45 protein-coding genes (2 of these 45 only partly in view) are annotated in these 57,671 nt (G+C 58.7%); 22 read left to right on the top strand and 23 right to left on the bottom strand.

From position 1 onward, the window contains the following. The 3 genes from ACI2I1_RS03025 to ACI2I1_RS03015 form a co-directional block, all read right to left on the bottom strand. On the bottom strand, positions 1-136 hold the 5' end (the start) of the coding sequence (locus ACI2I1_RS03025; RefSeq protein ID WP_404677852.1) for a hypothetical protein. Its footprint begins 170 nt before the window's first position; the window shows 136 of its 306 coding nt (coding positions 1-136); its start codon is at positions 134-136; the stop codon falls past the left edge of the window. A 57-nt stretch (positions 137-193) separates the two neighbouring features. Further along, a complete protein-coding gene (locus ACI2I1_RS03020) occupies positions 194-3,094 on the bottom strand; it encodes a M16 family metallopeptidase (protein WP_404677851.1) in 2,901 nt (966 codons plus the stop codon). Between the two features lie 99 nt (positions 3,095-3,193). Next, complete coding sequence (locus tag ACI2I1_RS03015) at positions 3,194-5,401, bottom strand: penicillin acylase family protein (protein ID WP_404677850.1); 2,208 nt, start codon at positions 5,399-5,401, stop codon at positions 3,194-3,196. 117 nt (positions 5,402-5,518) lie between these two features. Here ACI2I1_RS03015 and ACI2I1_RS03010 point away from each other — a divergent pair, with 117 nt between their 5' ends. Both ACI2I1_RS03010 and clpB read left to right on the top strand, forming a co-directional pair. Beyond that, positions 5,519-6,967 carry an ATP-binding protein gene (locus tag ACI2I1_RS03010; RefSeq protein ID WP_404677849.1) on the top strand — a complete coding sequence of 483 codons (1,449 nt, stop codon included), beginning with the start codon at positions 5,519-5,521 and terminating at the stop codon, positions 6,965-6,967. 137 nt (positions 6,968-7,104) lie between these two features. Then, on the top strand, positions 7,105-9,681 hold the full coding sequence (gene clpB / locus ACI2I1_RS03005) for an ATP-dependent chaperone ClpB (RefSeq protein ID WP_404677848.1): 2,577 nt from the start codon (positions 7,105-7,107) through the stop codon (positions 9,679-9,681). A gap of 73 nt (positions 9,682-9,754) precedes the next feature. Here the strand turns inward: clpB and ACI2I1_RS03000 are convergent, their stop codons facing one another. The 4 genes from ACI2I1_RS03000 to ACI2I1_RS02985 form a co-directional block, all read right to left on the bottom strand. Further along, a complete protein-coding gene (locus ACI2I1_RS03000) occupies positions 9,755-12,841 on the bottom strand; it encodes a TonB-dependent receptor domain-containing protein (protein ID WP_404677847.1) in 3,087 nt (1,028 codons plus the stop codon). Positions 12,842-13,235: 394 nt separating this feature from the next. Next, positions 13,236-16,346 carry a TonB-dependent receptor domain-containing protein gene (locus ACI2I1_RS02995; protein ID WP_404677846.1) on the bottom strand — a complete coding sequence of 1,037 codons (3,111 nt, stop codon included), beginning with the start codon at positions 16,344-16,346 and terminating at the stop codon, positions 13,236-13,238. A 339-nt stretch (positions 16,347-16,685) separates the two neighbouring features. After that, complete coding sequence (locus ACI2I1_RS02990) at positions 16,686-17,672, bottom strand: hypothetical protein (protein WP_404677845.1); 987 nt, start codon at positions 17,670-17,672, stop codon at positions 16,686-16,688. 64 nt (positions 17,673-17,736) lie between these two features. Next, entirely contained in the window at positions 17,737-18,270 is a 534-nt protein-coding gene (locus ACI2I1_RS02985) for a hypothetical protein (protein ID WP_404677844.1), read from the bottom strand. Between the two features lie 220 nt (positions 18,271-18,490). Here ACI2I1_RS02985 and ACI2I1_RS02980 point away from each other — a divergent pair, with 220 nt between their 5' ends. Continuing rightward, a complete protein-coding gene (locus tag ACI2I1_RS02980; protein ID WP_404677843.1) occupies positions 18,491-21,472 on the top strand; it encodes a TonB-dependent receptor domain-containing protein in 2,982 nt (993 codons plus the stop codon). 115 nt (positions 21,473-21,587) lie between these two features. On the opposite strand, the gene ACI2I1_RS02975 is transcribed toward ACI2I1_RS02980, so the two are convergent. The 3 genes from ACI2I1_RS02975 to ACI2I1_RS02965 are packed head-to-tail and all read right to left on the bottom strand — an operon-like array spanning position 21,588 to position 24,905. Next, positions 21,588-22,487, bottom strand: coding sequence for a methyltransferase domain-containing protein (locus tag ACI2I1_RS02975; protein WP_404677842.1), 900 nt, complete (start codon positions 22,485-22,487; stop codon positions 21,588-21,590). Next, entirely contained in the window at positions 22,480-24,183 is a 1,704-nt protein-coding gene (locus ACI2I1_RS02970) for a tetratricopeptide repeat protein (protein WP_404677841.1), read from the bottom strand. The genes ACI2I1_RS02975 and ACI2I1_RS02970 overlap by 8 nt, the downstream gene beginning before the upstream one ends. After that, the gene (locus ACI2I1_RS02965) at positions 24,165-24,905 is read right to left on the bottom strand and encodes a 2OG-Fe(II) oxygenase (RefSeq protein ID WP_404677840.1); all 741 of its coding nucleotides are present in this window, start codon (positions 24,903-24,905) and stop codon (positions 24,165-24,167) included. The genes ACI2I1_RS02970 and ACI2I1_RS02965 overlap by 19 nt, the downstream gene beginning before the upstream one ends. A gap of 133 nt (positions 24,906-25,038) precedes the next feature. On the opposite strand from ACI2I1_RS02965, the gene ACI2I1_RS02960 reads away from it, so the two are divergent. Together ACI2I1_RS02960 and ACI2I1_RS02955 are read left to right on the top strand one after the other, a co-directional pair. Then, the gene (locus ACI2I1_RS02960) at positions 25,039-26,211 is read left to right on the top strand and encodes an acetyl-CoA C-acetyltransferase (protein WP_404677839.1); all 1,173 of its coding nucleotides are present in this window, start codon (positions 25,039-25,041) and stop codon (positions 26,209-26,211) included. A gap of 155 nt (positions 26,212-26,366) precedes the next feature. Beyond that, positions 26,367-27,152: an SDR family NAD(P)-dependent oxidoreductase gene (locus ACI2I1_RS02955; protein WP_404677838.1), complete on the top strand. Its 786-nt coding sequence runs from the start codon at positions 26,367-26,369 to the stop codon at positions 27,150-27,152. 76 nt (positions 27,153-27,228) lie between these two features. Here ACI2I1_RS02955 and ACI2I1_RS02950 read toward each other — a convergent pair whose 3' ends face one another. Then, positions 27,229-27,828 (bottom strand): SDR family oxidoreductase, encoded by a 600-nt coding sequence (locus ACI2I1_RS02950; protein ID WP_404677837.1) that lies wholly within the window; start codon positions 27,826-27,828, stop codon positions 27,229-27,231. Positions 27,829-27,856: 28 nt separating this feature from the next. After that, on the bottom strand, positions 27,857-29,236 hold the full coding sequence (locus tag ACI2I1_RS02945) for an NAD-dependent succinate-semialdehyde dehydrogenase (protein ID WP_404677836.1): 1,380 nt from the start codon (positions 29,234-29,236) through the stop codon (positions 27,857-27,859). A 269-nt stretch (positions 29,237-29,505) separates the two neighbouring features. On the opposite strand from ACI2I1_RS02945, the gene ACI2I1_RS02940 reads away from it, so the two are divergent. Together ACI2I1_RS02940 and ACI2I1_RS02935 are read left to right on the top strand one after the other, a co-directional pair. Then, positions 29,506-30,381 carry a crotonase/enoyl-CoA hydratase family protein gene (locus ACI2I1_RS02940; RefSeq protein WP_404677835.1) on the top strand — a complete coding sequence of 292 codons (876 nt, stop codon included), beginning with the start codon at positions 29,506-29,508 and terminating at the stop codon, positions 30,379-30,381. A gap of 61 nt (positions 30,382-30,442) precedes the next feature. Next, positions 30,443-30,913, top strand: coding sequence for a MarR family winged helix-turn-helix transcriptional regulator (locus tag ACI2I1_RS02935; protein WP_404677834.1), 471 nt, complete (start codon positions 30,443-30,445; stop codon positions 30,911-30,913). Between the two features lie 48 nt (positions 30,914-30,961). On the opposite strand, the gene ACI2I1_RS02930 is transcribed toward ACI2I1_RS02935, so the two are convergent. The 7 genes from ACI2I1_RS02930 to ACI2I1_RS02900 all read right to left on the bottom strand — a co-directional run bounded on the left by ACI2I1_RS02930 (position 30,962) and on the right by ACI2I1_RS02900 (position 38,393). After that, on the bottom strand, positions 30,962-31,951 hold the full coding sequence (locus tag ACI2I1_RS02930; RefSeq protein ID WP_404677833.1) for a type II secretion system F family protein: 990 nt from the start codon (positions 31,949-31,951) through the stop codon (positions 30,962-30,964). Between the two features lie 19 nt (positions 31,952-31,970). After that, entirely contained in the window at positions 31,971-32,942 is a 972-nt protein-coding gene (locus ACI2I1_RS02925; protein ID WP_404677832.1) for a type II secretion system F family protein, read from the bottom strand. A gap of 73 nt (positions 32,943-33,015) precedes the next feature. Beyond that, on the bottom strand, positions 33,016-34,263 hold the full coding sequence (locus tag ACI2I1_RS02920) for a pilus assembly protein CpaE (RefSeq protein WP_404678325.1): 1,248 nt from the start codon (positions 34,261-34,263) through the stop codon (positions 33,016-33,018). Positions 34,264-34,272: 9 nt separating this feature from the next. Further along, on the bottom strand, positions 34,273-34,941 hold the full coding sequence (locus ACI2I1_RS02915) for a CpaD family pilus assembly protein (protein ID WP_404677831.1): 669 nt from the start codon (positions 34,939-34,941) through the stop codon (positions 34,273-34,275). Continuing rightward, positions 34,938-36,506 carry a type II and III secretion system protein family protein gene (locus ACI2I1_RS02910; RefSeq protein WP_404677830.1) on the bottom strand — a complete coding sequence of 523 codons (1,569 nt, stop codon included), beginning with the start codon at positions 36,504-36,506 and terminating at the stop codon, positions 34,938-34,940. The genes ACI2I1_RS02915 and ACI2I1_RS02910 overlap by 4 nt, the downstream gene beginning before the upstream one ends. A 38-nt stretch (positions 36,507-36,544) precedes the next feature. Further along, positions 36,545-37,615 (bottom strand): Flp pilus assembly protein CpaB, encoded by a 1,071-nt coding sequence (gene cpaB, locus ACI2I1_RS02905; protein WP_404677829.1) that lies wholly within the window; start codon positions 37,613-37,615, stop codon positions 36,545-36,547. 88 nt (positions 37,616-37,703) lie between these two features. Next, a complete protein-coding gene (locus tag ACI2I1_RS02900; protein ID WP_404677828.1) occupies positions 37,704-38,393 on the bottom strand; it encodes a prepilin peptidase in 690 nt (229 codons plus the stop codon). A 218-nt stretch (positions 38,394-38,611) separates the two neighbouring features. On the opposite strand from ACI2I1_RS02900, the gene ACI2I1_RS02895 reads away from it, so the two are divergent. Beyond that, on the top strand, positions 38,612-39,487 hold the full coding sequence (locus tag ACI2I1_RS02895) for an alpha/beta fold hydrolase (RefSeq protein WP_404677827.1): 876 nt from the start codon (positions 38,612-38,614) through the stop codon (positions 39,485-39,487). Then, the gene (locus ACI2I1_RS02890; RefSeq protein WP_404677826.1) at positions 39,484-40,581 is read left to right on the top strand and encodes an NAD(P)/FAD-dependent oxidoreductase; all 1,098 of its coding nucleotides are present in this window, start codon (positions 39,484-39,486) and stop codon (positions 40,579-40,581) included. The genes ACI2I1_RS02895 and ACI2I1_RS02890 overlap by 4 nt, the downstream gene beginning before the upstream one ends. Here ACI2I1_RS02890 and rnhA read toward each other — a convergent pair. From rnhA to ispH, 3 genes are read right to left on the bottom strand one after another with little or no spacing between them, the layout of a single operon-like run. Continuing rightward, positions 40,578-41,027: a ribonuclease HI gene (rnhA, locus tag ACI2I1_RS02885; protein WP_404677825.1), complete on the bottom strand. Its 450-nt coding sequence runs from the start codon at positions 41,025-41,027 to the stop codon at positions 40,578-40,580. The genes ACI2I1_RS02890 and rnhA overlap by 4 nt on opposite strands. Positions 41,028-41,055: 28 nt before the next feature. Next, a complete protein-coding gene (locus ACI2I1_RS02880; RefSeq protein ID WP_404677824.1) occupies positions 41,056-42,012 on the bottom strand; it encodes a homoserine kinase in 957 nt (318 codons plus the stop codon). Then, positions 42,013-42,999, bottom strand: a complete 987-nt coding sequence (ispH, locus tag ACI2I1_RS02875; protein ID WP_404677823.1) for a 4-hydroxy-3-methylbut-2-enyl diphosphate reductase — start codon at positions 42,997-42,999, stop codon at positions 42,013-42,015. It lies immediately after the preceding gene. A gap of 93 nt (positions 43,000-43,092) precedes the next feature. Between ispH and ACI2I1_RS02870 the strand changes: the two genes are divergently transcribed. The 9 genes from ACI2I1_RS02870 (at position 43,093) to tatC (ending at position 50,356) form a co-directional block, all read left to right on the top strand. Further along, on the top strand, positions 43,093-43,746 hold the full coding sequence (locus tag ACI2I1_RS02870; RefSeq protein ID WP_404677822.1) for a hypothetical protein: 654 nt from the start codon (positions 43,093-43,095) through the stop codon (positions 43,744-43,746). Positions 43,747-43,814: 68 nt separating this feature from the next. Continuing rightward, positions 43,815-45,554 carry an arginine--tRNA ligase gene (gene argS / locus ACI2I1_RS02865; RefSeq protein ID WP_404677821.1) on the top strand — a complete coding sequence of 580 codons (1,740 nt, stop codon included), beginning with the start codon at positions 43,815-43,817 and terminating at the stop codon, positions 45,552-45,554. Between the two features lie 4 nt (positions 45,555-45,558). Then, positions 45,559-46,263 (top strand): SPOR domain-containing protein, encoded by a 705-nt coding sequence (locus ACI2I1_RS02860; protein ID WP_221542821.1) that lies wholly within the window; start codon positions 45,559-45,561, stop codon positions 46,261-46,263. A 90-nt stretch (positions 46,264-46,353) separates the two neighbouring features. Next, a complete protein-coding gene (gene nagZ, locus ACI2I1_RS02855) occupies positions 46,354-47,373 on the top strand; it encodes a beta-N-acetylhexosaminidase (RefSeq protein ID WP_404677820.1) in 1,020 nt (339 codons plus the stop codon). A 56-nt stretch (positions 47,374-47,429) separates the two neighbouring features. Then, a complete protein-coding gene (locus ACI2I1_RS02850; protein ID WP_404678324.1) occupies positions 47,430-48,173 on the top strand; it encodes a segregation and condensation protein A in 744 nt (247 codons plus the stop codon). Beyond that, complete coding sequence (gene scpB, locus ACI2I1_RS02845) at positions 48,170-48,772, top strand: SMC-Scp complex subunit ScpB (protein WP_404677819.1); 603 nt, start codon at positions 48,170-48,172, stop codon at positions 48,770-48,772. Before ACI2I1_RS02850 ends, scpB begins: the two co-directional genes overlap by 4 nt. A gap of 65 nt (positions 48,773-48,837) precedes the next feature. Then, positions 48,838-49,068, top strand: coding sequence for a twin-arginine translocase TatA/TatE family subunit (tatA, locus tag ACI2I1_RS02840; protein WP_221542824.1), 231 nt, complete (start codon positions 48,838-48,840; stop codon positions 49,066-49,068). A gap of 23 nt (positions 49,069-49,091) precedes the next feature. Beyond that, positions 49,092-49,541 carry a Sec-independent protein translocase protein TatB gene (gene tatB / locus ACI2I1_RS02835; RefSeq protein WP_404677818.1) on the top strand — a complete coding sequence of 150 codons (450 nt, stop codon included), beginning with the start codon at positions 49,092-49,094 and terminating at the stop codon, positions 49,539-49,541. Beyond that, positions 49,541-50,356 carry a twin-arginine translocase subunit TatC gene (gene tatC, locus ACI2I1_RS02830; protein WP_221542826.1) on the top strand — a complete coding sequence of 272 codons (816 nt, stop codon included), beginning with the start codon at positions 49,541-49,543 and terminating at the stop codon, positions 50,354-50,356. Before tatB ends, tatC begins: the two co-directional genes overlap by 1 nt. Here tatC and ACI2I1_RS02825 read toward each other — a convergent pair. Beyond that, entirely contained in the window at positions 50,341-51,990 is a 1,650-nt protein-coding gene (locus ACI2I1_RS02825) for an amidohydrolase (RefSeq protein WP_404678323.1), read from the bottom strand. The genes tatC and ACI2I1_RS02825 overlap by 16 nt on opposite strands. A gap of 109 nt (positions 51,991-52,099) precedes the next feature. Between ACI2I1_RS02825 and ACI2I1_RS02820 the strand changes: the two genes are divergently transcribed. From ACI2I1_RS02820 to ACI2I1_RS02805, 4 genes are all read left to right on the top strand, one after another. Then, on the top strand, positions 52,100-53,353 hold the full coding sequence (locus ACI2I1_RS02820) for a threonine ammonia-lyase (protein ID WP_404677817.1): 1,254 nt from the start codon (positions 52,100-52,102) through the stop codon (positions 53,351-53,353). A 153-nt stretch (positions 53,354-53,506) separates the two neighbouring features. Continuing rightward, on the top strand, positions 53,507-54,349 hold the full coding sequence (locus ACI2I1_RS02815) for an arginyltransferase (protein WP_224812068.1): 843 nt from the start codon (positions 53,507-53,509) through the stop codon (positions 54,347-54,349). 28 nt (positions 54,350-54,377) lie between these two features. Beyond that, the gene (locus ACI2I1_RS02810) at positions 54,378-56,468 is read left to right on the top strand and encodes an autotransporter assembly complex family protein (protein ID WP_404677816.1); all 2,091 of its coding nucleotides are present in this window, start codon (positions 54,378-54,380) and stop codon (positions 56,466-56,468) included. Continuing rightward, positions 56,468-57,671, top strand: the beginning of a protein-coding gene (locus ACI2I1_RS02805) for a translocation/assembly module TamB domain-containing protein (protein ID WP_404677815.1). 2,999 nt of this gene lie beyond the right edge of the window; the window shows 1,204 of its 4,203 coding nt (coding positions 1-1,204); the start codon lies at positions 56,468-56,470; its stop codon lies off the right edge, out of view. Before ACI2I1_RS02810 ends, ACI2I1_RS02805 begins: the two co-directional genes overlap by 1 nt.

The following is a 57,671-nucleotide window of genomic DNA, read 5'->3' as shown; positions in this document are numbered from 1 at the left end:
CGTCCATCGAACCCATTCCGCCGGCCATCGAACCGGTGAAGGTGTTGCCATCGTCACCAGGGACCACAGTGAAGGTGCCCTTCTGGTCGCCCATCGGGCTTTTGACGACGGTGTCATAAGTTCCGGCTACGGACATGCATATTCTCCTTGATTAACAGTGCGGCTTAATCGCCGTAACTTACACTAGTGTCAATTAATGGTCCAGTTCCTGGACGGTGTAGGGCAGGCCCGTGCGTTCGAGCTGCGGCTCGACCACCTCGGCATCACCCACAACCACATAGACAATGTCTCCGTAGACGAAATTTTCCCGCGCAGCCTTTGCAAGCTCTTCTGCAGTCAGCGCACGATATTTGTCGGCAATGGTTTCGTAGTAATCGTCGGGACGATCGTATTTCACGATGTTGACCATGCCCGCGAGGACCGAGTTCGAGGTTTCGAACTGACCCGGAAGTTCGCGCACATTGCCGTTGATCGTCCGTTCGAGTTCGGCCGGTGTTACGCCATTGTCGCCCACGAAGCCGGTAATTTCCTTTTCGAGTTCAACGATGGAATCGCCCGTCCGGTCGGCCTGAACTTCGGCCTGAACGGCGTAAACCAACCGGTCGCGGTTGTACGTAACGCCGGAACGCGAGCCGTAGGACCAGCCTTTTGTCTCGCGAAGGTTCATGTTGATGCGCGACAGGAAGCTGCCACCCAAGACCTCGTTCGCGGCAATGAGCACGGTGTTGTCGTCGGTGCCACGCGTATCGAGAACGCGCGCTCCGAGGATCACGGATTGCGGCGAGTTCGGCCGGTTGAGGAGGACGATCCGCGCTTCGGGCGCAGGCACATCCACATCGTAGGTTTTTGCCGGAAGCGCTGTAGCTGGTGCCTTCCAGTCACCGAACGATGCCTCGAGCAGGCTCACGGTTTCCGCGAGGGTGGTATCACCCACCACGAAGACCTGAGCATTGTCGGGGCGGATCCAGCGCTGGTGCGCCGCATCGAGCTCAGCCGGTGTAAGACCTTCGACCACGGCAGCATCACCGAGCCCCGAACCTGGGATCCCGTAGGGGTGGGGACCGAAGACAAGCGGGGTCAATACCCGCTGGCCCGCGCTGCTGGGGTTCTTCATTTCGGCGCTGATCCGGTTGAGCTGCTGCGAGCGCACGCGCTCCAGATCATCCGCGCGGAAACCCGGATTGCGCACGAAATCCGCAAACAGGTCCAGCGAGGGGGCGAGGCGGGTGGAGAGCGAGGAGAGCTGGAAGCTCGTCTCGTCGAGATTGGCAAAGCCGTTGATGCTTGCGCCCAATCTTTCCTGCGCGATCGCAAGCTGCGTCGCATCGAGATCGTCCGTGCCTTCGTCCATTGCCGCGAGCATCAGCGACTGGGTACCCAGTTCATCGCGATCGTCAGCCGTGTAGCCGGCATCGAACACCATGCGGACGGTCACTTTCGGCACCGCATCCCGGCGTGCGAAATAGACTTCCATCCCGTTCGACAGCGTTGCGCGCTCGATATCGGGAAAATCCAAATCGGTCAGCTGGCCGACGGGTGGAAGCTGCGAACGGTCCTGCGCCTTGGTCATCCGCATGGCATCCGGATCGCAGAAGTCCGGGTTGCAGTAAAACTCGACCGGCGCGGCATTCAGCCCTTCGCCCGTCGTGTCGGCCACCACGGCTCCGCCGCGGTTTTCACCGCCCTCGGTACGCTCGCCCGGCTCCACAATCAGCGAGAAGCGGGGCTTGGTAAGCCACTTCTGGGTAACGGCACGCACTGACGCCGGTGTGGCATCGACCATGCTTTCAAGCTGGGTGCGATAGTGACCGGGATTGTCGTGATAAAGCTCGCCCTCGGCCAAGGTTACGGCTTTGCCGCCGAAGCCGCCGACCGATTCAAGTCCGCCGATCAGGCCGGAGACGATCGAGGTTTTCGACCGATCCAATTCGTCGGTCGTTGGCCCTTCGGTGATGAATTGCGCGATCTGCTGGTCGAGCGCAGCCTCGAGTGCGGCGCGTTCTACACCGGGCTTGAGGTCGGCCTGCACGATGAAGACGCCGGCGTCCTCGTTCGTCCATGCCCAGCTGGATACGGACACGGCGAGGCCCTGACCGCGGACCAGCGCGTTATCGAGCCGAGAACTGGCAAGGCCGCCGAGCGTGGTCTGTGCCAGCGCCAGCGGCACGGTGTCGGCAGAAGTCTCGCCGGGGATGGGCCACATGCGATAGATGCGGGTGGTGGAAACCTGATCCTTGATGATCTTCTGCTTGTCTGCGGCAAGTTGCGGCACCGTGATCGCCGGATCGACGACTTCATCGCCTCTGGGAATGGCGCCGAACCACTCGGTCACCTTTTCCTTGGCTGTGGCGAGATCGATATCCCCTGCCAGCACGAGGACGGCATTGTTCGGACCATAATGATCCTTGAACCAATCCTTCACATCGTCGAGCGATGCGTTGGTCAGGTCATCCATCGAACCGATGGTGGAGTGATAATAGGGATGGCCGCGCGGGAAGATGTTCTCGACCACTTCATAGCGCAGGAGGCCGAAGGGCTGGTTGTCGCCTCGGCGCTTTTCGTTCTGGACAACCCCGATCTGGTTATCGAGCTTTTCCTGCGTCACCGCGCCAAGAAGATAGCCCATGCGATCGCTTTCGAGCATGAGCACGCGGTCGAGTGCGGCCGTAGGGACGGTTTCGAAGTAGTTGGTACGGTCCGCATTAGTGGTGCCGTTGAAGCCGGTCGCACCGACCTGCTGGAGCGGCTCGAAGAAATCTCCATCCGCGTTTTCGGAACCGTTGAACATGAGATGTTCGAAGAGGTGGGCAAAGCCGGTCTTGCCAGCAGGCTCGTGCTTGGAGCCGACATCGTACCACACGGATACTGCCACCAGCGGGGCCTTGCGGTCGGTATGCACGACGGTGGTCAGTCCGTTGGGCAGCGTGAAGGTCTCGTAAGGGATTTGGACCTGGTCGACCAGCTGAGCCAGATCGTCGCCCTCCGCATCTGGTGCTGCCGCAACGGGGGCTGCTGCCATGTCTGTGTCCGCCACTGTCGCGCAGCCGCCGAGCGCCAGCGCGAGGACGCTCGTCATCATACTCAATCGTTTCATCTTGTTCTCCCTGTCGAGCCCGCGGCTACCGCCGCATATTTCCTGCTTAGTTCTGCCTGCAGATTTTCGAACGACTCAATGCCGCGCGACCCTAGGCAGCTAACGGCGGTGCGTCACTGTCTTTCGGGTAGCGGCATTGGCGATCACATCCTCGCGCCAGAAATGCACCGGCTTCAAGCGATGCTGGACGAACAGCGTAGCCTGATCGGCGTAATGCGGGGATTGAGGGCGTGTGGTCGCCGCGCCGTAGGGTTGGATCGAGCGAGATGTCACGCGTTCGCCCGGCATCCATTCAACCCATTGAATAAAGCTGTCTCCGTGACGAACGGCGAGTCGCCCGTCCTCTTCGACATCCCAGAGCGTGGATGCGCGCAGCGTGTCCGAGCCGCCGTCCAGCGGAAGATCGACATCCCCCTGGCGCAGCCGCAAAAGATCTCCCATCGGCGGGTCGATGCGGCCGAAGTGGGTTTGCAAATGGCCTACCGCCTTTGCCAGTTCGTCGCGCACTTCCGGACAATCGGTGTTCTGATAGCGGCACGACATGAACTCGCGGATCATGAGGAGGGCGAGGCTGTCAGCCCTGCCTATGTTATCCGCGGTAAAGTCCCAGTCGAGCAGCAGCCTGCGTGCAGCGTCGAGCTCGGGCTCGTCGGCCACGTCGAGACGCTCGAGAGCTGACCACAATTCGGCAATATATCCTTTGCGGGCATAGCCCGTGTCATACTTGATTTCTTCCAGCGTCTTGCGATCAAGTTGGTCTGCATCACTCATCAGCTGCCACGCCCTGCGCGAGCGATTGGTCTGCTTCAGTTCGACCCCCATTTCCGGTTCATAGGCATCAGCCGGCAGATCGCTGCCTGCGCCTGCGGCGGTGAAAGGCGTGTTGTTCGCATTGTAAAGCCAGCCCGAGGCCGGATTCACGTAACGCGGCAGGGCCGAATAATCGACGGGTCCCTTCCAAACGAGCGATGGGTCCGTTCCGTCGAGAATACCGCGCCAGTTGGGGCCTTTGGGGCGATCGGGAATAGCTGCGTTATAAACATATGCGATATTGCCTGCAGCGTCTCCGTAGATGAAATTGGTCGATGGGATGTCCATTCGCGCGAGGATTTCTTCCCATTCTGCCAGGCTTTTCGCCTTGTTGAGCCGGTAATACGCGTCAAGCTGTCCAAGGTTGTCCATGCCGCCATACCGGAATGCGAACGCGCCCTTCTCATTGATGATGACCGGACCATGGACGCTGCGATGTACCTCGCGGCTGATCGGCAGAACTATTGGTCCGAACCGGACAGGTAACGTAACGTCGCTTGTCTGCAGATCTCGCCACTCCTTTCCGAAGCGATAGCGTTCGCCCGTGTCGTCCAACTCGAGTTGATAAACGTCGACCATGTCGGGCGTGTTCACTGTATTGGTCCAGCCCAGAACCTCGTTATGGCCGAGAAAGGGGAAGGGCGATCCGGGGAAATTGGCTCCGGCATAGTGCCAGCCCTCCTCGCTCTCGACGACGAGCTCGTACCACGCCACGCCGCCGCGCCACGGCTGATGGCTATTGGAGACCAGGATCGTCGGACCGCCGGATTTTTCGGGAGCCACGGCGAAGGCGTTTGAGCCGTTATGTGCGCCTTCAGAGCCGAATGGAGAATAAGCGGTTTTCTGCGAACCGGGGAGCGTATCACCCGAGAGGCCATCGGAAATGGCATCGCGCGGAAAGCCGGGAATATCCGGACCGTATTCGCGGCGCAGATCATCGCCCGCGACGAGGGGTTCGATCACATTGTTGAGACCGAAGAAGAACGGCTGGCGAAGAGCGAAACCGGCAGCGACATCGAGACCGTTGACCGGAAAGAGATTGCTCAGCTTGATTTCGTCAGGATTTTGCTCGGCGTAATCGTTGAGGCCAGTGGCGTAGGCTTCGAAAAGGGCGCGCGTATCGGCGGGCATTTGCGGGTAATGCCGCTCCGCCGTGCCGCGGGCATCGAGGAGATGATAGACATAATCGACTGCGGCGCCATCCTGCCCGGCGATCGCTCCGTAGCGGCCACGAGCCATGGCGATGACATCCTGAAGCGTAGAAAAATCGTCTTCCGAATGCGCGATGGCCACGCCGTAAGCCACGTCGCGATCGCGCTTGCCATAAATGTGAGGCACGCCGAATTCGTCGCGAATGATCTCGGCGGAATAATCGGCTTCAGGAGGAGGCGCTTCGCCGCGTCCCGCCCAGAGCGGCTCCCAGGTTGCCAAGGCAATGAACGCCATTAGCAGCACCAGCGACAGCAAGGCACTGCCGCGCCAAAACCATTTTGCCATGAATTCGATCCTCTCCAGACGCAATGCCTAGCGAGCAGTGCAGGGTGAAGCAATGCTCTGGGCAAAACCCGGTGCGGGGCCTTCCGCGATCCGGATTCGGACCGCTAGCCGGGGGGCGTGACAACCCAGATCACCATTGGCCATGATTCTTCCGGCAAGCCGGTTGAGTTCGATGTCGAGGAACTTCTCGCCACCCGTCTGCTCGTCCAGGGCAATTCGGGCAGCGGGAAATCGCACCTTTTGCGGCGCCTGCTTGAAGAAAGCGCGGGGCTTGTTCAGCAGGTGGTGATCGATCCGGAGGGTGACTTTCCTTCGCTTGCCGAAGAGTTCGGCCATGTCGTGATCGATGGTTCGGCCTATTCGCCGGGTGAAATCGAGGCCTTGGCGCGCCGCATCCGCGAACACCGTGCAAGCGTGGTGCTCGATCTCGATCGCTTGGAAGTGGAACAGCAGATCCGCTGTTCGGCGCAGTTTCTGACTGCCCTGTTCGATGCGCCGCGAGAGCATTGGTATCCGGCGCTGGTCGTGGTCGATGAAGCGCAGATGTTCGCACCGGCGGTGGCTGGCGAGATCGCGGAGGATACGCGGCGCATGACGCTCTCGGCCATGACCAACCTCATGTGCCGGGGTCGCAAGCGCGGCTTGGCCGGTATCGTTGCGACCCAGCGTCTCGCAAAGCTGGCCAAGAACGTTGCCGCCGAGGCGTCGAACTTCCTCATGGGCCGGACTTTTCTCGACATCGATATGGTGCGCGCCGCCGATCTGCTTGGCATGGATCGCAGGCAGGCCGAACGGATACGCGAACTGGAACGTGGGCATTTCCTGGCTCTCGGCCCGGCAATAACGCGGCTGCCCTTGTCGGTGAAGATCGGTCCGGTGAAGACCGGCAACATGGCGCGCAGCGAAGGTCTGATGGCTCTGCCCGACACCGCTCCCGAAGACATGGCGGATCTGCTCACGCGTGATCTTGCGGCAGATGTTGCCAAGGCACCGCCGCCGCCCGCGCCGCCACCTGCCCCGCGGATGGACGAGATAGAAACAACCATTGCCCATGCCGAGGAACGGCAGATTGACGCGCCGGCGCAGCCTGCCGATACTTCTGCCGTTGCCCAGCGGATCGATGAAATCATTCATGAGTTGGCGGGCGAGGAAGGAATTGCGTTCCAGTCCGCGAGTGCACAATTCCAGACGTTCCTTACCCGATGCCGCCGTGAACGGCTGATCGGTCCCATGCCCGATATGTACGGCTTCCGCCGCAGGTTTGCAGTTGCGGGAGCCGGACTGACAGATCTCGGTGACGCCATGCAGTCGCGGATCATGGACCTCGCCCGTTCGGTGGACGACGATTTGCTCGGTCCTTTTCTGGTCATCGCCAAGGCGGCCCATGCCGGGGAAACGCAGGTAGACGAAGCCGAGCTGGCACGGGCCTATGGCACCAGTTCACCGGGGCGCATCAGGCGGCTGCTCGAACATCTCGAACGGCAAGGTCTCATCGTCGTGCGTGAGGATTTCGGCGGGGGGCGAACCGTGATGGTGCCCGGTCTCAAAGGCATTTCGGCCGAATAAATTTCTCCTTGCCTCTCGCGCTGAGCGGGCACACCCCTATATCCGAATAACACACCTCGCAAAATTCTTCGCGGGGTCTTGTGTTGCATATCCGCAACACCATATTCGAGCGGCAATTCTCGCAAGAGGAGTTTTACATGAATCTCGAAAAGTTCACCGATCGCGCCAAAGGCTTTCTTCAGGCGGCGCAGACCGTGGCCATCCGCAATAGCCATCAGCGCATTTCGCCTTCGCATCTGCTCAAAGCGCTGCTCGATGACGATCAGGGCATGGCGGCTCAGCTGATCCAGCGTGCGGGCGGTAATCCCGGCGTGGCGATCACCGAAATCGACAATGCGCTGGCCAAGGTGCCTGCGGTATCGGGTGGCGGCGCGCAGCAGACGCCGGGCTTAGACAATGACGCCGTGCGGGTTCTCGATCTATCGGAACAGCTGGCTGAAAAGGCTGGCGACAGTTTCGTGCCGGTTCAACGCATACTGCAGGCCCTGTCGGTTAGCGCCACGGATGCCGGCAAGGCGCTGACTGCCGCGGGCATCGACGCAAAGGCGCTCGAAGAGGCAATCCAGGAAGTGACCAAAGGGCGAGCCGCGCACAGTGCCGGAGCCGAGGAAGCCTATGACGCGATGAAGAAATATGCCCGCGATCTGACGCAGGCGGCGCGCGACGGCAAGCTCGACCCCGTTATCGGGCGTGACGAGGAAATCCGCCGTACTGTGCAGATCCTCGCTCGCCGGACCAAGAACAACCCCGCGCTTATCGGCGAACCAGGAACCGGCAAGACCGCTATCGCCGAAGGCTTGGCGCTGCGCATCGCTAACGGCGACGTGCCCGACAGCCTAAAGGGCCGCACGCTCATGGCGCTCGACATGGGCGCCCTGATCGCGGGCGCGAAATATCGTGGAGAGTTCGAGGAACGGCTCAAATCCGTGCTCGACGAGGTGAAGGGCGCCGAGGGCCAGATCATCCTGTTCATCGACGAGATGCACACGCTGATTGGTGCAGGGGCTTCCGAGGGCAGCATGGATGCGGGCAATTTGCTCAAACCTGCGCTCAGCCGGGGCGAGCTGCATTGCATCGGCGCGACGACTCTCGATGAATACCAGAAATATGTCGAGAAGGACCCGGCGCTGCAGCGGCGCTTCCAGCCCGTCTATATCGCCGAGCCGAGTGTAGAGGACACGATCAGCATCCTGCGCGGCATCAAGGACAAATATGAGCTGCATCACGGCGTGCGCATTACCGATGGCGCGATCGTTGCCTCCGCGCAGCTATCAAACCGTTACATCCAGAATCGCTTCCTGCCAGACAAAGCGATCGACCTGATGGACGAAGCGGCTTCGCGCATCCGTATGGAGGTGGAGTCTAAGCCCGAGGAGATCGAGGGTCTCGACCGCCGCATCATCCAGCTGCGGATCGAGGAACAGGCGCTGCAGAAGGAAACCGACGAGGCATCGAAGGATCGTCTCGCTACCCTGCGCAAGGAACTGTCCGAGCTCGAACAGCAGAGTTCCGAGTTGACCACCCGCTGGCAGAACGAACGCGACAAGATTCACGCCGAAGCGCGGGTCAAAGAAGAGCTCGACCAGGCAAGGATCGAGCTGGAACAAGCACAGCGTGGCGGCGACCTGCAAAAGGCAGGAGAGCTTCAATACGGCAAAATACCCGAGCTTGAACGCAAGCTGGAAGAAGCCAGCGGCCAGACCGACAATGCCTTGCTGAAGGAAGAAGTTGCCGAAGATGATATCGCCGGCGTGGTTTCACGCTGGACGGGCATTCCGGTGGACAAGATGATGGAGGGCGAGCGCGAGAAGCTGCTCGAAATGGAGAACATCCTCGCCAAGCGAGTGATCGGGCAGAGCCAGGCGATCGATGCGGTATCCAAGGCAGTGCGCCGTGCGCGTGCCGGCCTCCAGGATCCGGGGCGCCCGCTGGGCAGCTTCCTGTTCCTCGGCCCGACCGGCGTCGGCAAGACCGAGCTCACCAAGGCCCTCGCCATGTTCCTGTTCGATGACGATCAGGCGATGGTGCGCATCGACATGAGCGAATTCATGGAGAAGCACGCGGTCGCCCGCCTGATCGGCGCGCCTCCGGGCTATGTCGGATATGAAGAAGGCGGCGTGCTCACAGAGGCCGTGCGGCGCAGGCCCTATCAGGTCGTGCTGTTCGACGAGGTCGAAAAGGCGCACCCTGACGTCTTCAACGTACTGCTTCAGGTGCTTGACGACGGACGTCTGACGGACGGGCAGGGCAGGGTGGTCGACTTCAGCAATACGCTGATCATCCTCACTTCGAACCTCGGTAGCCAGTATCTGGCCAATATGGACGACGACCAGAAGGTCGAGGATGTCGAGCCGCAAGTGATGGATGTTGTCCGGGGCCATTTCCGCCCCGAGTTCCTCAATCGTCTGGACGAAATCATCCTGTTCCACCGCTTAGCACAAGAGCACATGGCCCCGATCGTAGATATCCAGGTGGCGCGGGTGCAGAAGCTGCTCAAGGATCGCAAGATCGAGCTGGACCTAACCGAAGCTGCGAAAAAATGGCTTGGCCGAGTGGGCTATGATCCAGTCTATGGCGCACGGCCGCTAAAGCGTGCAGTGCAGCGTTATGTGCAGGATCCGCTTGCCGACATGATCTTGTCAGGAAAAGTGCCGGACGGTTCGACGGTTAACATCGACGAGGGGGATGGGGCGCTGGAGATGCAGGTGACGTAGGAGCGCTACTTAAATAGCAATTAAAAAAGGGCCCCCGTTTCCGGAGGCCCTTTCTTTTTGTCGCTTTTGACAATTAGAAGTCGAAAGCAACATTCGCGAAGAAGGTACGACCCGCGTAATCATAACCAGAATACAAGGGCACGTTGCCAATGCTGCTGAAGCCAACATTCGAGATGCGCGGCGGCCGGGTATTAAGAAGATTGCGAACACCAAAGGTAAATTCGTAATCATCAAAGCCCACTTGAACCGAAGCGCTGTGCAGGAAGTAGTCCTCTACTTCCAGTAGATAACTATCCTTGTAGGACTGCACGAGATCTTCGTCGATTTCACCAGTTGCATTGTCGAATGCGAAATAATCGTAGGTCTTTTCACGATCGCCATCTGTCCAATCGACGCCATAGCGAAGAACAATATTATCCCAAGCGTAGGTGGCATCGAAGTTCCCGACCCAATCAGGCGATGTTACGATACCGTTTGCATCTTCCAAGAACTCTTCAGGGAATAGACGCGAAGACTGTTCGGTGTACTTCGTCACATTCGCGTTAAAGACAAAGCGTCCAGGTCCAACTTCGCTAGCGAAACGGCCGTTGAACTCCCAGCCTTTCACAATGTCTTCAGACAGATTTACGTAGCTGCTGGTGACCTCAAGCTGATCGTTATCATTGCGATCTACGAAGCGGCAAAAGCCTTCGTTCGGGTCGAAGTTGGTGTCACTATAGCAACGATTGAGGATCGTTGCCCCAGCCAAATCGGATACTCCATTTTCAACCTTAATGTCGAAATAGTCCAGAGCGAGCGAAAGTGTACCTATTGACTGCGGCAGTGGCGGCCGCACAACAGCCCCCACCGACCAGTTGGTCGACGTTTCGGCTTCGAGACCCGTTTCAGCACCACCTCGACGGAGCACGGTCACACTGCTGTTTTGTGTGAAAGTAGTTACGTCGATACCGATACTTGCGCAGTTTGCCGCGATGGTTTGATCGGTAGGGTTATAATCCGACACGGCATCTGGGAAGTTGTCAGCATCGCAGGGGTCGCTGCCTGCACTTGCAAAACCGCTCGTCGCACCGAGGAACTGTTCAGCCAGCGCTGGAGCGCGATAGGACGTGCCGTAACTGCCTCGGATACCGAAACCGCGGAAGAATTCCCATTCGCCCGCAACCTTGTACGTTACGTCGCTGCCGTAGGAATCGTAATCGGTGTAGCGTACCGATCCGTTGACCGAAAGATTTTCGAAGAATGGTCGATCCGAAACGAGGGGTACGTAAATTTCGCCGAAGACCTCCTTCACCGAATCGGAGCCAACGGTTGGTGTCGCTGCGGTAAGGCCGTAGAGATTACCGCTGACCGAGTTTTCATCAGGCTGATCATTGATCCGCTGTTTCCGATACTCCGCACCTAGCGCAAGCTGAACGTCGCCGCCTGGAAGGGCAAAGAGCGGGCCATCAACTGCAGCTGCGAGGGTAGTTTCGCGGAACTCAGTTGTTCCGACGATATCGGCGAGGATATAGTCGCGGAATTCCTGGGGCAAGTCGCCACCAACCGAAGCTGCGTTGAGCATAGGCGCCGGAACACACTCGGGATTGGATGCCTCGCTCACACAACTAAAGCTGCCATCGTCATTCTGAACGACATTAAGCGAATTGGCCAAGCGATTGGTGAGGAAAGATTGACTCTCCTCGGTGCCATCGTTCCAAGATTTTCCTACATACAGGTCATAGCGCCAGTCGGAAGGTAGATCCCCGCGGATCCCGCCACCTGCACGAACATAGTCAACGGTCTGAGCAGAATCAGTAAGACCGAAGCCAATGAAAGAGCGGGCCGCAACGATCTGGCCGCTCGATGTCGAATTAGGATTCAGGAAGTAACCATTGCGCAATTGTTCGGGCAAAAGCGGGCTTCCTTGCAGATAGTCCAAGGAAAGCTGACGGTACAATTTCGCTTCTGATTTGCGGCGCGTGGCCAGCAATTCGCCGTATACCTCAGCGTTGCCGAGGATGTCGAGATCGTACGAGCCGGCAAGGAACCCTGTATAAACTTCCCTCGGCGTGATCAGATACTCTTCTTCTTGGGCGGGATCGAAGGTATCGCGACTATAGTAATCGACACCGAGAAAACCTGGGAACGGGCCACTGGTCACTCCAGGAGCGGGGATAAAGCGGCTAAACGTCCCAGTACCACCCAGGCGACTCTGAGCCGGCACACCAACAAGAGCGGTGCCAGCGTCGTTTACAACCGTGTATCCAACAGTATTGATCGTTACCCCGCCACCATCAAGGGTGAAGCAAGTGCTGCCATCAAACCCAGGGGTGTCGCCAGAACCAAATTCACTGCCTTCGCCGTCAAGGTACCCGCCGACCGTACAGTCGAACCAAGGATTATCATTCCGCGCATAACCTTCCCGCTTGGAATATTCGAGCGATCCAACCAAATTGAACCGGTCGGCCTCAATGCCAAAGGTCGCAGCAGCGCGATAGGAAGTACCTGCACCAACTTCCGGTACATTGGTTTGAAATTCGAGGTTAAGCCCTTCAAGCTTATCGTCGGTGATGATGTTCACAACGCCTGCGACTGCATCCGAACCATAAACTGACGAAGCACCAGCTTTTAGCACCTCAATACGTTCTACGATTGCTGTCGGAAGAACGTTTAGGTCGGCCGCGAGAAGTGAGCCGCGCGTACCGCCTGGCGCCAGGCGGCGGCCATTGAGGAGAACAAGCGTCCGAGCAGGGCCAAGGCCACGCAAACCGAGCGTATTCGCGCCGGTGCCGCCGTCGGTGACAAACCCAGCGTAATAGTTGTTGATCTGGCTAGCGCCTGCGGTAACCGCGTTGCTCTGCAGCGCGTCAGTCGAAGAAGCAAAGCCACCCTGCGTAATTTCATCAGCGGTGATGACGGTAATCGGTTCGATCGTCGAAAATTCGTCACGGCGAATGCGCGAACCGGTTACGACGATAGCCCCGGTATCAGCAGCAGAGGTATCTGCATTCGAAAGGGTCGCCTCGCTATCACAAACACCATCTTGATTTTCGTCAGGGCAATCCGGCGGGGTGGTACCAATATCTTGAGCGTAGACAGGCGCGCCGAATGCTAAAGCAACCATTGCAGAGCCGGCCAGAAGCACTGCCCTTCCATGGAACTGCGAGAAAGTATTTCTCATTTATTTTCCCCAAGAATAATTTTCGTTTCATCAAATCAGAAACATCTAATATGCGCCATCTCTCATAGCGCTTAAGAGGTCTCAGATTCGGAAGAGAGGTCTTTGCTCCGTACCGACGCTTCCGCAAAGACAATTTCACCAAATGTCTTAAAATTGTCAAAAATGTTGCAATTTGGTAACGGGGCGGGCGTTAGAGCATGGTAATAAAGAAGTTACCTTGCTAGCTGGCTCGTTGCTATTGCCTGCAGGCTCGTCCGCTACTTTAGTAGGGATAATGCAAAGGCCGGTGGGCGGTTTGGGCCGTTCAGCATCACGGGGCTCGCTTCGATCGCTGCCCCCACAAAAAAGGGCCCCGGAAATTCGGGGCCCTTCCAGTCGCTCGGAGTTAAGCGAATTAGAAGCGCTTGCTCACACTGATCGCATAGCGGCGACCGATGTCGTCGCTTTCCGACCCAGGATAGATGTATCCGAAATATTCCTGACCGATACGATCAAACAGGTTGGTGACCGCGAAGTTGAAACGGAAATCGCTTTCCGTATCGAAATACACGTTCATGTTGACCGTCACGTAGTCGTCCAGCTGATCGAGTTCACGCGTGTCGTTCGGGCTGCCGCCACGATCGAAGCGCGAGAATAGCTGCTCGCCAGTGTAGTTGACGTAGGTTCCTACACCGAAGTTGTCGCCGGCAAACACCAGGCGGGCCTGGCCGGAGAATTCCGGATCGCCGAGAGTACCGTCCGAACGCTGCGGAGCCACCCCGGTGATGTCGTTGATACGACGCTTCACATAGAGCAGGTCGCCGCCGGTACGCAGGGTCAACGGAATGCCGATCCCATTGAGCGAGGTACGATAATCGAGCGCACCAGTGATACCTTCGAACAGGATCCGCTGACCATTGACGAAGCCGGTCCTTACAGCCGGATTCGTGGGCAGGTTGGGGATCTGGCCATCAGCGCCGAAGCCAAGAGCTTCGCAGAAGCTGTTGCCGTTGATCGGATCTGCTGCGTTGAAGTTCTCGTTGTCAAAGCAACCCGAGGCGAGCTCTGTCGCGCTCAAGCTGGCAATGGGGCCTTCAAGCTCGATGTCGATGTAGTCAGCGGTGATGGTTAGACCATTCACGAAACGTGGACGAACGATGACACCGAAAGTGAAGCTGTCAGCCTTCTCGTTTTCGAGGTTCGGATTACCTCCCGACAAACCGGCGACCGATGCCTGCGCCGCAAGCAAGTTGTAGGTGGCCGGATCGTTATTGGTTGCAGCCAAGAACGCGAGGCAGTTGCGCGTGCGCGTTTCCGGGACCGGGCCGGCGTCGATTGCCTGCGCAGTACAACGATCAGGCGGACGAACGAAGGTCGGGCTCTGAGGCAGGAACAGCTCGGTGATTGCGGGAGCACGGAATGACCGTGTGAAGTTCCCGCGGAACTGAATGTCCTCGATCGGCGCGATGCGGCCGCCAACTGCGAAAGACGTGAAACCGCCGTTCACTGTGTTGTCGACGTAACGAACACGTCCGAAGACTTCTGCACTGTTGAGGAACGGAATGTCGTTCTCTGGCGATGCCAGCGGAACGAGAACTTCGCCGAACACTTCGTCGACGTTGTACTTACCCGAAGTAGGGGTAACCGCCGCGCCGCGACCTTCACCGAACTGCGTGAAGCTTGAAGGCGTGAAGGAAGCTTCTTCCTCGCGGTGCTCGTAGCCTACGTTGAAGCCGATCGGACCTGCCCACAGGTCGAACAGATCGCCGCCGAAGTTGGCGTTGAACACCTTTTGCGTGATGTTGGCGACATCGTTGATGTCTTCACGGATGTAGTTCAGCGCTTCCTGGCTGGCTACACCAACGCCGAGAAGGTTGAGCGGAACACAGGCAGGATCGGCGATTGGCTGAACTGGCTGATCGGGAGCGGCCGGAACTGGCGGCGTGGTCGTGCAGACCGGGCCGTTGGGACCGGCGACATAACTTACCGCATTGATGAATCGCTGCTGGTTGATCTCCTGACCGAAGTTTTCAATTTCGTTCGTGCCGTAATTGAAGCTGACTTCGTAGTTCCAGCGATTGTCGAACAGCCCGCCGAATTCGCCACGCAGGCCGACTACGCCGCGCTTGAGCTCGCTCTCGGTTACAGTGCCGTTGTCGAAGAGATCTTCGTTCGAACGCGAAACGTTGAAAGTCGTCAGTCCGAGGCCAGTGAGAGTGGCGCGAGCCTGATCCGTCAGGAACGGGTTCGTCGCGACATCGTAGGTGAGACCGCCCGACACGCCCGGATCGAACACAAAGGTGTTGAATGAAGGATTGTTCCCTTCTTCGATCGCGCGACTGTTGTAGTACAGGCCTTCTGCAAACGCTTCCACGCCCGGCACGATCTCGTAGCTGAGAAAGGCGTTGGTGGTAAAACGCTCAAGCGTCGAGGTGACACTGAACTGATCGGCAGTGTTGTAGGCCGTCGGGCTCAGGCCCGTTCCGAAAAATCCGGTGAGGTTCGTGCCCGGAAAGATGTTGTCGATAAGCGTTCCGTCGGGAGCGAATGCAAGCCCGAAGCCCGCGTCTGTGATCACACCGCCGGTGGACAGATAAGGCGACAGAACATTCGGAAATACGACACGTGCCGGGACGCCATCGTCGGGGCCGGTGTTGCAGCCGATGTTCGGATTGACGCGGCCGTCATCCGCAGGCTGCGTGGTTCCTGGAGCGCAGCGGTTGTTCAGGAAGCCGAGGTTGTCACGGATGTGCTCGCGATCCGAACCGCGAACGCCGTTGGCCTTGTCATAGGCCACCGACAGGGTGACGTTACCGCGATTGTCGGCAAAGTTGGAGCCGAACAGGCCGGAGACGTTGTAATTAAACGCGTCGCCGCGATCCGAAATTCCCGAGGTTCCGGTCATTTCGAAACCTTCGTAATCATCCTTGAGGATGATGTTCACGGTTCCCGCAATCGCATCCGAACCGTAGATCGGCGCGCCGCCGACGAACACGTTGTCGATCCGCTCGATGAGGTTCGTCGGAATGATGTTGAGGTCGACCTGAACGCCTGGTGCGCCGGACGAGAACAACGAAGGAAGGTTGGACGATACGACGCGGCGACCATTGACGAGGCTCAGCGTGCGGTTCGAACCCAGACCAAATGTATTCACGAAGTTGACGCCGGCGCCGTAACCGGCCTGATCGCCACGCTGGCTGACGCTGCCACGGAACTGCGGGAGTTCGTTCAGAGCATCGGCTGCGTTGGTGATGTTGCGATCATCGTAATACTGGGCGCTGATCGAGCTGGTGGGCTCGGTGCCCACGATCTCGGGGCGACGGATACGCGAACCGGTGACGACGATGGCGCCTTGCGTGTTCGAAGTTGCATCGGGGGCAACCGCGTCGCTGGCATTGACCTGTTCAGGAGCCGCTTCCTCGCTCTTATCCTGTGCGAGGGCGGGACTGGAAAGCGCCACAGCAGCCAGTCCGACACCGGCATATAGCGCCGCCCGACTGCTGAAATTTGCAAAGTTCAATTTCATGAATTGTATCCCCAACCTATTGATTAGGCAGGCCATGCATCGGGACTCAGGAAGATAATTGCCTGGAACCGCTCTCTCCAGCACGGCTTGCTTCGAGGAGACCTGCGGGATACCGCCCGATTGCGCAATGTGAAGATATTAGATATGCTGCATATTTAAATTAGTGTTGCACGGTTGCCACATTAGAAATTTGGCACATATTGCTAGTTGGAGCTGACCATGGGCCGTGCCGCCTCCGTTTGCGAGCTATCCTAATTGTCCGTTGATTGCGATGGGAACAGCTTCAGTTTGCTTTTCGGAAGCCGCCGAGATCGAACTTTTGCTCAGTCTTTTGAAGCTTTAAGCCAAACTCTGCTGGACAGGAGCTCTAATACCCATCTGTCTCGCGATGATCTCTAACCAGTGTTGAACTTGGGAAATCTCATTTTCCGTTGATTCTCCTGGCGTATCTATTCGGATCTCGCCATCCCCTTTTGAGTACTCTGAAAACAATGGGGCGTTCTCAAGTGTTTCTGGAGAGAAAGAGGATGAGTCGATGAGGCAAAAATTCAAAATTCTCTGCACAGTTTCGGCATGATTTCTGTCAAAAAATTCAGCATCCAACGTGCGCACACGGTCGTGATAGGGGCCTGAGGCGAGGTTGGTGAAATAGTTCTGATAAAGAAACCACGCTAATCCGGCAGCTTGAAGGTCAGACATTGCGAAGTTTTCGGTTGGGGACATGCCAAGGTCGAGCCCCGCATATTGCTGCACTTCAAGATATAATTTGCGTCCCCAGCGATGGCCCATCAATCCGCGTTTACGAACGCTATTCAGGAAAGGTTTGAGCGCACAGGTCATGAATATCGCTCGGCTGTCAGGCGACGCTTCCATAATCTCAGGTATCAGCCTGTTGGCGTGATTAGTCGGCTTTACAAAGATGGCAGAAACACCGGTCCGCTGTCGTGCGAGCAAGCGCAGCACGATACTAAGAATTGGGCGGAATTCAGCAGGTGCATTGACCAGGGAAGCGATGATGCCTGGCTCGCTCATCCCCACCGCAATGCCGTCCATATTCAATGCACGGCTGAGCAGGGTTGAGCGACAAAATGCTGTATGAAAAACGAAATGGATCGGCAGAGTTTCAACTCGAATGTCCCGTAGCCGGGAAATAGGAATCTCTTGCTTGTCAGCCGAATCTTCTGGCTGAAACTCGAAGAGAAATCCTGGTGCACGAAATTGCTCGTGCGGGAATTTCTGAAATTGGGCCGTGCCATTCGACCAGTCGATACTATGGGGAAGCCAACCTGGGTCTCCCTCGATGATTATAACGGGGTCGGTGGTCATCTACACAAAAGCTCAATGTTCATCGCTCTGGCGGCGCCGTTATATCTCGCGTGCTTCAAAATATTCAGCGAATTCGACGCGCCTTCACACCCAGTTGTCCATCAACGCGCAGCCAGTAAGAGGTCAGAGCAGCCTTCTCCAATTCGACTTCGGCCCCCACTTTGGGCTTGAACCGCCGCGGAGTATTGGTGGCTTGCCAGACGCTGCCTTCCTCAATTTCGATTTCCCAGTGATCGCCGCGTAACTGGCGAATTGCTGTAATATGCGAATTAAGAACCTGCTCTTCAGCGTCATCTCCGGGTCCGAACACACCCAGCTTGGGTATGCTGAAGCCGAAAAGCCCACGGCGCGTTTCAGCGATGTCCTCCTTGTCCACTACTGTGATTTCCCCGCGGTCCTGCAGATCAACTAAGGTTTGCACAGATTGATCGAAACAGGCGAGGCGTGCAGAATCATCCTCCATCATACTGCAAATTTTCAGCGCCTGTAATTGATCTGTTTCGCTTTGCTCCCTTGCCTGGGAAGCAGGAGCGTAGCTGAGCGACAGCGCGGCAACTCCCGCCATCCAGGCCGTAGGAATGGTCACCGAATTGCCCATGGTCATCCTTTCGATCAATCTTTGTCCGCTATGGCAGCAGTATAGTGCCACGAGTCAACTGTGACCGTTAAGACACATTGCGAAAGCTACATATTTGCGAAGCGTTTCCGCAATTGCGAAATCATAATGTCGTAGAGTACGTCGAGCATGTTCAGATTGTTGTCTGGATCCATCTTTCTAATGGGGCGGCGTTGCGTCGCCCCCCTCAGAGGGGATAGAAATGTCTTACAAGTTTTCGAAAGCTGCGTTGCTGACAGGCACGATGATGGCTGGTGCCATGATTGCATCGCCTGCCCTGGCGCAGGTTGATGAGCAGGTCAATGAACCGGCGACCGAGCCGGCCGCTGCGGCTCCCGCTCCCATTGTTGTGACCGGGTCGCGCATCGCGCGCCGCAACGTGGAAACTGCTGCTCCTGTTGCAGTCGTTCAAGATGAGGAGTTCGAACTTTCGGGCACCGTGAACGTCGAGAACGTGATCAACACTCTGCCCCAGGTAGTTCCTGGTACGACGTCGTTCTCGAACAATCCTGGCGATGGTGCTGCCACTCTGAACCTTCGTGGATTGGGCGCCACTCGGACGCTCGTCTTGGTAAATGGTCGTCGCTGGCTGTCTTACGACACTTCGCAGATCGTCGACCTGAACACCATCCCTTCCTTCCTGCTTGACAGTGTAGACGTGGTCACCGGCGGTGCTTCGGCCGTTTATGGTTCGGATGCTCTGGCTGGTGTCGTGAACTTCCAGTTAAAAGATGTGGAAGGCATCGAACTCGGCGGCCAATACGCGCTTACTGAGCGCGGCGATGGTGCGCGCTATGAAATTCACGGAGCTATTGGCACTAGCTTTGCCGATGGACGAGGCAGCGCAACAGTCTACGCGGAATATTTCAATCGCTCGCCAATTTTCCAAGGTGATCGTGGTTTCTCAAGATTCGCGCTTGGCGGCGAAACATTTGATGCGCCTTTGCAGCAGTTCGGTTCGTCTACCACACCCAACGGAACCATAACGTACGCCGGCGGCGCAAGCGGGCTTGGTCCGCGTTATCGCCGGGATAACCCGAACACACCTGCGGTCGAACCGACTGACAATGGCATCGGCGATTTCAATCAGCCGACCAATGCTGTATTTTTCGACACACCAGGCTCGTTCCGCCCCGGCACTGGGTCCTACAACTACGCCCCGGCGAACTATTTGCAAATCCCGCAGGAACGTTACCTTGCCGGTGGCTATGCCGATTACGATTTCGATGGCGGACACACGGCTTATACGGAAGTTACGTTCGTAAACAATCGTGTGGCGACCGAACTTGCAGCTACTCCGGTTACAGGTCCCTTCAATCTTGACCTTGATACTGTAGGCCAGTTTCTTGACGCTGCATCTCTTGCAGACTTGACGGCAATCGACGCAGCAGAAACCGAACGGAATCTTGCTGCTGGCGTCGCCGACGATCCAGGCGTTGTTCGTGCAAACATCAACCGTCGCGTGATCGAAACCGGCTCGCGTAACTCACTCGACGAGCGTAACGCATTTCGCGTTCTGGGCGGCCTGCGTGGTCCCATTAACGAATATCTGACTTACGACGCTTACTACATGTATTCGCGTACTCGTAATGCCAATATTCAAGCAGGTAACATTTCACGGTCCGCTTTTCAGCGTGCTCTCGATGGAACCGATCCAGCGATCAATATCTTTGGTTTGGGAACTCTTACTGAAGCTCAGGTCGATCAGATTTCGATCCTCGCACAGAATGGCGACGTGTCGAGCCAGCAGGTGGCTAGTGGTGTCGTATCGGGCACCTTCGGCGACTTCGCTATTGGCGAGAATTCCGATCCGGTTGCATTTGCGCTGGGTGCTGAATATCGGAAGGTAGGATCGGAATTTATTCCGGATACCGCTCTCTCGTCGGGCGACGTCATCGGCTTTAATGCTGGTGAGGCAACCGAAGGATCTTATGACGTCAAAGAAGTGTTCGGCGAACTTAACATCCCCATTGAATTCGGTTCGGCACGTCTCGAATTCTCCGGCGCTGGTCGTTATTCCGACTACTCGCTTGATGCCGTTGGTGGGGTGTGGAGCTATGCTGGAGGCGTGGAATTCGCTCCCATTCCAGATGTAACTCTTCGTGCTCAGTATCAAAAAGCAGTTCGTGCACCTAACGTGGACGAGCTGTTTGCCGGTCAAGCGATTGGTTATCCAGGCGCAACCGATCCATGTTCGGTCGCGGCTAATGCAACCAACCCGGCAGTCGTCGCCTTCTGTGAAGCCACCGGTGTGCCAGCGGGCGCCGTGGGTGGCGGAACGAATATCCAGCCAAATACGCAGATTCCTGCATTGTTTGGCGGAAATCCGGATCTTCAGGAAGAAACCTCAACCAGTTGGACGGCTGGCGTCGTTCTGCAGCCAAGTTTCTTCCCAGGCTTTACGCTGACCGCGGACTATTTCGATATTGAGATCGAAGATGCGATCACGACCGTAAACTTGCAGCAGACATTCAGTCTCTGCGTCGGTGCCAATGATCTTTCAGCTCCGATCTGCGCCGCGTTCGCTCCTGAAAATCGCAATGGTCTTGGTCAGATTGAGGTCACGAGCCCACCGCTCCTCCTTCCGCGCAACGTGTCGAATTTCCGTGTCAAGGGTGTCGATCTGCAAGCGACATATAGCACGGTTCTTCCGTTCTCGTTGCTTACCGATACAGGAGAGCAGGACTTCAATCTCTCGTTCCTTGGTACTTGGACCAAAGAATCTTCCACGATTGCTGCTGCTGGTGCAGACAAACTTGATTGTGCAGGCGAATTCGGCGCAAGTTGCGGCGAACCGACCCCGTCATTCAAGTGGAGCAGCCGTGCGTCCTTCATTGATGGTCCGGTAACCACGTCGCTTCGCTGGCGTCACCTTTCGGCTGTCGATGACGACGACGATTCGGTAGATTACGCAGCTTTCAATGGTGTAGAGCGTCGGGATGCGTATGATCTGTTCGATCTTACTTTTTCGTTCATGGCGTCTGAGCAAACGACCTTTACAATTGGTGTGAACAACATCTTTGACGAGTTGCCGCAGACCCCGACTTTCGATGCTGACGGCATCGTAACCTCGGACAATGACGGTACTTTGCTTGGCGACAATCAGCTGGAAGCAAACTCTTACAGTGGTACTTACGATCCGCTGGGTCGTGACTTCTTTGCATCGATCAACTTCAAGTTCTAATCGATACGTCGAAGAAAAAATTGGGGCGGCAGACTTCGCGGTCTGCCGCCTTTTTTCATGGTCGATACGAACTTCGACGGAGCAGGTAGAATAGCGGTAGTTGCTCAGTTCAGGTTCAAAACGTGATCAGGTCCGCGAACGGGTTTTCGCCGGGTAAGTTGATCGCGATGGTGGCAATCGGCTCTCGATGGTGTTTGCGAAATCCGGCAAGCAGGATTTTCCGGTCATCCGCCGCAGCGCAAGCGTCTTCAAGCGAATCGATGCGGCTTATCTCACCTAACAATTCCCTCTTTATCGAGCCCAGTGCGTCCATCAGAATTTCCCGCTTATTCGTCGGACCAAGCACCAAAGTCCGCCGGGCGGCTTCGCATACTTCCCACGCGACTGACCTTTGGCCGAAGCGCTCTTCTCCCTGACGTGCGAGTTTTTCCGCAAGATTGATCGCCTCGGGTGCCGAGCAGTTGTCTGCTGGTAGGAGCGCATGAACGCGCGCGAACAGTTCGTTTTCATCGTTGACCCACCTTAGCTGCTCGCGGCGGTGCCGGTTTTGCGCGAGAATGGGACCATCGCCGCGATGAACCATCAGGGCAATGCGGCCGCCCGGTTTCAGGACACGGACAATTTCGGCAGCGGCCGCTTGTGTATCGCCATATTCGAAACCAAACTGGCTAATCGCGACATCGAAGTTACCGTCATCGAACGGCAAATCGTCCATCGATACTCCGCCGACCAGCCGGACGTTCTCAGACAAGGTCGGCAAGCGCTCAGCGATATCGATACCTGTGATTCGCAGATCGGGGCGTACCGTGTGCAACATCGCGGGCACTTTGCCCGCTCCCGTTGCGATGTCGATTACAGTGGATTTAGGCGTAAGGCGCTTTGCAAACGTACTCCAGGCCTCGAACTGCGCCCTGGTTAGCGGGTTCCATTGGTTTGAGACCACACTTGGTGCAGCAGATGCCTGCTCGTTCCTCCAGAATGTCTTCCAAACTTCTTCTGTCTGAGCTCTATTCATAGGTCCGAACTATACGGGGTGCCACATCAAACGCTACCGTCATGCGTATACCTCCGGTAAAGCACGTCGTGCCGTGGTAAAGCGTGCTCGGAAACAAAGCCAGATAGCCCAGCCTTGGCTGCAGGACGCACAAGGGTTCGAGGTCGAGCATAAGATCTGTCGGCGGGCGGCCAAGTTCCAACTTTCCGCCGGCATCATCAGCGACACTCTCAGGGATGATCATATATAGAGCAGATGAGATGACGCCCTGCGGATGAATGTGGGCCGCATGGTGATCACCACCCTTCAGGCGAACCGACCAGGAGCCAAGCAAAGACCACCGATCTTTCTTGTGCGCAAGGAGAGGGTGTGCCGGATCATGATCCGGCAAGCCGCTGCGGTAAATCTCGAGCGCCTGCTCCACCGCCGACTTCAGCAGCTCAAGCTCCAGCTCCTGGCGCTGGAAAAGTATGTGGCGGGTTTGCGTTCCTCCGCGCAAAGATTGACCAACAGGAAAGCTCGATCCGTCGTGCAGGGCGAGAAGCGTGGGAATGACGGACGAGAAGACATTTTCCGCATCGGGAAGCGGCAGCATCCGGATAAGACCGGCTTGCTCGTGAAGCCAGACAGCGCGTTCATCGCCGGTCAGCCGCCACAGAATGCCACGCAGAGCATAGGCTGTGTGTGCGGTGGTCTTGTCCGCTGCAGCGATGTCCAGCAAACGCTCCGCTTCTTCTAAGTCTCCTCGCCTCAGCCGATGCCTTCCCAGCTCGAGCGAAAGGTCGGGACTGTCCCAGTCGATCCGATCGAACAATTCGTCGGCCAGATCGAGTTTGCCGGCCATTCCCGCACTGGACGCGCAGGCAAGTTCGAAGATCCGCTCCCCCGCAAATCGGCTCTTGGCGTCTTCGGCGATCGCGTATGCGCTCTCATGCTTTTCCCGCCGGGTCAGATGGCGGATGTGCGCCGCCGGTATGGCAGCGAGGCTGGGCATCCGCCGGGCAGCTTCAGAGTAATGTGCGTCGATCTCGCTTTCGCCTGTGGCAGACAGGAGCTGCGCATAAAGGTCGAGCGCGTCGATCCATTGCGGTGCCTTGTCGACGAGCTGGGCGGCCAAGGCCCTAGCTTCCTCGGCCCTTCCGGCAGCGTCGAGTGCCTGAGCCCGTCCAAGCCAGAGATCGGCTTCGCTTGGAAGAATGGAAAGCGCACGATCGAACTGCGGAAGCGCGTTTTCTTCACCTCGGACCAATGCGACCCGCGCTCTTCCATGAAGCGCCCGCGGGTGGTCGGATTTCAAGAGCAGGCAGCGATCATAACTCGACGCTGCTTCTTCCATGTTGCCGGCCTGGCGAGCTGCATTGGCGCGGCTCGACCAGTAACGCGGCTGGTCCTGCATTGGTGCTTCGAGGCCGAGAGCAAGCTCCAGCGCGGCGGCCGGTCGCCCGGCCGCGGTCAGGGCTATGACAAGGTCGAGCTTCAGATCGTCACTGTCGGGAGCCAGGGCGATAGCCTGACGGTAGAGATCGACCGCTTGGTCATTGTTTTGGCGGGAAAGGGCCAAGGAGGCCGCCTTGCCTAGTAGGGAAAGGTCCTTTGGATATTTGCTGAGGCCGGCTTGAAGGATCGCGCTCGCTCTGGCGTTGTCGCCACGCCCGGCAGCATCCTGGGCGGCAGTGATGACATCTTGCGGGCTGCTGATCACCGGTCGCGGAGCCATCCTGTTATCGCCACGCGTCCTATCGGTGCGAAAGGAGCCACGTAGCTGACTAGGTGGCTCTGGGGCACCGCGAAGAGATTGAGCGAATTGAACCGCGGGCGAAATCCCTCGACGATATCCCCGTCTTCATCGAGGAAAATGAGATACCCGCCCCAGTCGGGATGCCAGTCATCGCGCGACAGATTGAGGACGTAGGCAACTCGCCAGCCTTCGGCGACATGGCTGTCGATATGGCGGCCGAGGTACTGGTTAGGCGCGAACAAGGTCGCCTGGCCATCGGCCTTGTGAAGCTCTGCAATCCCGGTGATATCTCTGGCCAGTCCGAGAAATTCCGGCGTATTAAGATATTCGAGCAGCAATTCGTGGACGCCGTCCGGCTCCCACTTCTCCTGCACTGCAGCGACGAAAGGATAATGGGCAAACCGAAAGGCATAATGACCCCGGGCCGATGCCTGATGCGCCGCATTGGCCGCCGCATTCACGGCGCTTGTCCCTTGTTCGGCCCTGACCTCGTCATAGCGCCAGGATTGCGGCTTGATGCCCGCCCCGTCGCCCGCCTGAACGGCCATACCCCACTTCGTACCGGAGAGCAGGATCTGCTGGATCTCGCGGGCGGTCTGCTCGGTGAGAACATCGCGGACCTGCACCCGCGTCTGCTTCGCGAACCGGCGGGCGAGTGCCGGGCGATCCAGCTCGGGATTGAGTTCGAACAGCTTTCGCATTGTCAGCGGTTCTAGAGAGCAAGATTGTACGAAACAAGTGGGGTGAGACTGCAAGATCGAGCATTGAAAGTTGACGTAAACGGAAGGGTCACATAACAAAGTCTCAAATAGAAACGTATCTTGGGAGAGATCAATGCCTGAAGCCTATATCGTCGAAGCAGTGCGGACCGCCGGCGGGCGCCGGGGCGGGCGGCTTGCCGGGGTGCATCCGGTCGATCTCGCGGCAAAGTCGCTCGATGCGGTGATGCAGCGCTCGGGGCTGGAGGCGCGTGCGGTCGATGATGTCATCATGGGCTGCGTCAGCCAGGGCGGCGAACAGGCGATGCAGGTGGGGCGCAATGCCGTTCTCGCGGCGAAGCATCTGGGCGAGGGCGTGCCCGCCGTCACGATCGACCGGCAGTGCGGTTCTTCCCAGCAGGCCATCCAGTTCGCCGCGCAGGCGGTCATGAGCGGTACACAGGATGTGGTAATCGCCAGCGGCGTGGAAAGCATGAGCCGCGTGCCCATGGGATCGACTGCCATGCTCCACATGAAAGAGGGGCTGGGGCACTACAAATCGCCCGGCCTGGAAGAGAAATATCCCGGTATCCAGTGGTCCCAGTTCACGGGCGCGGAAATGATCGTGAAGAAGCACGGCTTCACCAAGGATGACCTCGATCGCTTCGCCCTGGAAAGTCATCGCAAGGCTGCCGAGGCGACCAAGTCCGGTGCGTTCGAGGACGAAATCGTGCCGGTCGAAATCGAGACCCCCGAAGGCAGCGAGATGCATACGGTCGATGAAGGCATCCGGTTCGATGCCACGCTAGACGGCATCGCCGGTGTGAAGCTTCTGAGCCCCGACGGCACCATCACCGCCGCGTCGAGCAGTCAGATCTGCGACGGGTCCAGCGCGGTGCTGGTGGTGAGCGAGAAAGCGCTGAAGGAATACGGCCTCACTCCCATCGCGCGTATCCATAATCTGACGGTGACGGCAGGCGATCCAGTGATCATGCTGGAAGAACCGCTGTTCGCGACCGACCGCGCGCTGGAGCGGGCGGGCATGAAAATTTCGGACATCGATCTTTACGAAGTGAACGAAGCCTTCGCGCCCGTTCCCTTGGCATGGATCAAGCATACGGGAGCGGATCCGGACAAGCTCAATGTCAACGGCGGAGCGATCGCGCTGGGCCATCCGCTCGGCGCATCGGGCACCAAGCTGATGGCAACGCTTGTCCATTCGCTGAAAGCACGCGGCAAGAAATACGGATTGCAGACGATGTGCGAAGGCGGCGGAGTCGCCAATGTCACTATCGTCGAGGCGCTATAGCGGCAGGAGATTGGCACGCGCCTGTCCTCGCAATCGGGGCCGGAGATCAATTTTGTCTGGCGCGCAGTTTCAAAAGAAGTACGGCTTCTGGCCTATCGGTCCGCCAGCGCGACCGGCAGCCCGGGCCGAGCGATTTTCAGATTGAGGAGAGAGCAATGGAAGTAAGCAGCAACACCCCCGCCATCGTCACCGGCGGCGCATCGGGGCTGGGCGCAGCCACCGCGCGCGCCATCTCAGCCAAGGGCGCCAAGGTCGCCATCTTCGACATGAACGAAGAGAAGGGCAACGCCATGGCCGAAGAGCTGGGCGGGGTCTTCTGCAAGGTCAATGTGACCAGCGAGGAAGAAGTGGATGCCGGTTTCGCCAAGGCACGCGAAGCGCACGGACAGGAACGCATCCTGGTCAATTGCGCCGGTATTGGTAATGCCATTAAGACAGCGAGCCGCGACAAGCAGACGGGTGACATCAAGCATTTCCCGATCAGCGCCTTCGAATTCGTGGTCCAGGTCAACCTCATCGGCACGTTCCGCTGCATCGCCAAATCCGCCGCCGGCATGATGAGCCTCGATCCGATCACCGAGGACGGCAATCGCGGCGCCATCGTCAACACGGCCTCGGTTGCAGCCGAAGACGGCCAGATCGGTCAGGCGGCCTATTCGGCATCCAAGGGCGGGGTAGTCGGCATGACTCTGCCGATCGCGCGCGATCTCATGAACGAAGGCATCCGCGTCAACACGATCCTGCCCGGAATCTTCCAGACCCCGCTGCTGATGGGCCTGCCAGAAAAGGCGATCGAAGCACTGAATGCCAGCGTGCCGTTCCCCAAGCGTCTCGGCAATCCGGAAGAATATGCCAAGCTTGCCATGACCATGATCGAATGCGGCTATTTCAACGGTGAAGACGTCCGTCTCGACGGTGCCATCCGTATGGCGCCGCGCTAAGCCACCCCGACCGAATGAAAAAGCGCCGCCCGTTCAATTGCGAACGGGCGGCGCTTTTGGTTTTGAGCGTGCTTGCTCAGTAATTGGTTTCCATGAGCTTGATTGCTCCGGTCCATTCGTCCTGCTCCGCCGCATCGGCCAGGAGAACGGCGACATCGCCCCGGGCAGCGTTGCCCTTCGGATCGACATCGTCGCCGAGCCGAACCGACCCGGTCGGGCCATCGTCCGTGAGTGAGACCGGCCGCAAGATGGCATATTCAAGGCTGCTCTTTTTCAGATGCTCGTCTGCAGCGTGCTTGGCTTCGAGATAATGCGCCAGCTCGCTATCCGGATCGGGATCATCGGCACCCACAGAGCTCAGCATCACGAAGCGGCGGACATCGCTTTTCTCCGCAATGTCGATCAATTTGATCGCGCCGTCACGATCGACCTTGTCGGTCATCTCGGCGCTGGTGTCGCCGCCCGACCCGGCGGCAAAGATCACGACTTCGCATCCATCGGTTACGTCGTCCTGCAGGTCGGTTAGGTCGCCCTGGCGCTGTTTGGCCTTGCCGGGCAGCTTGCTAGTATCGGATGACTGGCGAACCAGCGCAACCGGTTCATGGCCGCGATCTGCGAGTTCGTTGACTAGGCGGGCGCCTGTGTTGCCGGTTGCTCCGGCTACGAGGATTTTCATAGGTTTTCTCCAGCGAGATTAATTGGGATCAGGGAAGGAAGATGGCCTTGGTGTTGACGAATTCCTTCATGCCGAACCCGCCATGTTCGCGGCCATATCCGCTGTCCTTGACGCCTCCGAATGGCATGTTCGGATCGGCAGCGCCGAAGGAATTGACGCGGACCATACCGGTGTCGAAGTGGTCGCGGGCAAGCCGGATCGCTTTGTCCTGATCCTTGGTGAAGATGCCGCCGCCAAGGCCATAACGGCTGTCGTTGGCGATGCGCATCGCGTCTTCATCATCCTTGGCGCGAATGATCGATGCCACCGGTCCGAACAATTCATCGTCATAGGCCGGGGTGCCTTTCTTGCAGTCGGCCAGCACCGTGGCGGGGTAATACCAGCCCTTCGGATCCTCTTCCCGATCGCCGCCGCAAAGCAGTGTGCAGCCGCCGTCGAGGCTCTTCTGCACCTGCTCGACCAGGGTATCGAACTGCTCCTTGCTCGAAACCGGGCCAAGCTGCGTATCCTCGTCGGTTGGTGCGCCGAGCTTGGTGCTCTTCATCCGCTCGACGAAGGCTTCGACGAATTCGTCATAGACGGCATCCGTCACAACGAAGCGCTTCGCCGATACGCAGGTTTCGCCGTTGTTATAGAGGCGTCCGGTGACGCATGTCTTCACTGCCAGATCGATATCGGCATCTTCCAGGACAAGGTAGGCGTCGTTGGAGCCAAGCTCCAGCACCGTCTTTTTGAGCGCTTCGGCTGCCTTGCTGCCAATGTGGCGGCCGGCACCGTCGCTGCCGGTCATGGTGACGGCGCGGATCTTGTCATGTTCGATGATCTCGTCCGAAGTGTCGTGATCGACCAGAACAACGTCGAACAAGCCCTTCGGCAGGCCTGCTTCCAGACAGAGATCGCGGAGCAGAAGACCGCTTCCGGTGCAGATGCTGGCGTGTTTGAGAATGCACGCATTCCCGGCCATCGCGTTGGCGGCCAGAACGCGGACGGGCTGATACAGGGGGAAATTCCACGGCTGGATCGAATAGATGACGCCGATGGGAGAATAGGTCACTATGCCGCGCTTCTTGCCGCCCGAATGTTCACGCTCCTCGTCGGCCAGTTCCTCGGGCCCGCGATCAGCGGAATATTCGAAGATCCTTGCGCAGATTTCGACTTCAGTCTTGCCGTCCTTCAGCAGTTTGCCGGTTTCCTTGGTCATCAACTCGCTGATACGGTCGCTGTTGTCGCGCAATGTTTTGGCGATCTTGCTCAGGATCTCTCCGCGCTCTTCATGGCTGCGGGTGCGCCATTCGAGGAAGGCTTCGTGCGCAGCCTCGATCTTGGCGAAGGCTTCATCCTTCGACATGAGGTCGTAGGTTTCGATGTCTTCGCGCGTCGCGGGATTGTTGGTCGTAATCTGTGCCATTGGCCACCTTGCTTGAATTGAGAAACAGTTCGTCTTTGCAACGGGTGTGGGGGCGAAGGCGTTCCACCGGCGGGCACGCGTGGTGGCAGCGGGCGCTCGGACTGCCGTGTTTCCTACTTGGATCGGGCGCGCTATGCGGCCCTCATCGGATCGCGCCGTATTTGTTGGTTTTTTGTCTCGATGGAGCCTCCGAGCACCGGGCTTTGCATTTGCTCCTGGACCGTGCTCCATGTGCTCCATCCTGTAGGATTGCCGGAGGGGAAATCCAAATGAACGACCTGACTGAGATCAAGCTCGAGATCGCCGATGGAATCGCCATCGTAACGCTCGATAGACCCGAAAAGATGAACGCCTTCACCAGCGTGATGAAGCAGGAATTCATCGATGTGCTGGATATCACCGATGCCGATGACAGCGTGCGCGCGCTGGTCGTGACCGGTTCTGGCGAGCGGGCGTTCTGCGCTGGCGCAGATCTCACCCCGGACGGGGAAAAGGGCAATGTCTTCGCGCGCCACGCCCCGGTGGAGGATCTCTCGGACGAACGCGTGCGCGACGGGGGCGGGCAGCTCGTGCTGCGGCTCTTCAACTCCAAGAAGCCGGTCATCGGCGCCTGCAATGGTGTTGCGGTCGGGGTGGGGGCGACCATGCAGCTGCCTTTCGACATGCGGCTCTGCAGCGATAATGCACGGTTCGGTTTCGTGTTCGCACGGCGCGGGATTACGCCCGAAGCCTGCTCCAGCTGGTTCCTGCCGCGGCTGGTCGGCATGCAGACTTCCCTAGAGTGGTGCATGACCGGGCGCATCTTCGGGGCTGAGGAGGCTCTCGAGAAAGGCCTGGTGCGCTCGGTGCATCCGCAGCACGAGCTGAAGGATGCTGCCATGTCGCTGGCGCGCGAGATCGCCGACAATACCTCCGCCGTCTCCGTTGCCATGACCCGCGCTATGCTCTGGCGGCTTTCGGCGCTCGAGCATCCGATGCTGGCACACCGGATCGACAGCCGCTCGATCTACCGGCTGGGCAAGAGCGAGGACAGCAAGGAAGGAGTCCGCAGTTTCCTCGAGAAGCGACCGCCCGTCTATCCCGACACGGTCAGCGCAGACATGCCCGACTTCTATCCGTGGTGGGACGAACTGGGCTATGAATAGGGGGCAGGTGGTTACGGCTGCAACCTTGTAAAAGCGGGGGGCTTCATTAGACCTTGGCGGGATGAGTACTCGAAAACCCGCCCAGCGCCTCGCCGATTTCCTGCCGTATCAACTGTCGGTCGCGTCGAATGCCGTCTCGACCAGGATCGCGGAGCAGTACCGCAAACGCTTCGCGCTGAAGACCACCGAATGGCGGATCATGGCGGTCCTCGGCGATAGCGGTCCGACGACCCAGCGCGAACTGTCTCAGGCGACCCTGATGGACAAGGTGCCAGTCAACCGCGCCTGCAAGTTGCTGGAGAGCCGCGGGCTGGCTCAGCGCACTCCGAACGAGAGCGATGGCCGCTCGCACCTGCTAGATCTCACTGCGGAGGGGCGGGCAGTCCACGCCGGGATCATGCCGCTTGCGCTAAAGATCGAGGAAGAACTCTTCTCGGTATTGAGCGAAGAGGAGCGGACGCAAATGCGCGACATGCTCGCCCGGTTACGCCAAAGTGCTGGGGAGTTCGATGCAGAAAGCCTCGCCGACTAGATAATCGGCGAGGCTTTCTTCGACGGTTCGTCGTTTCGACTTTCCGCGTTATTTCAGAAGACTGTCGGAGATGTTACAAGCCGCCGGTCCAAGGATGACGATGAACAATACTGGCAGAATGAAGAGGATAAGCGGAACAGTCATAATGGCTGGCAGACGCGCCGCTTTCTCTTCTGCACGCATCATGCGTTCGTTACGGAATTCAGCCGACAGGACGCGCAAGGCAGAGGCCAATGGAGTACCGTACCGTTCGGTCTGCACCATTGTGGTTACAACGCCCTTGACCGCCTCCAAATTCACTCGATAAGCGAGGTTGTTGAAAGCTTTCTTGCGCTCGTTGAGGAAGGATAGCTCGATTGCGGTCAATGTAAATTCTTCGCCGAGTTCCGGGTAGGCTCTCCCCAACTCTTTCGCTACGCGGTTGAAGGAAGCATCGACCGTCAGCCCGGCCTCAGCGCAGATCACCAAAAGGTCGATCGCATCTGGCAAACCCTTGCGGATCGCATCCGTTCGTTTGTTCGCAATATTGGATAGGTAGATCTCTGGGCCTTTGTATCCTAGAAATAGGGCTGCAGCCATGGCTGCTACGCGCTTAAATTCCCAGTCTGGATAGATCTCAATTCCATACAATAAAATCGCCGTGATGGTTCCGAATAGTGTCGGAAGGATCATGCGCAAGGCGATGAGGATAACGGCAACTTCTTTGTTGCGAAATCCGGCCCAAGCTAATTTTTGCTGTATTTCATCGACTTGGCTCTGTTGCAGAACCTTCATGTTCCCGAGAGTATCTCGGACCTTGTCGGTAGTACTCGAATTGCGAACAAGGCTTTGGCGTTTTTTAGCGCTTGCTGTGACAAGTCCGAGCTTCAGTTCTTCTCGCCGCCCCTCGAGGGCTTTGACGCGCTTAGCCATGGGGTCTTTGATTGTCAGCGCGGCATAGATCGCAAAAATGACAGCTACAGCCGCCACTCCGGCGAGAATCGATCCTACGAGCAAGACGTCGAAACCGAGTAGCGTGGGGCCGGTCGAACTTTCCATTATAATGTTCCTCTACCGCTCAGATTTCGAAACTGACCATCTTCGCCATGATGAACGCACCGATACTCATCCAGACCAATCCACCGAGGCCAGTTACAATCAGTCGATCATCAGTGAAAAAGCCCGCTACATACGATGGATTTATCCACCAAATCATGGTAAAAACGACGAAGGGAAGAGCACCCACGATGTAAGCGGACGCTTTCGACTCAGAACTCATTGCGCGGATTTTGAGCTTCATCTGGGCTCGCTTCCGAAGCACATCGGCTAGGTTCGAGAGTGTCTCCGCGAGATTGCCGCCAGTCTCACGCTGAATGGCCAAGGTGATGCAGAAAAAATCGAATTCAGGAATATTGAGCCTATCTGCTGTTGCCTGAAGCGACTCCTCCATCGTACGCCCAATTTTAATGCGCTCCACGATACCTTTAAACTCTTGGCCGACAGGACCCGGCACTTCCTGTGCGACCACTCCGAGAGTTTCGGTGACTGGAAGGCCCGAGCGAAGGCCACGAACAAGTAACTCAATGGCGTCTGGAAACTTGGCGTTGAATTGCGCCGTGCGTTTCGAAATCGTCCTATTCACGATGAAGTGTGGAATGCCAGCAGCGAAGAAAATCGCGACCGCTAATGAAAGAGGTAACGAGCCCGACTGCAGGTAAAGTAGTAAAGCCGTGATGAGGGCTAAGCCGAGCGAGACGTAGAAATACTGACTTAGGCTCCAATTTTTTCCGGATCGATCTAACCGAAGAGCCAGAGCAGCGAGGCGTGACTCTGAACCGGCCTGACGATATTGTTTGGGTTTGCGGGCCGCGATGGCCTTCTTAAGTTGGGATTCAACCTTCGCATCAGTGCTTTCAGAATGCCGATAGCGGACTTGTTGCAGTCTCCTCTGGCTTGCTTTCGCTACGTTTGGACCCGCGAAGGCGAAGTAAAGCAATACGAGCAGAACCAGCATTCCGCCGAAGATCAATATGAGCTGGGCCGTGTCCATCGCTAAACTCCGTAAAAGTCAAATTCGGATTTCGGATAATCGGCGCGCGAATGCTCGCCTACCTCAGCCGAATTCAGGCCGTCGCCTTTTCCTTTTTCGTCATCAGGCCCTTCAGGTCGAAACCCCCGAGCAATGATTTCTTTGCCGACTTTTCGTCATCGTTGCTGTCAGCTTCGCCCAGTCCGATAATCTGCGATGCAGCCTGCTTGATGCCAGCCGACATCTTGCTTGAAGCGCTTGCGTCGATAACCGTCTTGCCGAGCTTGGCTGCCGAGATTGCTGCTTTCTGATCGAGTGAGATGGAAACATCGATCTTACGTTCGATAGAAGCTTCGAAGTCGGCCTTGCTGATCTCGGAAGCTCCCGGCTGGACCCTGTTGGCAATGACGAGCGGAGTGACATGCCCGGCATTCGTCTTGAGCCAAGAGAGAATGCGAATAGTGTCACGCGCCGACGCCAGGCTCATATCGCACACTACTGCCGCAACGTTCACCTCGTTCAGAACATGCGGAAAATTGATCAGCATGTTGCGCGGCAAATCGATCAGTGTCATTTCAAAGGCGTGGCGAAACTCCTCTTGGAGTTGCAGGAATGCTGCGCCATCTGTCATGAGCGGCGAGTTGATCGGTGCCTCTGCCGAGAGGATGGCCAGATTGTCGTTGGCGCGGATCATGGCGCGCTCGATGAAGAGGCCATCAATACGACTGGGATTGTCGATTGCATCGGTAAGGCCGCGCCCCGGCTCGAGATCGAGCGTCAGTGCACCGGTGCCGAAATGAACATCTAGATCAAGCAATGCAGTCGGCATGCGCTTATCAGTGCTATAATGCCACGCGAGAGAAGTGGCGAGCGTCGACGCTCCTACACCACCGCGCGTACCGATGATCGCAGCGGAGATATGATTCTTTGCCTGCTCGGCTTCGCCGCCGCGTGGCGCAGAGAAGACGGCTTGGGCGTTGTTCAGAGAATCCCTCAAAACCGCAGCCGATAAGGGCTTGAGCAGATAGTCGTGAATGCCGCTCGAGATCAGATCGCGGTAAAGGCGTACGTCATTGACTTGGCCGATGGCGATCACGACGGTGCCCGGTTCGCAAACTTCCGCTAGAGCATTAATGTCATTAAGTGGATCGCCGCTTTCGGAAAGGTCCACCATCAGAATATTTGGGCTGGCCGAGACGGAGAGCGACTGAACCGCGTTACGCAGTCCGCCCTTGTTGCACTTCTCGGGCTGCCAACCGAGTTCGATGACTACCGGGCGGAGAACATCCAGCGCGGTTTCGTCACAAATGTATGCTGCGAACGGATCGCGGTTTGTGGGCATGCTCATGGCTTACTGGCCTCCTCCGGTAGAAACTTGAGGTAGTCCCTCAGCACCAGTAGGCGCTTGGTCACGATAGCTTCTTATGGCCTTAGTCGAAGTGGTTACGACCGTTTCGCCTGTACCTTGCTGACCTTGGACAAGATCCTCGGGGTTGGCGATCATGGCAGCGAGGTTGGAGTTTACCGAACAACCATAGTTAGAGCTGGTTGCATTCTTAGGATTGAACTCTGCTGTTCTGGACCAGTCTGGGCATCCCGGAACTGACGCCGTGCTCCGTGTTACTACAATTCGCGTATACCCAACGGGTACGGTGCCGGTTGTCAGCGGGGCGCCTTCCGAAAGCAGCAAGCCGTACCTTCCGGCAATGGCGGCGATCTCGCTTTGAACAGCGCTCCCTGCAGTACCGTCATCGATAGCTATTCTATCTCCGTAGCGGATATTCATGCTTTCGAACCAGTCGGCAAGGCGTTGCTTTTCGCTGATTGGTAGACCGCCTCCGTTCGACTGAACGTCAAGCGTGAAGTTTGATCTCTCGATCACCGGCTGATTGACGCTGTACAGCGAGCGGTTGTCCGTGGTCGCGCTACCGCATGCGTTCAACATCAGAGCGAACGTAAGTCCGAGCGGAGCCGCAATCGAGCGTTTATCGATAAAGCGCATTGCTTTCATCTCCTTCATTCGAAACTGAAGCCTGGCTTTGCGGCTACGGTATTGTGATGTTCCGAGGTGGTGGCATTTTCCGCCAATCGACCAGCCAAACTGGGTTCGGCCTGCGAAACTTGAGGGTTCGCATCGATCGTTTTGGTAGTGGGTACTGGGCGCGCACCGCCGGAGACGCCGTGTGCTTCACGAAGCTCCAACAATCTCTGATATTCGGTTGGCTTCAGATACCCATCAGTTGGGAGTGCGATGTCATTCGCATTGACCGGCTTTACCAAATAAGGAGTTACCACGATGACCAATTCGGTTTCGCCCCGGCGATAGCTGGTGGAGCGGAAAAGATTGCCGAGCACCGGAACGTCGCCCAAGCCAGGCGCTTTTTCGATATTATTCAGGGAGTTGTTCTGTAAAAGTCCCGCAATCATGAAACTTTGGCCCGAGCCAAGCTCCACCGTCGTTTCGGCGCGCCGAGTGGTAAGTGCCGGAACCTGAAAGCCATCGATCAAGATGGCACCTTGGCTCGACAATTCCGAAACTTCGGGCCGGACACGTATTGAAATTCGGCCGTTCGCAAGAACCACTGGCGTGTACGCAAGGCTCACACCATACTTTTTGTAAGTAATGCTGGTTGTGCCCAAGCCGCCAGAGGCGGGGATGGGAAATTCGCCACCTGCGAGGAATTCAGCTGTTTCCCCTGAAAGGGCAGTGAGATTGGGTTGTGAAAGAGTGGTAACAAGTCCCTGCGTCTCTGCAAGATCAAGAGCGGCACCTATATCTAGGCCGAGCAAATTGCCGAAAGCGCCGAGAGTAGTGCCCGGGGTTATTTGATCTATAAGAGTGGCTCCCTCACCCTCGAAATTCCGGCCAACTCCCAGCGGACCTTGAACACGCTCTCCGGTTATTGGACTGACGTAACTAGGCTGAAATTGGCTGATAGCCCCTCGACCTTGACCGACGCCGAACTGGAAGCCGTTCGTACTGTCGGCCGTCGCCAGGTTCATGCCGATGGCTTTTACCACGCTCCGGCTTACTTCGGCGATGCGGACCTGAAGGTTGACCTGTAGCGGAGTCGCCATTTTCAGTCGGCTGATGACATTCACGTCATCGCCCACATAGGCCTCCACCAACATCTGCGCATCGGCGGCGTCTTCCGGAGCGGCTACTGTACCCGTGAGGAGAACAGTATTCGTTCCCATCGTCGCGACGTTGATCTTTGCCTCGGGCATCGTGAGAGACAACATCTGATCGATGCTGGAAATGTTTGACCCGACGCGCACATTTGCGGACCAGATAATCTGTCCGGACGCATTGCTCGCATAGACAGTCGTTTCACCTCCCGCTTTGCCGAAAAGGTAGAGCTGCCGTTGCGATTTGATCTGGACATCGGCCACGCCATCATCCGCAATGAAGACATCCGACATCGAACCAGGAACATTAATTAGCTCCCCGCGCCCAATCGAAAGTACGATGTCTTGATTGGGACGGATTATGGACTGGGCCGTTGCCTTGGTCGCTGGAGCAGCGGCTAGCGGTGCCAGCGCGATGCTGGCAAACAGCAGTTTGGTGGTGAGACGACGTTTCATGGACTTGCCCCTAGAGTGACTTTTTGTCAGCTTCGTTCTTAACGGATGGTGCTCATGGCGGACGGGACGGTTTGCCCCGCGTTGGCTACGCCGCCGCTGACTGCCCTTGCTAGGCCTCCAGCACCGATATTGACATCTTCGCTGCGCTTCCCGCGAGTTACGGTAACCGTGGGGCCGCTACGGACTGGAGCACCGTTTTCAACGTAGCCACCGCCAGATGGCGCAGGGCGGCCTTGGGCTGGCATCGAACTGCGCTGGAAGCGAGAGACGTCGCCACCGGTGACAAAAGTGCTTTTACCGTCATCAGGGCGGCTCGCGATCTCGCGGAGAAGCCGCTCTTCTTCTGCTGGTGAAGCGCCTTCCGGAATGACAACGTCACCGGATGCGATGGCGCGCTCTAGTTCGCTATGGCTATCGGCGAGAGGGCGGAGCGCCAAGCTGAGTGAGCCTAGTGTTTGCGCCACGGCAACCTTTTCGGCGATCGTCGGAGTTACCTCGAGCGTGACAGTACGGAATGATTTGACCTGGGTTTGGCCTTCCACAACCTCTTGGCTGGTCGACTGGTCTGTCGCGAGTACACGAAGATTGCGAAGAATTGTCTCCGAAGCCTTGAGGGCAGAGCCCTCTCCCGAAACCGTCTGCGTCAGAACCATGTCGACACGATCCCCAGGAAAGATGAAGCCTGCAACCGCGGCCTTCGCATCGACTGGAACAGTGATCGCGCGCATTCCCGGGGTGAGCGCAGCCGCAAGGAACCCGCGATCTCCTGGACTGACTAGCGAACCTTGGGTAACCGGTTCGCCTGCTGTCACAGCATAGCGTACGACGGTGCCGAGCAACTGATTTATGTCCGCCTCTCCGTCGAGGAAATACGCGTCCTGAACCAATTCTTTGGGCCAAAGTTGATAGCCGATCGCGTCGGCAGTAATGATAGTGCCGACGGGCAGAGCTCGCTGCGCGACAAGAACCTTCGGCCCTTGAGTTTCCACGACCGCCGCGGCCTCCGCTTGCGGGGCGGCAGCGCCTGCAAAGATGCTGCGTGCAATAAGAGCGGTCCCGATCGCAACGATCAGTGCACTTACCAGCAGAACCAGTTTCTTCCTATCCATGGCTTGTCAGCCCTCTCAGTTAGCCCGGCAGATTCGATGCGGGCGGGTATGACTTTGTTCTTAAGTAGCGATTGGTTAAAATCGCGTTTCAGCCCGCAAGGACTGGCGCAATATCCGGTCCAAGCGCGGTGGCTACGACCCATAGGCCAGCGATGGAGATGGCCAGGCCATACGGTATGCGCGGCTGGTGTTTGTGCCGGCGAATGATTTTGATCGAAGCGAGAGTGACCAGCGCAAGCAACGCGATTGGTGCCACCGCCATGGCGATCGTCACGCCAACATTGCTGTCGACCGATTCGCCAAGCGCGTGAGGTAAAGCGAACCGGGGTCCTCCGAGAATGGAGCTTGCGAAGACTGCTGCGATGAGTGTGCAGCCAATCAGGATCGCGGTGTCTCTGAGGGGTTTCGCGCCGACAATATTAGAGCGGGATACGCCCCAAATGCCCATGACCAGCGTCAATACCCAGCCGACCATTGCCATGATCAGCACGAGCCCGACGAATTCCATTGGCGGAAACCAGAGCGCCAGCGCCGTCAGAAGCTTGAGATCGCCTCCGCCCATCTGGCCGATGGCAAAAAAGAGAGCGCAGATGGCAAAGGTGATTCCTGCCAGGCCCAATTGAAAGGCGATGCCGGGCCAAACCTCCAAGCCAGTTGCCAACCAGAACAGAGGCGCCCCCACTGCGATAGCGACATTCAGCCTGTTGCTGATTATCCGGCTTTTGAGGTCGGTGAATGCCGCTACTATCAGCGCCATTGCCAAGGCGCCGAGCAGCACATAGGTGAAAATCACATTGTCCATTGCACCGTCCCGAACTTCTATCGAGAGGTGTGTCTACAGATACATGCTTACTAAAAAGTAACCATGTGTATCGCGTCTAACGGAGGTTTCCCATTCCCGCCCCGCTGACTTCGCAAAGCGCTGCGCCTATCGAGCGCCGGACGATTCCAGTCCATGCCGTCGAGCGCAAGTGGTTCGCGGAAGATGGACACGAATTGCGCCGCATCGATTGGCCCGGGGTTGGCGCTGAGAAGCGCGGATCGATCCTGTTTCTTCCCGGCCGCACCGACTTTTTCGAAAAATATCTCGAAAGCCTCGAAGAATGGCACCGGGCCGGGTGGGCGGTTACAGCAGCGGACTGGCGCGGTCAGGCGGGGTCCGGGCGTTTGGGAAATGACGACGTGACCGGACATGTGGAAGATTTTGGCGATTGGGTCGCCGATCTGTCCTACTTCTGGAGGGCCTGGAAAAGGTCTACGCCCGGTCCGCATGTGTTGATCAGTCATTCAATGGGTGGTCACATCGTGACCCGCGCGCTCGTCGAAAAAACAGTGGACCCGGACGCGGTTGTCCTGTCGGCTCCGATGCTCGAGATGGCCGGGCCTCCACTGCCTCTCGCAATACTTCATTCCGTCGCACGCTTGATGACCCGTATCGGGTCGCCTCAGCGACAGGCTTGGAAATGGAGCGAGAAGCCCGGGGAAATGCCTTCACGCAGGCGCGACCTGCTCACACATGACGACGCGCGTTATGAAGATGAACTATACTGGCGCGAAAACAGGCCGTATCTGATTATGGGGCCGGGAAGTTGGAGGTGGGTCGAACAGGCCTACGCGTCGATCCGCAAGCTGGAGGCGCCGGGGGCCATGGAAAGGGTAAATGTTCCGGTCCTGATAATTTCCACTTCGAACGACAAACTGGTAAAGCATGAGGCTGCGGTGCGAGCTTCCACTCGCTTGCCGCATGGTGAATTGGTTGCGTTCGGCGACGAGGCGCGCCACGAAATCTTGCGTGAGATTCCCGCCGTGCGTCACCGGGCGATGCAAGCTATCTCCGAATTCCTCAATCGGGTGGTACCCCGACCGAAGTGAAAACTTATGATTTTGCCATCATCGGGGCCGGGATTGCCGGCGCGAGCCTTGCGGCCGAACTTGGGCAGCATGGAGCTCGTGTCCTGCTGCTCGAGGCAGAGGATCAGCCTGGTTACCATGCGACGGGCCGATCCGCAGCTTTCTGGGACGAATGTTACGGCGGTCCGGAAATTGTCCCGCTGACGCTGGCGTCTGGCGCATATCTGCGGGACCACGGTTTTCTCATCAGGCGCGGGGCTCTCTACATCGGCAGGCAATCGGATGAGCAACGTCTCGCCAGCTTCATGGACCGGTTTTCGGATACAGGAGCGGGAATAGAGCGAGTGGGCGCCTCGATGCTACACACGCACGTGGCTGGGCTGCGGACCGATTGGACAGGTGGTATTTGGGAGCCTGCCTGCGCTGACATTGATGTGGCCGGTCTGCATGCTCATTTCCTGGCGCTTTGCCGAGCAGAGAAGGTAGATTTGGAATGCCGGGCGGCCTTAAAGACTGCAGATCGGATCAAAAATTCTTGGCGGCTGGATTGCGGCAAGGCCGGGATCTTTGCCGCTTCGGTTCTTGTTAACGCGGCGGGTGCGTGGGCGGATGATGTCGCGGTGAGGGTTGGTGCGAGCGCTATTGGAATTCAGCCTCTGCTCCGCACAGTGGTTCAGCTTCGCACCGATCCAGCGCCGGCACCTGATCAACCACTGGTGCTCGATATTTCGGGCAATTTCTACTTTAAACCTGAAGCCGGTCGGCTCTGGTTGAGCCCGCATGATGAAACACCGAGTGAGCCATGCGACGCAGCACCGGAAGAGCTAGCAGTCGCGACGGCGATCCACCGATTGGAGCAGGTTGTAAATTGGAAGGTCGAAGCCGTTGAGAAGCGTTGGGCTGGCCTGCGCAGCTTCGCTCCCGATCGGCTGCCCATTTACGGGTTCGATCCTCGCGTGGAAGGCTTTGCGTGGTTCGCGGGGCAGGGCGGCTTCGGCATTCAGACATCACCCGCTGCCGCCAGATTGGTCGCGCAGCTATTACTTGGCGAACCATGTGACGAAATGACCCGATGCCTTGATGCATCACTTTATGATCCATCCCGATTTTATTAGCTGCGCTTGCGCCTGCCTATGGATTCCGCCGCGTCACTCGCCAGTTGATCGACCCGTTCGTTCTCAACATGGCCAGAGTGACCTTTCACCCATTGCCATTCGATTTGATGTTTGCTGCGAAGATCATCGAGCTGGCGCCATAGATCCTCGTTTACGACCGGTTTTTTCGCCGCGTTCTTCCAGCCTTTTTTCTTCCACCCGTGAATCCACTTTGTGATGCCATCGATCAGATAGGTGCTGTCTGTATGGAGGGTAATCTCACAAGGTTCTTTGAGCGCTTCCAATGCCCTGATCGCCGCGGTCATTTCCATCCGGTTATTGGTGGTCTGCGGCTCGGCGCCCGATAGTTCCTTTTCGTGTTCTCCCATCCGTAGCAAAGCACCCCAGCCACCCGGTCCTGGGTTTCCTTTGCAGGCGCCATCGGTAAAGATTTCGATCCGTTTCATTGCGCATGCCCTTAACGCGCGATCGGCATCAGGCAAACGCGGTAGCACCTTTTTCGGCGTAGAAATCCCATCGGCGAAGAAAATCGATAGGATCTTTGCGGAGTACCTGGGCATCGGCTGGGGTGTTGAGCCAGTCTTCGGCCCTGCTGGCCACAAATCGCAAGCAGGCACCTTCCGCCAGAACGGGCAGCGCCTCTCGTTCCTCCGCTGTCAGCGGCCTTACCGCTTCGTAACCCTGAATGATCGCCTCGCCGACAGCACGATCGAAGTTAGTACCATCGGCACCGAAGCACCAGGCGGCATGGGTCACGGCCAAATCGTAGGCCATCATGTCATATGCAGCGAAATAGAAGTCGATCATCCCTGAGACGGTCCCGTCCAACATCAAGACATTGTCCGGAAACAGATCTGAATGGATAATCGAGCAGGGCAGCGATTGTGGCCACCGGGCCACGAGTCTGTCGGCTCGCTCGGCAATACCAGCAAGCCGGCCATCGATATCCGTGAGCTTCGCCGGATCGCTGTCTCGTAAGATTGCGGCCGTGTCCTTTGGTGCAAGATCGTTCGCCCGTCTTTCGCCAAAGCTTTGCCCGGCGAGATGCACATATGCCAACGCTGAACCGACCGCTGCTGCCTGTGTGGGTGTTGGGCGAGTTGGCGAAACGCCGGGAAGAAACTCGATGAGGGCGACAGCCTTACCGTCTATTTCGTGATGAGAAGCACCATGCCGATCGTGAATAGTGGCCGGCACCGCGCAGCCAGATTGTGCAAGATGATCGAGGAGGCCGAGGAAAAAGGGCAACTGCGCAACATCTATGCGCCGTTCATACATGGTGAGGATGTAGCGGCCCCGGGTGGTTTCGAGCAGCCAGTTTGAATTCGAAACACCCTCCGCGATGCCCTTGGCCGAAACGAGATCGCCGACATCATATTCCGCTATCAGGCGAGCGAAATCCTCTGCCCCAAGATGAGTGTAGACAGCCACTTACTCGGTGAGTTGGCGGGGCAGCTTGAACACCATCGTTTCTTCCGCTGCAGTGACCGGTTCTTCTTCGACCAATCGCCATTCGGACAGACGGTCCACGACTTCGCGGACAAGCTTCTCAGGTGCGGAGGCCCCGGCGGTCAGGCCGACGGTTCCAACCCCTTCGAGCCATGCGGGTTGAATCTCGTCGGCGCGCTGTATGAGGCGAGCATCAGTACCCAATCGTTCAGCCACTTCGACCAGTCTTACGGAATTGGACGAGTTCGGGGCACCTATGACGAGGACGAGATCACAGGAGGGCGCGATGATCTTGACCGCAGCCTGACGATTGCTGGTCGCATAGCAGATATCCTCTGCCTTCGGCGCAACGATCTGCGGGAAACGCGCTTCCAGTGCATCGGTGATCTCGCGCGTGTCGTCGACGGACAGAGTGGTCTGCGTGAGGTAGGACAGATCGTCCTCAGTGGTGAACGGAAGTTCAGCAACATCATCCACAGTCTCGACCAGTGTGATGCGGCCTTCGGGGACCTGGCCCATGGTGCCGATGACTTCGGGATGACCGGCGTGGCCGATGAACAGGATGTGCTGGCCTTTCTCGATCTGGCGTTCGGCCTGGCGGTGGACCTTGCTGACCAGCGGGCAGGTCGCATCGACATAGAGGAGCTTGCGGCGATCCGCTTCGGCAGGCACCGATTTGGGCACCCCGTGCGCAGAGAACACCACCGGCGCATCGTCAGGCACTTCGCTCAGTTCTTCGACGAAAATGGCGCCCTTGGCCTTGAGCGAGTCGACCACGTAGCGATTGTGGACGATCTCGTGACGGACGTAGACGGGCCTCCCGTATTTTTCGAGCGCGCGTTCAACGATTTCGATCGCCCTGTCGACGCCTGCGCAGAAACCGCGCGGCGCGGCGATCAGCAATTTCAGCGGCAGGCGCGGATCTCCGGCCTGAGCAGCGCCGTTCGGGGATTGAAAGGGAGCGTTCATATGTGCCCCCCTAGCGCTTTGCATCGCGTCAAGCTAGGGGACGCGAGCCCCGCCGAGGGGTACGCATACGAACACATGAGGAATGCCGCCGACATGATCACCCGTAATCGCCTCCTGACCGCTGTGGGACTTGGCCTTGCGCTGGCAGGTTGCAAAACCTCCGGTGAACTGGTGGTTGACGGTGGCGGCGCGGGGATCACCGCAGTCCGCACGACCTGTCCCGCAGTAGGCATTCCCGACTATACGGGCGACATCACGCTGTTCCGCAGCCCGACATCGCGCACACTTGCCGATCTCGATGTGGCCGCTTCGATGACGGATCTCACCTCGACCTGCAACGAAACGGGTGACCGGGTTTACACCGAGGCGACTTTCAATGTCGTCGCACGGCGCAGCGATGTTACCGGCGCCCGCTCGGTCGAACTGCCCTATTTCTCCACCGTCCTTCGCGGCGGTAGCGCAGTGATCTCGAAGCGGCTGGGAACGGTGACGCTCACTTTTGCCGATGGCGAAGAGCGCGCGATGGCCAGCGGCAAGGCCGCGGCCTATGTGAACCGCGCGGATGCAACCTTGCCCGAGGACATTCGCGAGAAAATTACCCGCAAGCGTGAGGCGGGCGATCCCGATGCAGCGGTCGATCCGCTGGCCGATCCGGAAGTGCGGGCGGCGGTGCAGCGGGCGACTTTCGAAATGCTGGTCGGTTTCCAGCTCACCCAGGATCAGCTGCGTTACAACGCGACGCGGTGAGATCATCCAGGCGCCGGGCTGGCGCCTAGCATCTTGCCATTTCGCGCCATTCGTTTAGGCGCGCAGCTATGTCCGACATCCAGACTTTGCACGCCGGTTTCGCGGCGAGAATCGACGCTGTTCTCAACGCCCTCGAGATGGAAGGACATCTTCCTCCCGAAGCGAACCGATCGGGCGTCACGGTCGAACCTCCGCGCGATCCCTCGCATGGCGATCTCGCCACCAATGCCGCGATGGTCCTTGCCAAGCAGGCCAAGACCAATCCGCGCGCCCTGGCCGAGCTTATCGTCGAGCATCTGAACCGCGAGCCCGATATCACCGAGGCGAGCATCGCCGGCCCCGGTTTCATCAATCTGCGGCTGGCAGAAACCGCCTGGCTGCGGGAACTGTCGGCAATTGCCACGCTGGGTGACGATTACGGCCGGTCGGGGATCGGGGGCGGCCAAGTCGTCAATATCGAATATGTTTCTGCCAACCCCACGGGCCCGATGCACATGGGCCATTGCCGCGGCGCCGTGGTGGGGGATGCGCTGGCCGGACTGCTGGAATTTTCCGGCCACAAGGTCACGCGCGAATATTACGTCAACGATGCCGGCGGCCAGGTCGATGTCCTCGCCCGCTCCGTGCATCTGCGGTACCGCGAGGCGCTGGGAGAAGATATCGGCGCAATTCCCGAAGGCCTCTACCCCGGTGACTATCTGAAGCCGGTCGGCGAGCGGCTGGCCCAGGAATTCGGCGATAGGTTCAAGGACGCGCCCGAGAGCGAGTGGCTGGAGCTGTTCCGCGAACGATCGGTCGCCGCCATGATGGACATGATCCGCGAGGATCTTTCGCTGCTCGGTATCCATCACGATCTTTTTTCCTCCGAAGCCAAGCTTCAGGCAGCGGGCAAGCCAGCCGAGGCCGAAGCCTGGCTGCGCGAACATGGCTTCGTCTACGACGGCGTGCTTGAAGCGCCCAAGGGCAAGTCTCCGCCGGAAGACTGGGAACCGGTCGAACTGCCGCTTTTCCGTTCGACCGAGTTCGGCGACGATCAGGACCGTCCGATCAAGAAATCGAATGGCGCATGGACCTATTTCGGCGCAGACCTCGCCTATCACTTCCAGAAGGCGGAAAGCGCCGATGCGCTGATCGACATCTGGGGGGCGGACCATGCGGGCACGGTCAAGCGGATCAAGGCCGCCGTTGCCGCGCTGACCAAGGGCGCCGGCCGCGATGTGCCTTTCGATGTGAAGCTGGTGCAGATGGTCAATCTGGTTCGCAATGGCGAGCCGGTGAAGATGTCCAAGCGCTCCGGTACCTTTGTGACACTGGCCGATGTGGTGCAGGAAGTGGGGAAGGACGTGGTGCGTTTCACCATGCTCACCCGCAAGCCCGAAGCCCAGATGGAGTTCGACTTTGCCAAGGTCGTTGAGGCAAGCAAGGACAACCCTGTCTTCTATCTCCAGTATGCGCATGCGCGTATCCGTTCCACCTTGCGCAAGGCTGGTGTCGAGCCGAGCGATGCGCATCTCGACCGCCTCGGCGCGGACGAGCTTGCGCTGGTGCGCGAAGCTGCTCAATTCCCGCGCGTCGTCGAAGCGGCCGCCAAGGCCCGCGAACCGCATCGTATCGCCTTCTTCCTCGGCGATCTCGCCTCGGCCTTCCACAGCTTCTGGAATGCGGGTAATGATGATCCGGCGAAAAGGATCATTCAGGACAACGATCCTGAACTTACCGCAGCGCGCCTGTTCGTGGCCGCACAGGTCGGACAGGTGATCCGCAACGGCCTCGGCATCCTGGGTGTCGAGGCAGTCGAGGAGATGTAGATCGATGGCAACCGGGCCATATGAGCGTGGAGAGGGTTGGGAAGATACCGATCTCGAACTGATCGACAGCGACGAGCGACTGCCGTGGCTTGAAGCGGAAGACGAGGATGAGCGCGGGACTGGTTTCGCCACCTCGCGCCTGATCATGGTCGGCGTATTTTCGCTTCTATTCGTCGCCGCCCTCGTCGGCGCGGCATGGTTCACCATGGGCGTAACCAGCGACGAGCCCCCGGCGGACGGCAGCGTGGTCGAAGCGCCAGCAGAGCCGTACAAGACACGACCGGAAAATCCCGGCGGCAAGGAATTTGCCGGCACCGGCGACACCAGCTTTGCCGTGGGCGAGGGAAAACGGCGCGAAAGCAAGCTGGCCGACAAGCCGGCCACTCCGGCGCCCGTCGAGCCCGCACCAGCAGAAACCGCCGCACCCTCGCTAGCCACGACCATGAACGAGGGGCCACGCAGTCCGGAACCCGCCAAGGGGACCAGTGTGCAGGTAGGCGCTTATCCGAAGCGCGCCGATGCAGAAGAGGCATGGGGCCGGCTCATCAGGCAGACAGAGGTCCTGAACGGCGTGCGGCACCGGGTGGCTGAAGCCCAGGTGGATATTGGCACCGTCTACCGGCTGCAGGCGCTGACCGGCAGCAATGCCGAAGCGCGTTCGCTGTGCAACCGGCTGCAGAACGACGGGCTGGCCTGCTTCGTCAAATAGCCGGTGGTCACGGCTTTTCCGTCTGATTTTCCACACCTGATGGCCGCGATTTGCTTGGCCTGACGCCAAAAAGATCGCAGTTTTATCGCCATGACACCCGCCATCTTCGGCATTGCCGGCCCAGAACTCTCCGCCGACGAGCGTGCCTTCTTCAAGGACGCCGATCCTGCCGGCTATATCCTGTTCGGCCGGAATTGCATCGACCGCCAGCAGATGCGGCGCCTGACCGACGATCTGAAGGCCATTCACGGGCGGGATCGGTTGATCGTATCGATCGACCAGGAAGGAGGGCGCGTTGCCCGCATGAAAGCGCCTGAATGGCCGAAATATCCGGCCGGGGAAGCCTTTTCGCGGCTGTTCGAGATCGCACCTGCCTCGGCAATAGAAGCCGCACGCGTGAATGCCGAAGCTATCGCGCGGGAACTGGCGCTGGTCGGCGTGACGGTCGATTTCCACGCCCCGTTCGATGTCCGGCGCCCTGAAACCGACGATGTGATCGGGGATCGCGCGCTCGGCAGCGAGCCGATGCAGGTGGCAGCGCTGGGCCGGGCCGTGCTGGATGGCATGGCCAGAGGCGGCGTTGTGGGGTGCCTCAAGCATATGCCGGGCCATGGCCGGGCGACGATGGACAGCCACAAAGAACTGCCCGTCGTGACCGCCAGCGACGCTGAGCTGGAAACGGATATCGCGCCGTTCCGCGAACTGGCTGGCCATCCGCTCGGCATGAGCGCGCATATCGTCTTCACCGCATGGGACGACAGCAATCCGGCGACATTGTCCGACACGGTGATCGTCGAGATAATCCGCGGCAGGATCGGCTTCGATGGCCTGCTGCTCACCGACGATATCGACATGCAGGCGCTTGAAGGCACCATACCCGATCGCGGTGCGGCGGCGCTGGCTGCTGGCTGCGACATCATTCTCAATTGCTGGGCCAATATGGATGACCAGCGCCAGATTGCCGAGCGTTTCCCGGATATGGCGGAAAAGACAGCGCAAAGGCTCGAGCGCGTGCACAGCGCGATGGGCGATCAGCCGGACGAAATCGAGACAGCGGACCTTATCGCCAAGCGCGACGCGCTGCTGGCATTAACGGAGCAGGCTGCGTGAACAGCGGCTTTCTCTTTGCGGAGACACCGCAGGAGAAAGATAACCAGCCGCCCGGCATGGCCGTCGAAGACGCGGGTGATAGCGACGCCCTTTATCTGGAACTGGAAGGCTGGGAGGGGCCGCTCGATCTGCTGCTAGACCTCGCGCGTCGGCAGAAGGTGGATCTGCGGGAAATTTCGATCCTCGCGCTGGTCGAACAATATCTCGACTATATAGAACAGGCCGAAGCCCTCAAGCTGGAGCTTGCGGCGGACTATCTCGTGATGGCGGCGTGGCTCGCCTATCTTAAATCGGCCATGCTCCTGCCCAAGGACGAGCAGGAAGAACCCAGCCCCGAAGAACTGGCGCTGAAGCTGCAGCTGCGGTTGCAGCGGCTCGGCGCGATGCGCGAGGCCGCAGGCCGCCTTTTGGGGGGCAACCGGATCGGGCGCGATGTCTTCCTTCGCGGCGCTCCGGAGGGACTGGATATCGTTCGCAAGACGCGCTGGGAATGTGACCAGTTCGCCCTGATCGAGGCCTATGGGAGGGTCAAGGCGCGCACTGCGCCGGCCGTCCATATGGTGCGCGAACGGCCCGTGATGACGCTGGAATCCGCGCTCGACCGCGTCTCGAACATGCTCGGCGTGACGCTGGAATGGATGGAACTACGCGAATTCCTTCCGCCTCATGCGGAACCGAGGTTGCGCAAATCCGCGCTCGCTTCGAGTTTCGTGGCAGCGCTGGAACTGGCGCGGCTGGGCCGTGCCGAAATCGCGCAGGACGAGACTTTCGGCCCCATGCGGCTGCGGCGGGTCCAGTGAACGCGCTCCAACGATCCATCGAAGGCGCGCTGTTCGCGGCGGAAGACCCGATGAGCGTCGATGCGCTGGCAAGCTTCCTGGGGGATGTCGACAAAAGCGAAGTGCGCGCGGCGCTGAAGGCTCTTGCGTCCTTCTACGAGGGACGGGGCATACACTTGGTAGAGCGCGCCAAACGCTGGCATTTCGAGACCGCGCCCGATCTGGCGCATCTCCTGCGCAAGGAGCGCGAACAGCTGCGCCGCCTGTCACGCGCGGCCACCGAAGTGCTGGCGATCATCGCCTATCACGAGCCGGTCAGCCGGGCCGAGATCGAATCGATCCGCGGGGTGCAGACGAGCGGCGGTACGCTCGATGTGCTGATGGAAGCGGGCTGGGTGAAGATTGCCGGGCGTCGCGAGGTGCCGGGACGCCCGACGATCTATGCCACCACGCCCGAATTCCTCGATCACTTCGGGCTTTCCAGCCGCCGCGATCTGCCGGGATTAGCGGAATTGCGCGCGACCGGCCTGCTCGACCCGGTGGAGGAAGCCTATGAGGAGCTGACTGGGGACGAAAGCGGGCCGGTTGATGATGAAGAGAATACTTCACGCGACGCCTGACTGGCATTCGCCTTCAAGCACGCCTATACTTGCGTTCAGACACATCCGTTTGGAAGGTATTCAAAATGTCGCTCGGCCCATGGCAACTCGTCATCATCGCCATCCTGATACTCGTGCTGTTCGGTCGGGGAAGAATTTCCGAAATGATGGGCGATTTCGGCAAAGGTATCAAAAGCTTCAAGCAGGGCATGAACGAAGAAGAGGCCAAGCCCGCCAAACGTATCTCGCACGAAGCCAAGCCCGCGGATGAAGGGCTGACCGAAGATCAGGTCAAGCAGCCGTCCGAGACCAAGTGACTTTCAGCAAGAGCCGCTAAACAATGTTCGATGTCGGCGCGGCCGAGCTGCTCGTTATCGTGGTGGTCGCAATTCTGGTGATAGGTCCCAAGGACATGCCCGCGGCCATGCGTACGGCTGGCCGCTGGATCGGGAAACTGCGCCGTATCTCCTCGCATTTCCGGTCCGGGATCGACGAAATGGTGCGTCAGGCCGAAATCGAGGACATGGAAGAAAAATGGTCTCAGCGTAACAAGGAGATCATGGCCAGATACCCGACCGGCGGCGAACCCGAAGGCGGGGCGCCCGAAAATATCCTGCCAGCAGGTGAGGGGATGGAACCCCTGCCTCCTCGCAGTGCCCCCGCGGTTGGCGACACCACCGCAGAGGCGGCGGTCAACAAGGTGGACCGGCCCGCATCTCCTCGCGCGGAGCCAGCGCGAAGCACTGACGAGCCAAGCCTGCCGTTCGACGAGGATGGCAAGGACCGCTGATGGCCTTTGAGCTGAGAGATATCGACGACACGCAAGCTCCGCTGCTCGATCATCTGATCGAATTGCGATCGCGGCTTGTGCGCTGCGTAGCGGCCCTCGTGGTCGCATTCAGCGTTTGCCTCTACTTTGCCGACGAGATCCTCGGTTTTCTCATCCAGCCGCTCAAACAAGCGTTTCCCGACGGCGAGGGGCAGTTGATCTTCACCAAGCTCTACGAAGTCTTCTTCGTCGAGCTGAAGGTAGCGCTGTTTGCCGGCTTCTGCCTTTCGTTTCCCTATATCGCTAACCAGCTCTGGGCATTCGTCGCACCCGGTCTGTACGCGAAGGAGAAAAAGGCTTTTCTTCCCTTTCTGGTGGCGACGCCGTTCCTGTTCATTGCCGGCGCATCGCTTGCCTATTTCGTCGTGATGCCGACCGCCTTCACCTGGTTCCTCGGGTTCGAAGGAACGGCGGGCGGGCTCGAAATTCAGGCATTGCCAACGGCGAACGAATACCTCGGACTGGTGATGCAGTTCATTCTGGCATTCGGCATGAGCTTTCTGCTGCCGGTGCTGCTGCTGTTGCTGCACCGCGCCGGAATCGTCACACGCAGCCAGCTGGCGGGCGCGCGGCGCTACGTGATCGTCTTCGTGGTCACGCTCTCTGCCGTGATCACGCCGCCCGATCCCGGATCGCAATTGCTGCTGGCGGTGCCGCTCCTGATCCTATTCGAAGGCTCGCTTCTCTTGATGCGTGTCTTCGATCGGCGCGATGCCAAGACCAAGGCGGAGGAAGAGGACCCGGCTGCTGCCGAAAGCGATCAGTCGGCGTCGTAAACCTTCTGGCCGCCGACCCAAGTCTCGAACACTTGGGTTTGCCTTATTTCATCAGGCGACGCCATGAGCGGATCGGTATCCACCAAGACGAAGTCTGCGCGTTCGCCAGGTAGCAACCGGCCGAACCGGCCTTCGGCAAATCCGGCATAGGCGGCGTCTGCGGTAAACGCGGCGAAGCTCTCTTCTCTGCTGACGCGCTCACTCGCTCTCCAGCCACCGAAAGGATCACCAGCAGCATTGGTGCGCGTGATCGCGGCAGCGAAGCCGGCGAAGGGATCGGCGGACTCTACCGGGGCATCTGACCCGAAGGCTAGCGTGCCGCCAAGACCGAGGATCGTATTCCACGCATAGGCCCCGCCAAGCCGATCTTCGCCCAGACGCGCTTCTGCCATGTACATATCGCTCGTCTGATGCACCGGCTGCATGCTGGCGATGATTCCGTGATCGGCAAATTTCGGCAGGTCAGCCGGATCGACGATCTGCGCATGTTCGATCCGCCAGCGCAAATCCTGCGGGAAACTTTCCGCGATTTCGGTGACGGCGTTCAGCGCTTCGGCATTGGCTGCATCCCCGATCGCGTGAACTGCCGGCTGAAACCCTCCCTGCGCTGCCCGCACGAGAATGTTGCGCAGCTGGGCAGGCCCCATCAGCGGCAGGCCGCGATTTCCGGGATCATCGGCATAATCCGCTTTCAACCACGCGCCGCGGCTACCAAGTGCCCCGTCGAGATAGAGCTTTACTCCGTTGAGACGCAGCTTGTCATCATAAAGCCAGGGCGAGGGGTTGGCGCCCGCGATAAGCAACGCCTGGTCCATACCCGCCGAGTAGCTCATGATCCGGAGCGTCAGCGAACCGTTATCGCCTGCGCGGCGGAAGGCCTGCCAGTCTTCGATGCTGGTACCCATGTCGGCCACAGCGGTGATGCCCTGGCTGTGGAACACTTTTTGCGCTTCGGCAAAGGCAAGGTCGCGCTCGTTCGGTCGCGGCGCAGGGATGGCCGAATTCATCAATTCCTCGGCCGCATCGACGAATACACCCGACGGCGTCTTGCCATCGGCAAGTTTTTCGATCCGGCCGCCACTCGGCGATTTCGTCGCGGCAGCGATGCCTGCGGCTTGCAGCGCTAGGCTATTGGCCCATCCGGCGTGACCATCGACCCGCTGGAGATAGACCGGCCGATCACTGACTGCGCGGTCCAGTTCCGCCGCAGTCGGGAAACGGCCCAGACCCCATTTTTCCTGATTCCATCCCCGTCCGAGGATCCAAGGGCGGGATTCGTTCTCGGCTGCGAAAACGCGGATTTTTTCCAGCGCCTCTTCCAGCGAATTGGTTTCCGACAGGTCGAGCGTCAGGGCGCCGAAACCAACTCCCATCACATGTACATGAGCGTCGATCATGCCGGGGATCATGATCTTTCCCTGACCATCTTCGCGGTAATCGGTGCGCGGACGCTCCTGACCGCGGGTCAGGACCTGTGCGATGCGCCCATCGTCGCCGATCACCAGCGCTTCGAAGCGCTTGACCTTGCCATCTTCGTCGAGAGTGACGCCGCTTACATTGTCGACCAGTACGTCGGCATGGAGAGGCATTGCAATCGCCGAGGCGAGAAGGGCGGTAGCGAATTTCAATTTCATGAGGCGATCCCAAGTCTGCATGTCGAACCGTGCGATAAGGCATAGCTTGGCGCGCGCAAACCCTTTCAGCAATTGCGCCGCCGCCACCCGCGCCCTAGGGGCCGAAACCATGATACAGGCATCACCAAAGCGCGCCGACCAGGACGCGCGCGAGCTTCTTACCTTAGCCGATGTGCGCCAGGCGGCGCAGCGCATCGATGGCTCGGTGGTCAAGACGCCGATGATGCGCTCCATTACTTTGTCCGACATTTCGGGCGCCGATATCTGGCTCAAGTTCGAAAACCACCAGTTTACTGCCGCTTATAAGGAGCGGGGCGCGCTTAATGCGCTGGAGCAGTTGTCGGACGAACAGCGCGCGAAGGGTGTCATTGCGGCTTCGGCGGGAAATCATTCGCAGGGTCTGTCCTATCACGGGCGCCGGTTGGGCGTGCCGGTGACCATCGTGATGCCTTCCACAACTCCAAGCGTGAAGGTCATGCAGACCGAAAGCGTGGGCGGGAACGTTGTCCTGTTCGGCGAGACTTTCGATGAAGCGTACGAGCACGCCCGAACATTGGAAGCCGAACGCGGTCTGACCTTCGTGCATCCTTTCGATGATCCGAAGGTCGCGGCCGGTCAGGGAACGGTGGCTCTCGAAATGCTCGAGAAGAAGCTCGATTTCGATTATCTTGTCGTGCCCATCGGCGGCGGCGGGTTGATGAGCGGGATGGCCACCGTGGCCAAGGCGCTCAACCCGGATATTCACATGATCGGGGTGCAGGCAAAACTCTACCCATCCATGTATTCTGCGGTGACGGGCGACGTTCTGCCGTGCGGCGGCGATACGCTGGCTGAAGGCATCGCAGTGAAGGAGCCGGGGGCCTTCACGCGGCAAATCATCTCCGAACTCGTTGACGAAGTGCTGCTCGTTGAAGAGGCGGATCTCGAACATGCCGTTTCCCTGCTTCTCCAGATCGAGAAGACCGTGGTCGAGGGTGCGGGGGCAGCAGGGCTTGCCGCCGTATTGTCAAACCCGGAGAAATTCGCTGGCAAGAGCGTGGGACTGGTTTTGTGCGGGGGCAATATCGACACCCGGCTGCTGGCCAATGTTCTGGTCCGCGACCTGGCGCGATCCGGCAGGCTGGCGCGATTGCGGATTACTCTTCAGGATCGCCCCGGTGCGCTGTTCAAGGTGATGCGCGAGTTCAACGAGCACAACGTCAACATCATAGAAATCTACCACCAGCGCATCTTTACCACCCTGCCTGCCAAGGGCCTGATCACCGAGATCGAATGCGAAGCGCGCGACGCGCCGCAGATCGACCGTCTGATCAAGGCGCTCGAAGGCAAGGGCTACCATGTCGAGCTGGCCGAATTGGCGTAAAGCCGCCTGATGATCAGGTAAATTTCCCGGCCTCTTGGCGCGACTCGTGCGGAGAGGCCAATTTTCATGGTTAAGAGTCTTTTAACCCGGGCCCGCGTCATGCATAACGGCATTGTTGGCGAATAAAGCTTCGCAGCAATAAAGGACGCAGCCGTGACGGCACCCATTCGTTTTCCTCGGTTCTTCGTGACCAGCCCGGCGCCCTGTCCGTATCTGCCGGGCAGGAGCGAACGGAAGGTCTTTACCGAATTACGAGGTGAATCCGCGGATGAACTCAATGAAGCGTTGAGCCGCATCGGCTTCCGCCGCAGCCAGACGGTGGCGTACCGGCCATCGTGTCTCGATTGCCAGGCATGCGTGTCTGTGCGGGTCGTCGCCGAAGAGTTCAAGCCATCGTCGAGCCAGAAGCGGACGTTGAAAGCGAACGACGATCTTGTCGTGTCTGAATGCCGGCCTTGGGCGACCGAAGAGCAATACGCCTTGCTACGTAAATATCTCGCCGCTCGTCACCCCGGTGGCGGCATGGCAGAGATGGACGAATCAGATTTTGCGGATATGGTGGAACATACGCCCGTATCCAGCTATGTCATTGAATATCGGGAAGCGGGAGTAGGTGCCGAGCCGGGTCGTCTGGTCGGTGCATGTCTCACAGACGTGCAGGGTGATGGGCTGTCGATGATCTACAGCTTTTACGACCCTGAAATTGAGGATCGATCTGGGCTTGGGAACTACATTATTCTCGACCACATCAGGCGTGCTGCCGACAGCGGACTGCCTTATGTATACCTCGGCTACTGGGTCGAAGGGTCGGATCGGATGCAATACAAGGTTCGATACCGCCCGCTCGAGCGTCTTACACGGCTCGGGTGGGAGCGGTTTCACGATGTCGAGCAAAAGCGCCTCATCCAGAATTCCGTCCAATCGGATGGCTCGCGCAGCATCGATCCCATGCCGTCGAAGGACGGTGGCAGATTGCGGTACAAGGTCCGCGATTGACAGGTTTCGCAGTGGGCTGAAGCTGTGCGTGGCTGCGGCCGCCTTGCTGAGTTTCTCTGCGGCTGCGCATGCGCAGACGCTTGATGATCTGATTCCGGACAGCGCCGTCGAAAACCCTGATGCTTGGGCAGAGCAGGGTGCCGATCAGACGGTCGAATCCTCCGATGCCACTGCACCGGATCCCGACACGCCGATCGCCCAGCCGCCCGGTTTCGACCTGCCGTGGCCGGATGACATCGCGATCGAGGATTTCGAGCCGCTCGAACCAGAAGAGGATATCGAGTTCGCGGATCTCGATCTGGGGCAGGCCAATGTATCGTTCGAGGAGGCCGAAACCGAGCGCGTCGCCGACAATCTGCTGCTGGGTTTTCCTCAGACGGACCCGCCTTTCTCCGACCGCGGCGATTTCGTAGAGCGCTTCGAGGCTCTGTCGACGATCGAAGAGCTCGAAGATTCCGAGGCCAATCTTGCGCAGCTGGCGGCGCGTGCCCGCGAAGACGAAGAACTGCTTGGCGACCTGCTGAGGGTCTATGGCTATTACGATGGCCAGGTCATCCGCTCGATCGGCAATCTGCAGGTCGGCGATGAGGCGGCGGCGCAAACGCCGACGGTGCGTTTCGACATACTTCCGGGCGACCGATACAAGATCGGAGCGGTCGATCTTGGCAGTCTGCTTTCCGCTCCGGACGGCGCAGAGCTGCGAGATGCCTTCGAGATCTATCCGGGTGACTACCTCCAGAGCGACACGATCGTGCAGGAGCAGTTCGATCTTGATCGGGCGCTGGGCGAAACCGGTTATCCCTTCGCAGCCATCGACGCGCCCGAATTGCTGATCGACCATGAGCGTGTCGAAGGCGACCTGACCTTAAACGTGACGCCCAATGGCAAATATGTGTTCGGCGGCGTTGTCAGCAGCCAGCCGGACTTCCTGTCGGGCAAGCATCTGGCCAAGATCGCCCGCTTCGAACCCGGCGATACCTATCAGCGCAGCCTCTCTCTCGACTTGCGCCGTGCGATTACGGCGACCGGCCTCGTCTCCTCGGTCTCCGTCACTCCGCGGGAAGTAACGCCGCCGACAGGCGGTGAGCCGGGTGTCGTGGCGATGGACGTAGAACTGCAGCAGGCCAAGTTGCGCACTATTGCCGGCGCGATCGGCTATGGATCGGAAGAAGGTATTCGCATCCAGGCCAGCTGGGAACACCGCAATCTCTTCCCCCCCGAAGGATCGTTGCGCGTCCGCGGCATCGCGGGAACGCAAGAACAGCTGGCTGGCGTCACCTTCCGCAAGAACAATTTCGGTGGCCGCGACCGCGTGCTGACGCTGGATGCCTATGCCAATACGATCGACAGTCCGGCCTTCGATGCGCGCACCATAGCGCTAACGGGTGTGTTCGAGCGCAAATCGACGTTGCTGTTCCAGAAGAACTTCAGCTGGTCTGCCGGTCTGGAACTGATCGCCACGCAGGAAAGACCTCCGGTCGTCGATGGGATCCAGGAACCACGGCAAACTTATTTTGTGGCTGCGCTTCCCGGGACAGTCCTTCTCGACGAGACCGACGACCTTCTCGATCCGACCCGCGGCTTTCGTCTGGGTGGCAGGTTGTCGCCCGAAGCTTCCACCACCAATGGCGTGGAAAGCTTTTACGTGAGCAGTCAGGTCGATGGCAGCTACTACCAGTCGCTCGGTGATCGCCTGGTACTCGCCGGGCGCGCGACATTCGGCTCCATCCCCGGCGCAGACCTCCTTCAAATTGCGCCTTCGCGGCGGTTCTATGCCGGCGGCGGCGGCTCCGTGCGCGGTTATGGCTATCGCAAGATCGGGCCGGAGAACGATCTGGGCGAGCCGACCGGTGGCCGAAGCCTGGTGGAACTGGCGCTCGAAGCGCGCATCCGCACTGGTTTCCTCGATGGGGCCGTGTCGGTGGTGCCGTTCGTCGATGCGGGCTCGGTAGGACCCAACCCAACTCCTGATTTCGACGAGATCAAGATCGGGGCCGGACTGGGCGTTCGTTACCATACCGGCTTCGGACCGATCCGTCTGGATGTCGGCGTCCCGTTGACGCCTGACGAGGATGACGCGCCAGTCGCCGTTTACGTATCGCTAGGGCAGGCATTCTGATGACCGAAGTGGCAATGGAAGAGCAGGCTGCTCCAGAGCGCAAGCGTGGCCGTGGTCGAAAGATCGGAAAGTGGGCGATTATCCTCATCGCTACTCCGATTATTCTTCTCGTCGCGGCGCTGGTCTTGCTCAACACGCCGCTGGGCGAGCGGTTTCTGGCAAGCCAGATCAGCAAGCAAACATTCCCGAACGGTCTGGTTGTCCGGGTCGGTCGGATCGAAGGTAACATCTATGGGGATGCCGTGCTTCACGATGTCACCCTGTCCGACCCGCAGGGCGTATTCCTGACCATTCCCCAAGCCGAGATCGACTGGAATCCGCGGGCCTGGCTGAACAACAGGCTCGACATCGATACCTTCGCCGCGCACCGGGCCACCTTGGCGCGCCTTCCCGAATTCATTCCGAGCGAAGAAGACGGTCCGATCCTGCCTGGCTTCGATATTTCCATCGACCAACTCGAGATAGACAATCTGATGCTCGCACCCGGCATAGCGGGGGACACGGCGCAACGCGTAGATCTCGATGCCGAGGTGCAGATTGAAGATCGCCGACTGTTCGTCGATGGCGATGCGCGTCTCGGTGAGCGGGATTCGCTTGCTCTCCTCATCAATGCCGAGCCGGACGGCGACAATTTCGATCTGTCTGCGGATATCCAAGCGTTCGAGGACGGGCCCTTGGTGGCCATGCTGGGTCTTCCGCAAGCCTACAGCGCCAAGCTGCGCGGCGACGGAACCTGGTCGCGCTGGCAGGGGGCACTTCTCGTACGATCGCAAGAGAGCCGGATCGCCGCGCTTCGCGTCACAGCAAATGACGGCATTTTCGGGCTGATCGGCAAAGTGGACCCAAGCGACTTTGTGACAGGCACTGTCGCAAATGCCTTGGGCGATGACGTAGCGATAGAATCGCGCATCGCCATCGATGCACGCAAGTTCGATGGACGCACAAGGTTGATCGGTCGGGGATTGCGTTTTCGCGGCGAAGGCCTGATCGACTTGGCGGATAACGAGATTTCCAATTACGAAGTCGATGTCAGCCTGCGAGATCCGGGCCTGTTCGGCGACAGCCTGCGTCTCGAAGATGCGCAGGCATCTGCCACGCTTAATGGTGCCTTCACCGATCTGAGCATCGTTCATGAGTTGACTGTCGGGCGCCTGATTTCAGGAACAACGAATATTGCCGGACTGCGTCAGGAGGGAACAGCGC

It is taken from the genome of Qipengyuania sp. NPDC077563 (genome assembly GCF_044901345.1).
Taxonomy (GTDB): Bacteria; Pseudomonadota; Alphaproteobacteria; order Sphingomonadales; family Sphingomonadaceae; genus Qipengyuania; species Qipengyuania aestuarii.
Note: the sequence above shows the minus strand (reverse complement) of the source record. Positions and strands in the feature narration are given on the sequence as shown.

Excerpts from the sequence above, each read along its gene's own strand:
- ACI2I1_RS03020 (WP_404677851.1), bottom strand. The coding sequence starts at position 3,094 with ATGAAACGATTGAGTATGATGACGAGCGTCCTCGCGCTGGCGCTCGGC.
- ACI2I1_RS03015 (WP_404677850.1), bottom strand. The coding sequence starts at position 5,401 with ATGGCAAAATGGTTTTGGCGCGGCAGTGCCTTGCTGTCGCTGGTGCTG.
- clpB (WP_404677848.1), top strand. The coding sequence starts at position 7,105 with ATGAATCTCGAAAAGTTCACCGATCGCGCCAAAGGCTTTCTTCAGGCG.
- ACI2I1_RS03000 (WP_404677847.1), bottom strand. The coding sequence starts at position 12,841 with ATGAGAAATACTTTCTCGCAGTTCCATGGAAGGGCAGTGCTTCTGGCC.
- ACI2I1_RS02995 (WP_404677846.1), bottom strand. The coding sequence starts at position 16,346 with ATGAAATTGAACTTTGCAAATTTCAGCAGTCGGGCGGCGCTATATGCC.
- ACI2I1_RS02990 (WP_404677845.1), bottom strand. The coding sequence starts at position 17,672 with ATGACCACCGACCCCGTTATAATCATCGAGGGAGACCCAGGTTGGCTT.
- ACI2I1_RS02985 (WP_404677844.1), bottom strand. The coding sequence starts at position 18,270 with ATGGGCAATTCGGTGACCATTCCTACGGCCTGGATGGCGGGAGTTGCC.
- ACI2I1_RS02980 (WP_404677843.1), top strand. The coding sequence starts at position 18,491 with ATGTCTTACAAGTTTTCGAAAGCTGCGTTGCTGACAGGCACGATGATG.
- ACI2I1_RS02975 (WP_404677842.1), bottom strand. The coding sequence starts at position 22,487 with ATGAATAGAGCTCAGACAGAAGAAGTTTGGAAGACATTCTGGAGGAAC.
- ACI2I1_RS02970 (WP_404677841.1), bottom strand. The coding sequence starts at position 24,183 with ATGGCTCCGCGACCGGTGATCAGCAGCCCGCAAGATGTCATCACTGCC.
- ACI2I1_RS02965 (WP_404677840.1), bottom strand. The coding sequence starts at position 24,905 with ATGCGAAAGCTGTTCGAACTCAATCCCGAGCTGGATCGCCCGGCACTC.
- ACI2I1_RS02960 (WP_404677839.1), top strand. The coding sequence starts at position 25,039 with ATGCCTGAAGCCTATATCGTCGAAGCAGTGCGGACCGCCGGCGGGCGC.
- ACI2I1_RS02955 (WP_404677838.1), top strand. The coding sequence starts at position 26,367 with ATGGAAGTAAGCAGCAACACCCCCGCCATCGTCACCGGCGGCGCATCG.
- ACI2I1_RS02950 (WP_404677837.1), bottom strand. The coding sequence starts at position 27,828 with ATGAAAATCCTCGTAGCCGGAGCAACCGGCAACACAGGCGCCCGCCTA.
- ACI2I1_RS02945 (WP_404677836.1), bottom strand. The coding sequence starts at position 29,236 with ATGGCACAGATTACGACCAACAATCCCGCGACGCGCGAAGACATCGAA.
- ACI2I1_RS02940 (WP_404677835.1), top strand. The coding sequence starts at position 29,506 with ATGAACGACCTGACTGAGATCAAGCTCGAGATCGCCGATGGAATCGCC.
- ACI2I1_RS02935 (WP_404677834.1), top strand. The coding sequence starts at position 30,443 with ATGAGTACTCGAAAACCCGCCCAGCGCCTCGCCGATTTCCTGCCGTAT.
- ACI2I1_RS02930 (WP_404677833.1), bottom strand. The coding sequence starts at position 31,951 with ATGGAAAGTTCGACCGGCCCCACGCTACTCGGTTTCGACGTCTTGCTC.
- ACI2I1_RS02925 (WP_404677832.1), bottom strand. The coding sequence starts at position 32,942 with ATGGACACGGCCCAGCTCATATTGATCTTCGGCGGAATGCTGGTTCTG.
- ACI2I1_RS02920 (WP_404678325.1), bottom strand. The coding sequence starts at position 34,263 with ATGCCCACAAACCGCGATCCGTTCGCAGCATACATTTGTGACGAAACC.
- ACI2I1_RS02915 (WP_404677831.1), bottom strand. The coding sequence starts at position 34,941 with ATGAAGGAGATGAAAGCAATGCGCTTTATCGATAAACGCTCGATTGCG.
- ACI2I1_RS02910 (WP_404677830.1), bottom strand. The coding sequence starts at position 36,506 with ATGAAACGTCGTCTCACCACCAAACTGCTGTTTGCCAGCATCGCGCTG.
- cpaB (WP_404677829.1), bottom strand. The coding sequence starts at position 37,615 with ATGGATAGGAAGAAACTGGTTCTGCTGGTAAGTGCACTGATCGTTGCG.
- rnhA (WP_404677825.1), bottom strand. The coding sequence starts at position 41,027 with ATGAAACGGATCGAAATCTTTACCGATGGCGCCTGCAAAGGAAACCCA.
- ispH (WP_404677823.1), bottom strand. The coding sequence starts at position 42,999 with ATGAACGCTCCCTTTCAATCCCCGAACGGCGCTGCTCAGGCCGGAGAT.
- ACI2I1_RS02870 (WP_404677822.1), top strand. The coding sequence starts at position 43,093 with ATGATCACCCGTAATCGCCTCCTGACCGCTGTGGGACTTGGCCTTGCG.
- argS (WP_404677821.1), top strand. The coding sequence starts at position 43,815 with ATGTCCGACATCCAGACTTTGCACGCCGGTTTCGCGGCGAGAATCGAC.
- ACI2I1_RS02860 (WP_221542821.1), top strand. The coding sequence starts at position 45,559 with ATGGCAACCGGGCCATATGAGCGTGGAGAGGGTTGGGAAGATACCGAT.
- nagZ (WP_404677820.1), top strand. The coding sequence starts at position 46,354 with ATGACACCCGCCATCTTCGGCATTGCCGGCCCAGAACTCTCCGCCGAC.
- ACI2I1_RS02850 (WP_404678324.1), top strand. The coding sequence starts at position 47,430 with ATGGCCGTCGAAGACGCGGGTGATAGCGACGCCCTTTATCTGGAACTG.
- tatA (WP_221542824.1), top strand. The coding sequence starts at position 48,838 with ATGTCGCTCGGCCCATGGCAACTCGTCATCATCGCCATCCTGATACTC.
- tatB (WP_404677818.1), top strand. The coding sequence starts at position 49,092 with ATGTTCGATGTCGGCGCGGCCGAGCTGCTCGTTATCGTGGTGGTCGCA.
- tatC (WP_221542826.1), top strand. The coding sequence starts at position 49,541 with ATGGCCTTTGAGCTGAGAGATATCGACGACACGCAAGCTCCGCTGCTC.
- ACI2I1_RS02825 (WP_404678323.1), bottom strand. The coding sequence starts at position 51,990 with ATGAAATTGAAATTCGCTACCGCCCTTCTCGCCTCGGCGATTGCAATG.
- ACI2I1_RS02820 (WP_404677817.1), top strand. The coding sequence starts at position 52,100 with ATGATACAGGCATCACCAAAGCGCGCCGACCAGGACGCGCGCGAGCTT.